We start from the raw sequence: 57,671 nt of genomic DNA, 5'->3' as shown, positions 1-57,671 counted from the left end.
CGGCTTTTCTTCTGGGGGTTGGGTGGAATATGCTCAATTGATGCAACAAGCTGGGGCTGATGCAATTGAATTAAACGTTTATTATGTTCCTACAGACTTTGATTTAACCGGAGAACAAGTCGAACAAAACTATCTGAATACTCTGCGAGAAGTTAAAGCAGAAGTGACCATTCCCGTTGCGTTAAAAGTGAGCCCGTATTTTAGCAATATGGCGAATATGGCGAAACAATTCTGCAATGCTGGGGCGGATGGTTTAGTGTTATTTAATCGTTTCCTGCAACCGGATATTAACGCAGAGGAATTAATTGTTGAACCGGGTTCTGTTTTAAGCAATCCCCATGATATGCGTTTACCCATGCGTTGGATAGCGATTTTATATGGTCGAATTAACGCTGATTTAGCTTGTACCAGTGGCGTTCAACGGGGTCATGATGCCATTAAAATGTTAATGGCTGGGGCAAAAGTGACTCAAGTTTGTTCTGCATTACTTCGACATGGTTTTAATTATATTAAAGTCATGGAAGATGAAATGAAACACTGGATGGAAGAACACGAATATGAGTCCGTGAAACAAATGCAGGGTTCTATGTCTCAACTCCATTGTGAGGATGAATCTGCCTATGAACGAGCTCAATACATGAAGACAATTACCTCTTATAAACTCGGTCATAGTTTAGTTTAACTATTCCTTGTTCCCTGGTTCTACCGGGGAACTTCTGATAGAGGCTCTGCCTCTATTCTATTTTTAATTTACCGTAGGCAGAGCCTACATTTATGATTCCTGGGTAGAACCCAGGAACTAGGGGTTAACTGGGTCATAGTTTAGTTTAACTATTCCTTGTTCCCTGGTTCTACCGGGGAACTTCTGATGGCGGCTCTGCCTCTATTCTATTTTAATTACCGTAGGCAGAGCCTACATTTATGATTCCTGGGTAGAACCCAGGAACTAGGGTTATAGTATAGTTATAATTCAGCCATTTATTATAAAAATATTATGAAATTTGTTGATGAATATCGAGATGCTAAATTAGCCCAGGATTATGCAAAAGCGATCGCAGCTATTACCACAAAACCTTGGACAATTATGGAAATTTGTGGGGGACAAACCCACTCTATTGTTAAATATGGCATTGATGAATTATTACCCTCAGAAATTACCTTAATTCATGGCCCAGGCTGTCCCGTTTGTGTTACCGATATTAATATTATTGATCAAGCCATTGCTCTCGCTTCTTTACCTAATATTATTCTCTGTTCCTTTGGCGATATGTTACGGGTTCCAGGGAGTGAAAAAGACCTCTTAAGCGTTAAAGCAACTGGGGCAGATGTTAGAATAGTTTATAACCCCTTAGACTGTTTAAAAATTGCCCAACAAAACCCGACAAAAGAAGTAATTTTCTTCGCCGTTGGTTTTGAAACCACCGCTCCAACAACGGCAATGGCAGTTTATCAAGCGGCTCAACAAAACATTAATAATTTCTCCCTGTTAGTTTCCCATGTGCTTGTTCCTCCAGCGATGGAAGCTATTTTATCTAGTCCTAATTGTCAAGTTCAAGGCTTCTTAGCGGCGGGTCATGTTTGCACCATTATGGGATATACGGAATATGAACCTATTGTTGAAAAATATCAAATTCCTATTGTTGTTACTGGGTTTGAACCTGTTGATATTTTACAAGGGATTTATTTCTGTATTCAACAGTTAGAAAACAGCGAATATAAACTCGAAAATCAATATAATCGTTCCGTGCGTCGAGAAGGAAATGAAACCGCTAAAACAATTATTCAAGAAGTGTTTGAAATTGTCCCCCGTCAATGGCGAGGTTTGGGGGAAATTCCCCAAAGTGGGTTAGGAATTAAACAGAAATATATTGATTTTGATGCTCAAAAACGGTTTAATTCTCAACGGTTAATTCCCGTTTCTTCTCCCTGTGCTGACTGTATTAGCGGAGAAATTCTTCAAGGAATTAAAAAACCCCATCAATGTTCTGCTTTTGGAACCCGTTGTACTCCTGAACATCCGTTAGGCGCGCCGATGGTTTCTTCTGAAGGTGCTTGTGCGGCTTATTATCGCTATCGTCAACAAACTCCCCACAATAAAATTCCGATTTCTTTATAAATTGGGTTGTTGTAAGCGATCGCAGATTCTGATATGAAATCCTTAAATTAATACTAGAGGGAAAAGGGAACAGAGGGGACAATAAAATAGGAAATAGGAGATAGTAAAAAGTGATGAGTTACCCCATTTATTATTGATAGCAAATACTTAAGGATTTCATATTATATAATTTTGGTAGCTAGGCTATTACACTCGGTCGAACTAAATCTCTTTAGTAAGCCGTCCAACCTCCATCCGTCGCATAAGTACAACCCGTTAAATTAGAAGCATCTGGAGACAAAAGAAACAGAATAATAGCTCCTTGTTCCCAAACCGTAGCCGAACGATGTTTAGAATCAACAGCAGACAAAATGCTCTGGAGTTTGAGTCCACCCATTGAGCTACCCTCTCCAGATTTTTTGCTGGCTTGCACAAATTCACCCGCTCTCGCTACCATTGGTGTATCTGTGGCTGCCATATTAACTGAGTTGATGCGAATCCCGTAAGGCGCATAATCTAGGGCTGCATTTCGCGTTAAGCCTGTAACTCCGTGTTTACTAGCAACGTAGGCGGGATTTCCAGCTAATCCGGTTAAGCCTGCAATCGAACCAATATTAACAATAGCTCCCCCTTGACCCTGTGCAACCATCTGTCGCAGTTCTGAGCGCATCGACTTAAATACACCCGTTGTATTCGTTGCTACCACAGCATCCCAATATTCATCAGTAGCCAGATGAATTGAATTAGGTAACAAATTGCGTTGACCTTCAAAATTCAGAGGTTGAGCCGGATCGCCTCCATCCATGACTCCCGCCGCATTCAGCACCAAATCGACACCGCCAAAGACCTTCACCGCTTCTGTTACCATACGATCGCATAATGCCGTTTCTACCACATTCCCGACAATTGCGATCGCATTATGTCCTTCCCCTTTAATGTTGCTAATGGTCTGATTGAGTTCTTTTTCCTTGCGGTCAACTCCCACCACATTAGCACCCTCACGAGCGGCTCTAATCGCCGTAGCCGATCCAATTCCCGTCGCCGCACCTGTAATTAAAATCGTTTTTCCTTGAAATCGATTGGGAATAAAATAGTCAGGATTAGTGGGCTGAATATCCATTCTTTTTACCTCACTTTTGATTGAATTGCTTGCAGAAGAAACATCGGTATTTTGAGCAGATTCAGCTTCCCCTATCAAGCTTGAAAGCATCAGTGTTGTCACAAAAGAGCCAGTACCTAACACAAGAAACTGACGACGTGACAACATATATTGTATGACTTCCTGTACCCCAGGATTCTCAGGATTGAGAGGTTGAAAATTTGGCTCCACTGGATTTCCCTAATGTCTGCGTCGTCAATATAGTACCAGGACTGACGCACTGGAACTAAATAGGGTGAAATGGTGGGTTATGTTTTATAGCTTCTTGATGCTCTACCGGAATAGAATGGTTCCAAATTGTAAGATCAAGGCAATTAAAGTAGGAGTTGTGAAGTATGTGTGGAATTGTGGGTTATATTGGAACTCAAGCCGCCAGCGAGATTTTGATTGCAGGATTAGAAAAACTGGAGTATCGGGGTTATGATTCTGCGGGTTTAGCGACGATTTGGGAAGGAAATATTCATTCTGTCCGCGCCAAAGGGAAACTCTATAACCTGCGGGAAAAATTAGCCCAGGTTGAAATGCCTTCTAGTATTGGGATTGGTCATACACGCTGGGCGACCCATGGCAAACCGGAAGAACGAAACGCCCATCCTCACATGGATCATAAAGGACGAGTGGCGGTTGTTCAAAATGGAATTGTCGAAAATTATCGAGAATTACGAGAAGAATTAAAAGCTAAAGGTTATGAGTTTAAATCGGATACGGATACAGAAGTAATTCCTCATTTAATCGCGGATATTTTGGAAAATAAAACTTCGGAAAAAATAACGTTTTTAGAGGCTGTTATTAAAGCCGTTAATCGTTTAGAAGGAGCCTTTGCTATTGCTGTTTTATGTGCAGATTATCCTAATGAATTAATTGTTGCCCGTCAACAAGCTCCCTTATCTATTGGTTTAGGTCAAGGGGAATTTTTCTGTGCATCCGATACTCCAGCTTTAGTTCCTTATACCCAAGCAGTTTTAAGTTTAGAAAATGGTGAAATTGCTCGTTTAACCCATTTGGGTGTGGAAATTTATACCTTTGCTGGAGAACGTTTGCATAAAGTTCCTCGGATTCTCAATTGGAGTCCTACTTTAGTTGAAAAGCACGTTTTCAAACATTTCATGCTTAAAGAAATCCATGAACAACCGGGAGTTGTTCGGGATTGTTTACAAGCTTATTTAGATGCTGAATGTGAACTAGAATCGGAAAAAATATCTGAAAAATCGGCTGAAAAATCTTCTGAGAAAAAAACACCCTCACCCATTCATTTAAGTATTCCTTCTAGCTGGTATCAAGATTTAGAACAAATTGAAATTTTAGCCTGTGGAACCAGTTGGCACGCCAGTTTAGTTGGCAAATATTTACTAGAACAATTAGCAGGTATTCCCACCATTGTACAATATGCTTCGGAAGCGCGTTATGCACCCACTCCCCTCAGACCAAATACAATCACCATTGGGGTTACACAGTCAGGAGAAACAGCTGATACCCTAGCTTCTCTAGCGATGGAACAGCATCGGCGAGTTAATGCGCGCCCTGAATACGCAGCAAAACTATTAGGAATTACAAACCGTCCCGAAAGTTCTTTAGCTCAATTAGTTCCCCATATTATTGATACCAGAGCCGGAATAGAAATTGGGGTAGCAGCGACAAAAACTTTTATGGCTCAATTAATTGCCTTTTATTTATTAGCCTTAGATATAGCTTGGCATCGTCAAACGTTACCGCAATCTCGGTTGTTAGAAATTCTCAAAGATTTGCGACAAATTCCGGCTCAAATGGAACAGTTACTACAGGATCAAGAAAAACATATTGAGGAGTTAGCCCATGATTTTAATGAAACCCATGATTTTATCTTTTTAGGGCGAGGAATTAATTTTCCGATCGCTTTAGAAGGGGCGTTAAAATTGAAGGAAATTAGTTATATTCATGCTGAAGGATATCCGGCTGGAGAAATGAAACATGGCCCCATTGCTTTATTAGATGAAAAAGTGCCTGTTGTGGCGATCGCAATGCCCGGAAGTGTCTATGAAAAAGTGATTTCTAATGCTCAAGAAGCCAAGGCGCGAGATGCTCGTTTAATTGGGGTGATGCCGAAGGAAGAACCGGAAGCCAAGGAAACCTTTAATGATGTTTTAGGGGTTCCTTGTGTTGATGAAATTTTATCTCCCATTTTAACCGTAATTCCCCTGCAATTATTAGCTTATCATATTGCAGCACGGCGAGGATTAGATGTAGATCAACCTCGGAATTTAGCGAAATCTGTTACGGTGGAATAATTCGGTTAGATTTTGTACAAATGTTGTCAAACAACAATAAAGTTGTACACTTTACGATAAAATAGACACAAATCCTCGTGTAGGGGCGAGGCGTGCCTCGCCCCTACGATCAATTAGATTTTAAGACATTTATACAACTGATTTAGACTTGCTATATATCAACAATTATTTCAATCAATCATTGATTGATTTAACCTTGCTATATCTTTGATGACATAACTGAACTGACCCCTAGCCCTAGGTCAAATCTAAAGATGAATCAAATAGATCCTTTATTTCCATCAACAGTTGATCTAACGAACTGTGACACAGAACCAATTCACATTCCGGGATTGATTCAGGCTCATGGTATTCTTTTTGTTCTACAAGAACCTCAGCTAAAAATTTTACAAGTTAGCAACAATACTTTTAACCTTCTTGGAATTCATCCTCAAAAACTTTTAAGAAAAAAATTAGATAAAATTCTTGAATCACGCTTCATTGAACAAATTCATCAAAAACGAGATGAAGGCTTGGGAACTATAAATCCACTCAAATTATCAATTAAGACTCAAAAAAAACAACGGTTTTTTGATGGAATTCTTCATCGTTCAGATGGTGTTTTAATTCTTGAATTAGAACCTGTAACCTCAAAACAATTTAGTCATTTTTTTAGCCTTTATCATTTAGTTCAAGCACCCCTAGCCCAAATTCAAAAAACATTTACTTTAAATGAACTCTGCCAAACAATTGTTAAGGAAATCCGAAAACTAACTGGGTTTGACCGAGTGATGGTCTACCAATTTGATGCGGAAGATGCAGGTACAATTATTGCCGAAGATAAATTAGAGGAATTGAATCCTTACTTGGGTTTACACTATCCGGCTTCAGACATTCCCCGACAAGCAAGGCATTTGTATGGGTTAAATTTACTGCGGTTAATTCCTGATGTCAATTACCAAGCTGTTGAACTTTTTCCGGTTAATAATCCCCTCACAAATCACCCCCTCGATCTCAGCTTTAGTGTGTTAAGAAGCGTTTCTCCAATCCATATTGAGTATCTCAAAAATATGGGGGTTGGAGCTTCAATGTCTATTTCCTTAATGCGGAACCAAAAACTCTGGGGGTTAATCGCTTGTCATCATCAATCACCCAAGTCTGTTTCTTATGAAATCCGTGCTGCTTGCGAGCTTTTAGGGAAAGTGATGGCTTTAGAACTCAATTCTAAAGAAGAGAATGAAACTTTAGATTATCGGATTAAATTAAACTCAATTCTGGCAAAATTTATCGAAGCAATTTCTGAAGAAGAGAATTTTGTCACGGGTTTGTTAAAAGAAAGAAATCATTTAATAGAATTAGTTGGTGCTCAAGGAGTAGCGATTTGTGCGAATGAAAATTTAACTTTGATTGGGCAAACTCCTGAAATCGCTGATATTCAAGGGTTAATTAATGAGTTAATAACTCCCCTGAATCAAGATATTGTTTATACGGATTCTTTGTCTAAACTGTATCCAACGGCTGAGAAATTTAAAGATATTGGCAGTGGATTGCTGGCACTTTCTTTATCTCACATCCACAAGCAGTATGTGTTGTGGTTTCGCCCAGAATTAATTCAAACGGTAAATTGGGCTGGAAATCCAAATAAACCTGTTGAAATTAAGCAGAATGGAGATGTGCAACTAACCCCTCGCAAATCCTTTGATTTGTGGCAAGAAACGGTTCGATTAAAGTCTTTACCTTGGCAACCCTGTGAAATTGAAATTGCTTTAAAACTCAGAAGTGCAATTATTGGAATTGTCTTGCGGAAAGCGGATGAAATCGCCAAAATTAATCAACAATTAACCCTGGCTTTGTCTGCGGCTCAAATGGGCATTTGGGATTGGGATTTACTGACTAATCAGATTACTTGGTCAAGGGGTCATGAACAGTTATTTGGGTTAGAACCTGGAACATTTAATGGCACTTATGAAGCGTTTGAAGCCTGCATTTATTCAGAAGATCGAGCCACAATTGCTTTAGCCGTAGAAGAAGCACGCCGGGAAAAACAGAAGGATTATGAGCATCAATTCCGAGTCGTTTGGCCGGATGGAAGTCTCCACTGGATTGAGGCGAAGGGTAAATTTTTCTATAACACTGAGGGTGAAACTCTGCGGATGTTGGGAACGGTGGTGGAGATTAGCGATCGCAAAGCCAGAGAAACCCAACTGCATCTTCTTGAGTCCGTTATTCTCTCAACAAATGATTCAGTTGTGATTACTGAGGCCGAACCCATTAACGACCCTGGCCCCCGGATTATTTATGTCAATCCTGCCTTTACTCACATGACGGGCTATACCCCAGAGGAAGTTTTGGGCAAAACGCCACGACTCTTGCAAGGGGAAAACACAGACCGAACCGCTTTAGAACAAATTCGCACGGCTTTACAAAACTGGCAACCTGTCAGAGTTGACCTGATTAACTATCGCAAAGACGGTTCGCCGTATTGGGTTGAAATTAGTATTGTACCCGTTGCAGATAACACGGGCGGGTATACCAATTGGATAGCAGTGCAACGAGATATTACAGCACGCAAGCAAGCTGAAGCTACTTTACAGCAACTCAATCAAGAGTTAGAAATGCGAGTGCAACAACGAACTCAAGCCCTCGAACGCTCTCAAGCCACCTTACAACAGCAGATGGAACGAGAACGATTGATGGTGACAGTGGCTCAACAAATCCGCCAATCCTTAGAGTTTACAGAAATCCTCCATACCAGCGTTCATCAAGTGCAACAAGTGTTGGGGGCTGACCGAGTAGTGGTTTATCGTATTTGGCCTGACTATACCGGAACAGTGATTGCGGAGGCTATCGCACCCCAATGGCCAAAAATTGCCAATATCACCTTACCCGAAGAGGCATTCCCCGAACACTGCCGTGAGATTTACGCTCAGGGGAAAGTGTTTACCCTGACTGACCGCCTTTGCAACGAAGCGTTACTGCCTTGTATGGTGGAATTTCTCGAACAGATTCAAGTCAGAGCCGAACTGGTCGTTCCCATTCTCCAAAATAATCATCTTTGGGGATTGTTAATTACTCATCAATGTTCACGGCCAAGAGAATGGCAACCTGGGGAAATCGAATTAATTCAGCAGTTGGCGAATCAAATGGCGATCGCCATTCAGCAATCGGAACTCTACCAACAACTTCAGAACGAACTCAAGGAACGTCAGCAAGTAGCGATCGCATTGCAGCAGAGTGAAGCGGAATTCCGGTTTTTAAGTGAGAATTCTCCGGTCGGGATCTTCCGCATCGATGCCCAGGGACAATGGATTTATACCAATCCCCGTTGTCAAGCAATTTGTGGCTACACCTTTGATCAGGCCTTGGGAGACGGTTGGTTAGCATTTGTTCACCCCGAAGACCGAGAATGGCTCATGGAGCAATGGTCACAAACCCTATCCGAACAAGGGGAATTTTTGGCTGAGGTTCGCTATGTTCATCCAGATGGCATTATCCGTTTTGCCCAAATGAGAACCTCTCCCTTGTATCAGACAAGCAGCCAATTTATGGGTTATGTGGGAACCGTCGAGGATATCACTGAACGTCGAATCATTGAACAAATGAAAAGCGAGTTTATCTCCATTGTCAGCCATGAATTGCGAACACCCCTGGCTTCAATTCGGGGTTCTCTGGGGTTACTGGCTGCGGGAATCTTCAAAAACCAGCCAGATGCGACTCAACAAATGTTAGATATCGCCGTTCACGATACAGAACGTTTAGTCCGTTTGGTCAATGACATTCTGGATTTAGAGCGACTTGAGGCACAGAAAGTTAAACTAAATCAGCAGTGGTGTGATGCAATCACCCTCATGGAACAATCGGTTAAAACCCTGCAATCTTTAGCAGCACAAAGCCATATCACCTTATTAGTTGAACCGAGTTCTGCTCAAGTTTGGGCAGATAGTGATCGGATTATTCAAACCCTGGTTAATTTAATTAGCAATGCGATTAAATTTTCACTGCCTCAAAGTAGCGTAACCCTTAAAGCTCAAGAACTTGCAGACCGGGTTTTATTTGAAGTGACAGATCAAGGGCGTGGTGTTCCGGCTGATAAATTAGAAACAATTTTTGGACGATTTCAACAAGTCGATGCGTCTGATTCCCGACAAAAGGGAGGAACTGGTTTAGGTTTAGCAATTTGTCAAAGCATCGTACAACAACATGGGGGCAAAATTTGGGTAGAAAGTGTTGTTGGAGCAGGCAGTAAGTTCTATTTCACTTTGCCAAAACAACTTGATTAACTATGAAATCAATGTTATAGCAGTCGCTAAGGTAGTTAGGACATAAACTGATGCTAAAACCGAAACGGATTCTGGTGATTGATGATGAACTCAACCTCTGCATCATCATTCAGGCTTGTCTGCAAAATTTAGGGGGTTGGGAGACGCTAACGGCTGTATCGGCTCAAGAAGGACTAGAGATCGCCCAAACTCAACACCCGGATGCAATCTTACTCGATGTGATGATGCCTGACATGGACGGACTCACGGTATTCCAATTGTTGCAGGAGAGTTCAACAACTTCAACAATTCCAGTCATTTTGTTTACTGCGAAAGTACAGTCCACCGACTTAGAACAATTTGCCCAACTCGATATAGCAGGAGTGATTGCAAAACCCTTTGACCCTATGACCCTGGCAGATCAAGTGGCTTCTACCCTGGGATGGTAATGCAATAGCAAGCCAAGACCGTATTCGCTTCCCTCTAAATTTCCTCAAGTTGTTGTTTTAATCTCTAGGTGTAGGGAAATTACTACGTTGAATTATTTTTTCTAATGCCTCTTGGGGAATGCTAAGAGGTGTCATAAATATGACTAATCTAGTGACTCCAGGTAAACAAATTTTATTTATTGATGATGAATCCAACATCCGACAAATCGTGAAAATATGTTTGGAAACACTAGGGGGTTGGAATGTATCATTGGCAGCTTCGGGTCAAGAGGGTTTAGTGAAGGCTGTTTCAGAGAAGCCTGATGCGATTCTACTGGATGTGATGATGCCTGATATGGATGGTTTAGCTGTATTGCAACAACTACAAGCGAATCCTGTTACCCAGCCTATCCCCGTGATATTTTTAACGGCAAGACGCAGTTTGACTGAACCTCATCGGTTTCAAGCGTTGGGTGTGAAAGGTGCGATCGCTAAACCCTTTGATTCTCTCACCCTAGTTCCCCAAATTGCCCATGCTCTCGGCTGGAATCTATAGCACTAGGGAACAGGGAACAGTTAACATCTTGATCCTCAAAAGTTTGTAAAGAAAAGTTTCAGAAATTTGCTAATTATTACAATTACACCCTTATTCACAAGTCAGTAATAATCCCTGCTGAACTTAAATCTAAAGGATTTTACGGCTTTGACAAAGAATGTGAGAAAAAATCCTCAAATTTCCCTCAAATTTGTTTTTTAATCTTTGAAGCATTACAGCCTCCTCGCCCTTTCTTTGCAGAAAAGGGTTAGGCAAATTTTGCCTCTATTACCGATTAAATCTTTTAAGGAGTAAACAATGGAAAATAAGCTACTCAATCTGACTTTACCTTTCGTCATTGAGGAGATTGACAACATTTTAGAAACCTATCCTAAGTCTCTCCATCAGGAAACTTTCTCGGCTAATAACTTACGTCAGGAATTAGTTGCTTATGTTCTGAGTCGTGTTCCTAATAAATACATTGTAGTAGACAAAACAGAAAACCTGGAACAGACAAAATTATCGATTGCCTATTCAAGTCAACGGTTCTTAGATATCGAATATTATATTCATTTAGGCATCCGTGATATTTTTGGCATTTTTAGCTCAAATAACATGGACATTCAACCCAATAATAATCAAAATTTTCGCAATTCCCGAAAAGTAAGTTAAACAAAAAAAAGATTAATAAACCTCATTTAAAAAAGGAGATTAGAAAATGTTATTTTCAACTTGTCCTTGCTGCTCTAATACTTTACTTCGGCACATTCGTGCAAGAGAAATTCACTGGTTTTGTCGTCACTGTTATCTGGAAATGCCCTATTATGATAGCATTTTAGCTGACTTAGAAACAACTCCTAATGTAAGGAAATCCAGGGGCTTAACTCCAATGAGTTCCTTGAGTTGACACTCCTCAGCCTGAAGGCGTGAAGATTCTTGGTTCGTCGAAACCACTTAATCAAAGTACCTTGCAGTGCCTTGATCAGAGGTGGGGTTCTCCCCAAGCGTAGATTTGGGTAAGCCCTACCCTATTCGCATGACTGCGAGTTCTTTTTTAATTGAAACAAATACGTTTCAAAAACGGGTTGTTGAGCTTCCCACGAATCTTTTACCCACTGCTGGGGAGAAGCTAAAACTATGCAGTAGAACCCTATAGATTCAATTGTCAAGGTTCAGTATTTACCGTTAGGCAACTAGGTTTTTAGACAGGTTATTTACCTTTCCTGTTATCCGAAATGGTAGCACGATTGGATGTCAATAGACAACGCAATATAAAGCCGTCCTAGAAAAACAGGGTTTTAAACCCATTTTTCTGATAAAAAATTTTGAGGCTTTTTGAAAACAAAGTAAGGGATGAGTTCTAATGAAAATTCTGCTCGTAGAAGATGACGAGATGACAGCAAATATCCTAGCACAAGAACTCACGACTCACCATTACACGGTTGAGATAGCAACAGATGGTCAAATGGGTTTGGAACTGGCTCAATCTATCCCCTATGATCTCATCATCCTCGATATTATGCTTCCGAATTTAGATGGAATTAATCTGTGTCGCCAATTGCGATCGCACGGGTCACAAATACCGATTTTACTATTAAGTGCAAAGGAAAATAGTAGTGATCGGGTCATGGGTTTAGAAGCCGGAGCCGATGATTATGTGATCAAGCCCTACGAACTCCCTGAATTAATCGCTCGAATTCAAGCTTTATTGCGACGAGGTAGTTCAACCTTACCTCCGGTATTGACCTGGGAAAAACTTCAACTTCAGCCAGAAGCTTGCCAAGTGACCTATGACGGACAACTGTTACACCTAACCCCAAAAGAATACGGTATTTTAGAGCTTTTCCTCCGCAATCCTCGGCGAATCTTTAGCCGCAGTGCGATTTTAGATCACATCTGGCTAAGCGGGGAATTCCCCCAAGAAGATGCCGTCTCCACCCAAATCAAAGGGTTGCGACAGAAGCTCAAAGGAGCGGGAATAACGATCAATCTGATTGAGACGGTGTACGGATTGGGTTATCGGCTAAAAGCTCTACCGGAAGAAGTTCCCACCGCCAAGACACCACTAGAGCAAAGAACCCTATCCACTCCAATGTCTGTGGTTTCAGCAGACAACAAGTGGCAAGCTCAAGTCCAAGTTCAGGCTGTTATGCAACAAGTCTGGGACAACTTCAAAGAAGGTTTTGATCTGCGGATGGCGGTTTTCGAGCAAGCCATTGCCCAACTCTCGACCGGAAGTCTAGCTCAGGAACTGCGAGATTCTGTTCAAGGGGAGGTGCATCGATTGATTGGCTCACTCGGTTCATTGGGCTTACCACAAGGTTCAGAAGTCGCACGACAGATTGAACAGTTGCTTCACTTAGAGTCGTTAGGTGAAAATGAGGCGCGACAACTGGAAGAATGGGTTGGGCATCTTAAACAAATTGTAGACAGCAAGCCATCGACAATGGCACTGACTTCCGGTTTCAATCTGGGGTCGGGTCGGTTGTTGGTTGTTGGTGGTGATACAGAACTGACTCAACAGATTCAACGAAAAGCACTCATTTGGGGTTTTCAGGTGGAAGTGACAACAGACTTAACAACAGCAAGAAGATCCATTGCATCCCATCTACCGGATGTCATTCTTCTTGACCTCACTTTTCCCCAGACTCCAGAAAATGGAATGACCCTACTCGCTGAATTGGCGCAACACCACCCCCAAATTCCTGTGTTAGTGCTGACGACCCAAAATGAGTTAGGCGTTCGAGTAGAAGTTGCCCGTTTGGGCGGAAATGTCTGTTTAGAAAAACCCATTAGTCCAGAAGAAATTCTCAAAGCCGTTAGTTACGAACTCAACCGCCCCCAGAAACCGGAAGCCAAAATCCTGATTGTCGATGATGATTATCAGCTACTAGCGGCCTTATCAAGTCTCTTAGTGCCTTGGGGCTTTCAGGTCAAAACCTTAGCAGACCCCCAGGAATTTGAGGAAACTCTCGGATTTTCTGTACCCGATTTGCTGATTTTAGATATTGAGATGCCCGGTTTTAGTGGCATTGAACTGTGTCAAGTCATTCGCGGTGATCCACGTTGGCGCGAGTTGCCTGTGCTGTTTCTATCTGCTCATCATAATCCTGAAATCATCCATCAGGTGTTCGCTGTCGGTGCAGATGACTATGTGCAGAAACCCATTATTGGGCCTGAACTGATTGCCCGCATTTTAAATCGTCTGGAGCGAACCCGAATTCTTAAGAGATTTGCAGAAATTGATGAACTCACAGGTACAGCAACTCGGCACAAATCTATTTTGGATTTAGAGCGATTAATCCGTTTGGCACAGCGCCAAAATCAACCGTTGTGTTTTATCATTCTCGACTTAGACCACTTCAAACAAGTCAATGATCTACACGGTCATGAGGTGGGAGATAGAATTCTTTGCCAATTCGGAAGGCACTTAAAGCAGTTCTTTCGGTCTGAAGATATCGTCGCTCGTTGGGGTGGCGAGGAATTTGTTCTCGGTTTATATGGTATGACGCGAGAGCAGGGTGCAAAACGGCTGAATGAATTCTTGAATATCTGGGGTCAGCAGAAGTTTATTCATCAAACCTTTCAAGTCACATTCAGTGCCGGAGTCGCTGAGTATTCTCAGGATGGTGCTAAATTACAAGCCCTTTATTCAGCCGCTGATGCCGCCCTATACCAAGCTAAGGAAATGGGTCGAAACCGAGTCCTGATCTTGAATACTCCCATCATTGAGAAGCTCTGATTGTTGGTTGCTTAACATTGTTCTGATACTTTGTTATTTCCCCTTGACAAACAAAGCCGAAGAAAACTAAAGTTAGATTTGCTATCATTTAAGAGTATAATTATTGTCTAATTCGGGAGAAAAATCAAACATGATATCAACAACAATTTCTCCTAAATTAACGATTCCTCCTTTAGAAAACGGAGATCAACTAACCCGTGCTGAATTTGAGCGTCGTTATTCTGCTATGCCTCATCAGAAAAAGGCAGAATTAATTGAAGGAGTCGTTTATATGGCATCGCCTTTGCGAATCACTAATCATGGCAATCCTCACGCTCGAATCATGACATGGTTAGGATACTATTGGTCGGGTACACCAGGAATTGAATTGGGGGATAATGCTACAGTACGTCTCGATTTGGATAATGAACCTCAACCTGATGCACTACTAAGAATTGAAGTTGGCGGACAATCTAGGATTAGTCAGGATGGCTATGTCGAAGGTGCACCAGAATTAATCGTAGAAATTGCTGCCAGCACTGTGTCAATTGATGTTAACCAAAAATTGAAAGTTTATCGTCGAAATCAAGTACAAGAATATTTAGTTTGGCGAGTTGATGATCATGAATTTGATTGGTTTAGGTTAAATGCTGGAGAATATATTAAACTTGAATCTGATAGCAACGGTATCATTTATTCGCAAGTTTTCCCTGGTTTATGGTTAGATAAAGCAGCTTTATTAGCGGGAAATTTAGCCCAAGTTTTAGCGGTTTTGCAACAAGGTTTGGCAAGTCAGTCCCATCAAGATTTTGTGCAACAATTAGCTCAGGAGTAGATGGCGTTGGCTATCTTCGGAGCGCGTTAGCACTCATCGCAGACCAGATAAATTTGCGATCGCCCTTTTGATCGCAAATTTAATTTATAATAAATTATAAGTCGCTTCTGGAAAAACCATGATCGCTTCTACTGTTTCTCCTCCGGCAACAATTCCGCCATTAGAAAACGGCGACAAACTAACTCGTATCCAATTTGAACGCCGTTATCAAGCAATGCCTGAAATCAAAAAGGCAGAATTAATCGAAGGAATCGTTTACATGGCATCTCCAGTTAGAGCAAAAAAACATAGCAAACCTCATTCTCACATGATCACTTGGTTAGGAACCTACGAAGCAGCTACACCAGGAGTGGAAACACTGGATAATGCCACTGTGCGCCTTGATGCCGATAACGAACCGCAACCAGATGCTTTATTAAGAATAGAACAGGGTGGACAATCGACGATTAGCGAAGATGATTATGTCGAAGGTGCGCCAGAATTAATTGTAGAAATTGCTGCTTCTACTGCCTCAATAGATTTACATCACAAACTTAACGTTTACCGTCGAAATCAAGTACAAGAATATTTAGTCTGGCGAATTTATGATAGTGAATTTGATTGGTTTAGGTTAAATGGGGGAGAATATATTAAACTTGAATCTGATAGCAACGGTATCATTTATTCGCAAGTTTTTCCCGGTTTATGGTTAGATAAATCGGCTTTATTAGCGGGAAATTTAGCCAAAGTTTTAGAAGGATTACAACAAGGATTGGCAAGTCAGTCCCATCAAGACTTTGTGCAACAATTAGTTAAAGAATAGATGGTGTTGACGATCTGAATTGATTTTAAAATAACAAGAATCCCCCTTTTTTTCAACAGGGGGAGAATGTTAAAATAGATGTAAGTATCAGAACACAATTCTGTTAACCCAGAGTAAAATCGGAAAGATTAAGATTTGTAGATGTGATCCCTTTGAAGACCGCTAAAACTTGTCCTGTATCCGCAATATTTACGATTGTATCATTGGCATAAAGACCCGTACCTTGAGTAATGGTGACATTAGAAATATCTGCAATCCCTTTTAGCAAAATATGATCCGTTCCCGGTTCAAAATCCATAATAATATCTGCTAAATCAGCGTTAGGCGGGCTAAATTTGCCAGTTAATACAAAGGTATCTGTACCACCGCCACCAATCAAAGTATCTTGACCCCCACCCCCATCTAACAAATCATTACCGTCGCCACCTGTTAAGGAATCACGTCCTCGTCCCCCTAGGATTACATCGTCTCCTGCGTCACCTAAAAGCGTATCATTTCCGCGATAACCTGTTAAATAATCATTCCCAGTAGTTCCCGTTAAACTATCATCTTCATTCCCTGGGAAAGGAGAATTATTCCCTTGTTGATTCGTTCCTTGATTAGGAGGAAAGGGAGGATTATTCCCTTGTTCATTTGTTCCTTGATTAGGAGGGAATGGAGGATTATTCCCTTGTTCATTTGTTCCTTGATTAGGAGGAAAGGGAGGATTATTCCCTTGTTCATTTGTTCCTTGATTAGGAGGAAAGGGAGGATTATTCCCTTGTGAATTCGTTCCATGATTAGGAGGAAAAGGCGGATTATTCCCTTGTTCGTTCGTTCCTTGATTAGGAGGAAAAGGCGGATTATTCCCTTGTCCGCTCGTTCCTTGATTATTGAGGCTATTTACCCCACTTGGGACGCTTTCTGGATTTTCGAGAAGGGGTGATTCTGTGCTGGTAGCCATAATAAAATCTCTCTTAATTAAGTGTTTAATTTAAGTTGTTCGTTACATTTTTTGATGGGGATGACTCTAATAGAATCCTGAATAAAGGGATTACTATATTAAGGGTCTGGCTTAGGTTGAACTCACAACTTATCTTGTTTACTATTAACGGTTGTGGAAATTACAGAAACAATGTTGTTTAGATTACAGTTTTGTAATTTTTCTAGTTGGGGCTATTCCCTGACTCCATGCTCATTCATTATCCTTTAAAAATAAGAACTTGATGAGAATTTGATGAGCATTATAGGTTAAACAATTGCCTTTTTAACCTATAATGCTCATCAAGACAATCTGTTTTAAGGAATGATTAGCATGAATTTTGAAATTTATTTGCGATCGCTTCAAAAAAATTTACAACGGGGGAGTGAACGCACTCACTACCCCACTTTAAAAACCTTATTAGATCATCCCTCAGAACAGATTGAAGCCAGTATTGAGGAAAAAGGAAATAAAGCCGGAATACCTGATTTTACCGTGAGAAAACGAGAGTTATTAATTGGATATGTAGAAGCGAAGGATATCGGAATTGATTTATCAACCGTTGAAAAAACAGAACAGTTAGAACGTTATCGAGAATCCCATATTGGGGATAATTTAATTTTAACTAATTATTTAGAATTTCGTTGGTATGTTAACGAGAAACTGCGCTTAAAAACAGTTTTAGCAGAACAAGTTAATCATCAGATTCAATTAATTGATATTGAACAGACTAATCAATTAATTCAAGGATTTCTGAACTATCAGGGCGAAATTATTAATAACCCTGAAGATTTAGCAAAACAGATGGCACGATTGACAAAAGCGATTCGTTATGCAGTCATAGAAGCCTTAAAACTAGAAACAGAAACCGGACAACTGCATCAACTGCAAAAAGGATTTCAAGAGGTGTTATTACCGAATTTAGAACAATCTACTTTTGCGGATATGTATGCTCAAACCGTTGCTTATGGTTTATTTACAGCTAGGGTTAGTCATGCTCAAAACCCTCAAAATTATGCTTTTGAATGACGCACAGCCGGGTTATATATTCCTGATACCAACCCGTTTTTAAAGCGGTTATTTAATACCGTTGTTGATACGGATGCGATTTCTCAAATTAATTGGGCTGTTGATGATTTAGTGCAGCTTTTAGCCCAAGTTAATATGACGAATATTTTAGAAAATTTTGGCAAAACTACCCGACAGGAAGATCCGGTTGTACATTTTTATGAAACCTTTCTCGCGGCTTATGATGCTGCTTTGCGGAAAAGTCGAGGGGTTTATTATACACCTGAACCTGTAGTATCTTTTATTGTCCGTTCAGTAGATTTAATTCTTAAAAATCGGTTTAATTTAGCGTTAGGTTTGGCTGATTATAGTCAAGATAAAACCACAAAACAGCCGAGGGTACAAATTCTTGATCCCGCAACGGGAACGGGAACATTTCTCTATACTGTGGTGAATCAAATTTACCAAAATTTAGATGAAATGGGGTTAGGAAGTAGTTGGAATGATTATGTTAAGGAGCATTTATTTAATCGGTTATATGGATTTGAATTGTTAATGGCTCCTTATGCGATCGCTCACTTAAAATTAGGATTACAATTACAAAATTATGGTTATCAATTTCAACAGAAACAACGGTTAGGGATTTATTTAACCAATACTTTAGACGAAGCGTTAAAAAAATCTGAGATTTTATTTGGTCAATATGTCGCCCAAGAAGCCAATGAAGCCGCTGCTATTAAACGAGATTTTCCAGTGATGATAGTCATCGGTAATCCCCCTTATTCGGGACATTCTGCGAATAACAGTGAATGGATATCAGGATTAGTAAAAGACTATTATTATGTAGATGGTGTACCTTTAGGAGAACGTAACCCGAAATGGTTACAAGATGATTATGTTAAATTTATTCGGTTTGGACAATGGCGAATTGACCGTACAGGTTCAGGAATTTTAGCATTTATTACCAATCATGGTTATCTGGATAATCCTACCTTTCGAGGAATGCGACAAAGTTTAGAGAAAACCTTTGATGAAATTTATATAATGGATTTACATGGGAATAGTAAGAAAAAAGAAGTGACTCCTAATGGTTTACCCGATAAAAATGTATTTGATATTCAGCAGGGTGTCGCTGTTTGTTTTATGATTAAATATCCCCAGGAAACAAGATGATCCGAACCCAAAAATTTACAGCAATTATTGAGCGTGAAGGTGATGGTTATGTTGCTTTATGTCCAGAATTCGATATTGCTAGTCAAGGTGATTCTATTGAAAATGCAAGAAATAATTTGATTGAAGCTTTAGAATTGTTTTTTGAAGTGGCTGATCCTTCAGAAATCCAAAATCGCTTACGCTTAAATGGAGGTTATCTAATGACTAAATATTATCATATTGATATCTGGGGTTCACGGGAAGATAAGTATCGTTATCTTAATGAAAATGATTTTACTACAATAGAGTGGAAAGAAATTTTTCCGACTTCACCTTTTTATCTTTTTATTCCTCAAAATAAAGATTTATTAGCTGAATATAATCAAGGCTGGAAAATTACGGATATAATGCCTGTTAATTCGGTAGGTATTGTTACTGCAAGAGACTCATTAACCATAAGATGGTCAGAGCAGGAAGTCCAAGATACGGTTCAAGATTTTGTTTCACTTCCTATAGAAGTCGCTAGACAAAAATATGATTTAGGAAAAGATGCACGAGATTGGCAGGTTGAACTTGCTCAAAATGATTTAAAGAAAAATGGAATTGAAAATAGTAATATTGTCCCGATTTTATATCGTCCTTTTGATATTAGATTTACTTACTATACAGGACAAACAAGAGGGTTTATTTGTATGCCTCGGTTTGAAGTCATGGGTAATATGTTAAAAGATAATCTAGCCATTGTCTCTGCTAGAAGCAATAAATCAAAAGACTGTGATCATTTTTATTGTTCTCGTTTTATCACTGAAACGAAATGTGGAGAATCCACAACTCAATCTTGTCTTTTCCCGCTTTATATTTACCCAGATACTCAAAATGACCAAGGGACATTATTTACAGAGCGCACCCCTAACTTTTCCGAAAACTTCCTCAGTGAAATTAAAGCAAAATTAGGATATATCCCAACCCCAGAAAAATTTTTATATTATGCTTATTCTATTTTCCAGAGTCCTACCTATCGAAAACGATATGCAGAATTCCTAAAAATAGACTTTCCTCGTTTACCCCTAACTAGCAATGAGCCATTATTTAATAATTTAGCCACAAAAGGTGAAGAATTAGTTAAATTACATTTAATGGAATCTCAACAACTCAATCGTTTAATTACCCAATATCAAGGAGAAGGAGATAACAAGGTTACAGAAGTCACCTATAAACCTCAACAGCAACGAATATATATTAATAAAACTTGTTATTTTGAAGGAATACAGCCGGAAATCTGGGAATTTAAAATCGGAGGCTATCAAGTATTAGATAAATGGTTAAAAGATCGTAAAAAAGCCAATCGTAGTTTATCCTTTGAAGATATTCTGCATTATCAAAAAATTGTTGTAGCGTTAACAGCAACCTTAAAGATAATGAAAGAGATTGATCAAATCATTCCTGAATGGCCCATTCAATAAAATTTTGAATTGAAAATGCGATCTATAATAATTAATGAGTTAAACAATAGCCTCGAACTCAACGTCTTTGAGGGTTAAACATCCCCAGGAGAAAACCTTATGAAATGGCGTGTTATTTTAGAACCTGACCCTGAAACCGGAGATTATGCTGTTTGGTGTCCAGAGTTACCCGGTTGTGTTTCCGCAGGTGAAACAGAAGCAGAAGCGTTAGAAAATATCACCGAAGCCATCGCACTTTATCTGGAACCTGATCCGATTATATTAAAAGCAGGATCTCTGATGCGAGAGGTTTCTGTGACATGACTCGTATCCGTAGAATGAATGCAGATGAAGTTGAAAATATCTTAAAAAATTATGGGTTTGAGTTAGTTTCACAGAAAGGTAGTCATCGAAAATAGCGCAATTTAGATCGCCAACTTCAAACAATTGTACCCTATCACAAAGGGTGTAATTTACCTGTTGGTACGCTACGCAATATTATGATTAATGCTGATATTCCCGAAACAGAATGGAAAACGGACTAAAATAATTTATAATCAATTATTTGCCAATGCGATCACACTCATCTGATCGCTATAGGCTAAAATTCCAAGAGAATGGGATCTCAATTGAGCAACAGAGTTACAATGATTAATTAATGATGCGATTTTGAACGAGTCTGTGTTACCCACAAATCCCTCTCCTCCCGTCCAATTTGACACCATTGAAGCCGCCTTAGCAGATCTCAAAGCGGGGCTTTGTATTGTGGTGGTTGACGATGAATACCGCGAAAACGAAGGCGACTTAATTTGTGCAGCCCAATTTGCCACACCCGATATGATTAACTTCATGGCGGTATATGCACGGGGATTAATTTGTTTGGCGTTAACGGGAGAACGTCTTGATCAGTTAGACTTGCCGTTAATGGTCACGAAAAATACCGATGCTAACCAAACGGCTTTTACAGTTAGTATTGATGCGTCTCCTCAAATGGGGGTTTCAACGGGAATTTCCGCCGATGACCGGGCTAAAACCATTCAAATTGCCATTAACCCGGCGACTCGCCCCGAAGATTTACGACGTCCTGGCCATATTTTCCCGCTACGCGCGAAGGAAGGCGGGGTATTGAAACGGGCGGGACATACGGAAGCCGCCGTTGATTTATCTCGGTTGGCGGGGTTATATCCGGGGGGTGTAATTTGTGAAATTCAAAATTCCGATGGGTCAATGGCGCGACTTCCTGAATTAGTGGAATATGCCAAAGTTCATCATTTAAAATTAATTACCATTGCAGATTTAATTAGTTATCGCCTCAAACATGATCGTTTTGTTTATCGAGAAACCGTTGCTAAATTACCCACACAATTTGGCGATTTTAAAATTTATGCCTATCGCAATACCTTAGATAATACCGAACATATTGCTTTAGTTAAAGGTGATCCTGAACACTTTAAAGAAATGCCTGTAATGGTGCGGGTTCATTCAGAATGTTTAACGGGAGATTCCTTTGGTTCCATGCGCTGTGACTGTCGAATGCAGTTACAAACAGCCATGAAAATGATTGATTATGCCGGGTCTGGCGTGATTGTTTATTTACGACAAGAAGGGCGAGGGATTGGATTAATTAATAAGATTAAAGCTTATTCTTTACAAGATATTGGGCTCGATACCGTTGAAGCGAATGAACGCTTAGGCTTTGCCCCTGATTTACGCGATTATGGCATGGGGGCGCAAATGCTGAATGATTTAGGGGTAAGGCAAATTCGTTTAATTACCAATAATCCCCGAAAAATTGCTGGGTTAAAGGGGTATGGAATTGAAATTGTAGATCGAGTTCCGCTTATTATTGAAGCAACGGATTATAATACGGTTTATTTGGCAACTAAAGCTCAAAAATTAGGGCATTTATTATTACAAACTTACTTAATTACTATTGCGATTAATTGGGATGAACCTCAACCTTCATCTTTAAATTTAGAAGAAGAATATCTTGAACGTAAAAGACATCCTACTTCTGTACAAAGTCGTTATGAACGGTTAGAAAAGTTACGGTTTTTAGCCCAAACTAATGATTTATTACTCCAAGAAGAAGCTCGACCTGTGGCGATCGCGTTGTTTGATCAAGCATTATTAATTATTAATTTAGGCTTTGATCAAGCCGGAGTTGCTGATTCGCACTGGTATCAACAACTGGATCATCCTTACTTGAAAGCGATTACAACAATTTTAGAACAAATTACTCAATGGCCCCACCTCAAAAATTTACAATTTCTAATTTCTTCCGGGGTAGATCCCCTGACAAATTTACAAGTTCAACTCAAACGAGAACAAGTTTTACTCCCTGAACAACTCTCCTCTATTTGTCAACAGTTACAACCCCAAACTATCTATAGTTTTTCTCAAGATACCCAGGGAATAGAGGATAGGAAAAGATGATCCCCAAAAGCCCTCGTAGAGACGCGCCATGGCGCGTCTCTACAGCCCGAAATTTATTTCAGGGCTAACATGGGTTAAGTTGACGGACTTTGGATTAGAGACGGTTGAAAGTTGAGTGGGGTTGGGAAATATTAATGATGGGTTTTGGTTCTTGTCGTGGGTGTGCTTGTTGTTGACACAGCCGACTTGAATTTGTTGGGGAATAATTGAGAGCAAATTTAAACTAAAATTCGTTGGATATCTTGACGGAAAACGGCAAACATTAGATATTGAGGACAGGGAAATTGTGAGTTGGGATTGATTTTAAGTCAAAAGGTTGAATCATGAACAATACAACAACCCCCGATAAACTCCCAATGTGTAACGAAAGTTCCCCGTTGCTAACCCCCCCAAAATTGAACTATGACCACTGAGAAACCCCTGGGTTCTGTAATTCAAGGTTCCCTAACAAAAGGTTTAGAAGTTCGCTTACATCCTGATGTGTCTGTCGAGGAAATGCGGGTTGGAAAATTTTTAGTGGTGCGGGGGAAGCGATCGCATTTTTTCTGTTTACTGACCGATGTATCCTTGGGAACCTCCAGCGCCCGAATTATCGCCAACCCTCCTCAGCCGGATGATGATTTTTTACAAGCAATTTTAGCCGGAAATAGCACCTACGGAACCATTGAATTGAGTCCGATGTTAATGTTGAGTCGGGAATTTTCCGAAGAAGAAGAACTCATTCGTGTCGCCACACAACAACAAAAGGTCGGGGGTAGATCTTCTCGTTCTCTGAATAATGGTAAAAATGGCATAGCGGCGATCGCGTCTTTTCAACCCCAAACCAATAGTACAGAAATTGAACTGTTACCTGTAAAAACCATTCCCGTTCATTTTTCCCAGGTTCATGAAGCCAGCGAACGGGATTTTAGAATTATTTTTGGGTGGGAAGATGACCCCACACGGCGCAATTTTGCCATCGGGAAACCGTTAGATATGGATGTCCCCATTTGTTTAGATTTAGATCGATTTGTAGAACGGAGTAATGGGGTATTTGGAAAATCAGGAACGGGAAAATCCTTTTTAACGCGGTTATTATTATCGGGAATTATCAAGAAAAAAGCGGCGGTTAATTTAATCTTTGATATGCACTCGGAATATGGTTGGGAAGCCGTATCAGAGGGGAAACAATTTAGTACCGTTAAAGGGTTAAGACAACTATTTCCAGGTCAAGTGGAAGTGTATACCCTTGATCCTGAATCTACCCGAAGACGAGGAATTAAAGATGCTCAAGAATTGTATTTGAGTTATAATCAAATTGAAGTCGAAGATATTATGTTAGTCCAACGGGAATTAAATCTTTCCGAAGCGACGATTGATAATGCTAATATTCTCCGCAGTGAATTTGGGAAAGATTGGATAACACAATTATTATCCATGACCAATGAAGAAATACAACTGTTTTGTGATGAACGTCGAGGACATAAAGGTTCGATTATGTCTCTGCAACGCAAATTAATGCGGATGGATAATTTAAAATATATGCGTCCAACTTGTCCGTCGAATTATGTGGATCGAATTTTGCAATCTTTGGATGCGGGAAAAAATGTGGTTGTTGAATTTGGTTCCCAATCGGATATGTTATCTTATATGTTAGTAACTAACATGATAACTCGCCGCATTCACCAAGCTTACGTTAGAAAAGCCGAGAATTTTTTAGCCTCCAAAAATCCCGTAGATCGTCCGACACAGTTAGTGATTACTATTGAAGAAGCTCACCGTTTTTTAGACCCTGCAATTGTGCGTTCAACGATTTTTGGAACCATTGCGCGAGAAATGCGAAAATATTTTGTTACCTTATTAATTGTCGATCAACGTCCCTCTGGAATTGATGCGGAAGTGATGTCTCAAGTGGGAACCCGAATTACGGCTTTACTTAATGATGATAAAGATATTGATGCTATTTTTACCGGGGTTTCTGGGGCACAAAGTTTGCGGTCTGTGTTATCTAAATTAGATTCTAAACAACAAGCTTTAGTCTTAGGCCATGCTGTCCCCATGCCTGTTGTGGTTAGAACTCGTCCCTATGATGAAACCTTCTATCAAGAAATTGGAGAAACCGACTGGACAGAAATGTCAGATGAAAAGGTATTAAAAGCAGCCGCTTTAGCAAAAGATGATTTGGGATTTTAACAATCGGCCTAAACTGTTGTACAATTCATTGTCATCCAGTACATGATTTGAGATTTGACAATGGTGTCTTCCCAACTTAAATGGCAACCTCAAAAAACTTACACTAACCTATTAAGCCGTGTAGCTGTATTACCAACTGTATTAACTTGGCATCAAACAGAGTTTACCGGAATCTGGTTTGGCTGTTTTGAGTCTGATGAGCAAGTTCAAGAGCATCCGGTAACAATGTTAACTCGTTTCGATCCGGGTGGTTTTTTCCCCCTACATGGACATCCTGGGGGAGAAGAAATTTTGGTACTTCAAGGAAACTTTGCTGACGAAACAGGCGTGCATCCGCCCGGAACGTATATGCTTAATCCTGAAGGGTTTAACCATCGTCCCTATAGCGAAAAAGGGTGTTTAACTTTTGTTAAACTACGGCAACATGGTGGAAAAACTCGTCAGCAAGTGAGAGTTAATATTTACGATTTACCCTGGGCATCCGATGTAATTCCTGAAATTGAAGTCAAACCTGTCTATGAACAAACGGATTTCCCTGAAAAAGTCTGGATTGAACGCTGGCAACCCGGCACAAAATTATCAAAAGTTGTCGAGTCTGAGGTCAAAGAAATCTTTTTGATCGAAGGAACTTGGAGTGATGAGTGGGGGAATTACCCGATGGGAAGTTGGCTGAGGTATCCACCAGGTTGTTCCTATAGTCCCTCCTCAGCAACAGGTTGTCTACTGTATGTTAAGACTTATCCTTTAGATATAAACCGCTTTATCGTTGGTAAAGATTTTAAACATCCCTCTGAAACCATGACATAGTGGAAACCGTTGAACACGATTATGTTGGTTGAAGAGTGCATTTTTACTGAATGGCGAGGCTCGGTTTTGGAGATTTGTGAACACCGACTTTGGATGCACTTTTCAACTATAAACTTATAAATAATTACTGCTTCCAGAACTATAGTCTATACGAATTAAGCGTTAATCAACTGCCCCCTCCTTGACTGATGACTGATGACTGATGACTGATGACTGATGACTGATGACTGATGACTGATGACTGATGACTGATGACTGATGACTGATAACCGATAACCCCAAGTTCGGTTATTACTCAATTACTACAGTTGTATTATTAAAAGAAATAGGGAATGATCAAAATATTCAAACAAAAGTAAAAGTTGCTATAATGGTAAATCCTCCCATAGAAGCCCTTGACTTTTACCCCTAGTTGTATGTCATAATCTTGAGAGATGTAAATCTATGTAAACAACCTTAAGCTTCCTAGAATCAGGAAGCGGGAGAGAAAAGAGGAAAATCAACACTGATTCTCTGTCTAAGCCGAGCCTCGGTTGGCAACCTAACAGCCTGATGGAGTTATTCAGCTTTAGGGAAAACTAGGAAAAAACGATCACTTATAAAGAAATATATAGCCCTAGACCCTAGAGAACCACCATTCAATCGCAGCGACAAGACGGATAGGACAGAATTCACATTTACTTTTTACAGAGCAAGACAAGATTTGGAACCAGCCCTACGACTGAAACCCACTTAACCTGTGTTGTCCAGTCCTGTAAAACCTCCTGTAGATAGAGGAGGAAAATTTGCTACCCCTGTAAATTCTGTTTTAGGAGTGTAATTCATACCCATGCCAACTGTCAACACCAAACACAAAGATCAAGCGGCTTCCAAAAACGCTCGACCTGCCACCACTGACACCGTTCGCACCTATTTGCACGAAATTGGTCGCGTCCCTTTGCTAACACGCGAACAAGAAATCACTTACGGCAAACAAGTGCAACACATGATGCAACAGTTGGAAGCGAAAGACGTTCTCGCAGACAAACTCGGTCGGGAACCGAGCCAGCACGAGTGGTCTGACGCGGTGGGAATGAGTGAAGCTGCACTTCAAACCACCCTGGAGCAAGGACGCCGAGCCAAGCAAAAAATGATTGAGGCGAACTTGCGTTTAGTGGTGTCGATTGCTAAAAAATACCAAAAACGCAATATGGAATTCTTGGATTTAATCCAAGAAGGAACCCTCGGTTTAGAACGAGGTGTGGAAAAATTTGATCCCATGCGCGGTTATAAGTTCTCGACTTATGCCTATTGGTGGATTCGCCAAGCCATTACCCGTGCGATCGCGCAAAATTCTCGCACCATTCGTCTGCCGATCCATATTACCGAAAAATTGAACAAAATTAAAAAAGTTCAACGGGACTTAGTGCAGACATTAGGCCGTAACCCGACGGCGGCGGAAATTGCAGAAGCGCTAGAGTTAGACCCCGCCCAAATTAGAGATTATTTGTTGGCGTCTCGTCATCCGGTGTCTTTAGATTTGCGAGTGGGAGATAATCAAGATACGGAATTGCAAGATCTCTTAGAAGATGAAAGCACCTCCGCCGATACGTTTGTGACTCAAGAGTTACTGCGTCAGGACTTAAAAGATTTACTGGCGGACTTAACCCCCCAACAACGGGAAGTGATTACCCTGCGGTATGGGTTAGAAGATGGTAAGGAGATGTCCCTGTCTAAAGTGGGTGTTCGCATGAACATCAGCCGGGAACGGGTTCGTCAACTGGAAAACCAAGCTTTAAACCATCTGCGTCGTCGGAAAGCTCAAGTTCGGGAATATTTAGCTAGTTAGGACATCCGACTTCTGTAGAGACGCGCCATGGCGCGTCTCTACGGGGATATTAATTCAAAATTCAATCCCTGGTTGAGCCTTGATCCCTTGTTCGCGGAAGGGATGCTTAACTAGGGACATTTCTGTTACGAGGTCTGCTTGGTCAATTAAGGTTTGGGGAGCGCCTCGACCCGTTAAAATAACATGAGTATCTTGGGGTTTCTCTGCAAGTCCAGCTAGAACGTCTTCAACAGGTAAATAACCCAATTTCATCGCTACATTAATTTCATCGAGTAAGATTAATTTAAACTCAGGATTTCTAATAAAAGAAAGGGCTAAATTCCACGCTTCCCCCACTTTTTCAATATCTCGATCTCGGTCTTGGGTTTCCCAAGTAAAGCCTTCTCCTAACGCATGAAATTCTAATTGTTCAGGCCATTTACTGAATACGGCTTTTTCGGCGGGTTCCCATGCACCTTTAATAAATTGAATAATTGCAACCCGATAGCCATGACCCAGGGAACGTAAAACAATTCCTAATGCGGCGGTGGTTTTGCCTTTTCCGTTTCCAGTATTAACAATAATTAATCCTTTAGTTTGATTGCGTTCTGCTACCCGTTGATCTTGAACTTCTTTGCGGCGTTGCATTTTCAAGCGGTGTTTTTCAGCAGTAAGGTCTGATTCGGGGGTGTTGATTTCCATTGTTTGAGTTTGGTTAATGGGTTTAAGGAATTCCTGTAAAAATCTTTTTTTAATAGGAATAATAAATTTAATTGTATCCTAGAATAAAATAAAAAACAAGTCTTGTTTATTATTTTATTCCGATGAACCTGTCGATTTTTAAAATAGATGGAGTTGTTTCAAAAGTGTTTAAAGAAAGCTAAGATACTATAAATTAATAAAACTCTCAAATCTAAATAAAAAGAATGAGAGTTGATTGCTTATCCTGGTTTTGAGAAAAATACTGATATTGATTTCTCTTTAGAACCTTAGTTCTTTTGAGTTTTCTTTAAAACTTTTAAGCTGAAAGCAGATAATCCTAATAATCCTAAAACTGTACTTGGCTCTGGAACAGAACCTTTGTGATTAAAACTTACATTCGTATCATAAGCGAAAATTTTAGGAATATTATTAGCATCTGTGCTAAATAATGTGAGGTTAAACAAATTACTTGCTGTTCGCTTAATGTCTAGTTTCATGGAAGAAATATTTAGAGCACCCAATGTATTATCTTGAGCCGGCTGCAACTCAGCCGAAAATAAATTCGTTCCACTCGGTAAAAAAGAAGTATCAGTATGGGAAGTAAATCCACCAGCACCCTTAACTTGGAAATAAGTCATACTTGTAGCCAATGGGCTAATGTCCACATTATTAAATAAGTTATCTTTATTATCTGCTGTATAACCTGCCACATCTATAACTAGCTTATAAGTGGGGGGTGGATAGAACAAGTTTGGGTTGAGAAAATAAAAATCAAATGTACTGACTAAATCCCAGGTATCAATAGGGCCAGCAATTGCTGAACTTGCTGTTGTCATTGCACCTCCGCTTAAAGCAGCACTTGTTAGACAAAACAAAGCTAGTTTACGAATAGTTTGAGTAGACATCTTCTGACTCCTTGCTTGACTATTAAAAAATTAAAAATTGTAGCTTAAAATTCTGAGTTAATTCTTCGTTTGCACCTTTAAGCCTATAATATTAACTCAGTTAAGTAGAAAACAAGAGTGTTTTGTAAAGATGATCAATTTAATTATGAAGATTTAGTAAAGCTAAGGCTAAAATTATTATAAATAGCAAGTCTAAATGAATTGTACAATCATAATAATGGTGTCCATCCTACACAAGGATTTTGGGGTTAAGATTTTTGAGGGGATTTACAGCGATCGCAATGACCGCATCTTTTGAAGGACTGATCTAAATTGAATCCAAACGCTTGTAATAAAAATTGCCACCGACATTGACGAGTTTTTAAGTATTGATTCATTTGTTGAATGGCTTTATGATTTAGATCCAAAGTCGATTTAGCAGGTTTAGATTGAATTTCATAGTGAAACGGATCACGCCAGATTAAGCGTCCTTGGGCGTGTAAAATGGAAAGGGCGATCTCACTATTGTTAAATTGTTCAGAAACCGTTTCTATATTTCCTCTTAAGGGAAGTTTCTTAATTAATTGATTGGCTGCTTGATATTGTTTTTGTAGATTTTCTTTTAAATAATTTTGCCGTTGTTTATCTTCAGGATAGAAAAAACCTGTAGGTTCGCTAATAATTGTTAATGCGATTGCAGGTTGACCATCTCTTCCAGCCCGCCCCACTTCTTGAATATATTCTGATAATAAAAACGGAGCTTGAAAATGGGCAACCCATCGAACATTACTTTTATTAATTCCCATGCCAAAGGCACTACTACAAACCACAAATTTAACGTTTTCCTCTAACCAATCTTTTTCGATTTTTCGGCGTTCATCGGAACCTAAACCTGCATGATAAGCAACGGTTGAATAATTTTGGGTTTGTAACCATTGGGCTAATTGTTCACAGTCTTTGCGAGTACGGGCATAAATTAAACCGGTCTGATTTTTTCGAGGTTGAATAAATTGAATTAACTGTTGTTGTCGTCCTCTGGGAGTACAAACTGTTTTAATGTTTAATTCTAAATTAGATCGATAGGGACTGAGGAGAAATTGTTGAGGATTTTTGAGGTTTAAAACCTGTTTAATAATAGCTTGAGCATCAGGATCGGCGGTAGCCGTAAAGGCTGCGATCGCTATTTTCGTTCCCGTAGGTTTTAGTTTTAATAAAGTCGCACGAATAGCCCCTAAACGTCGATAAGCAGGGCGAAATGTATCCCCCCATTGGACTAAACAATGGGCTTCATCTAAGATTAAACCATTGATTTGAACCTGGGGTTGAGAAATCACACTCCAAACAGGAGAACTTAATAGAGTTTCAGGAGAAAGATAGAGAAGTCTTAATTGATTTTGTTCAACTAAACGTAAGGTATTACGTCGTTGTTGGGGCATTAATTGGCTATGAATTAAGGCGGCGGGAAGTTTGAGCTCTTGAAGTTCTTGTACCTGATTTTCCATTAATGCCACCAGGGGCGAGATGACTAAGGTTAATCCGGTTTTTAATAAAGCTGGAAGTTGAAAACAGATGGATTTTCCGCCTCCCGTTGGCATAACAATTAAAGCATCTTTGTAGTCTAGTAAGCTTTTAATAATTTCCCCTTGGGGAGGTCGGAAATCATCATAACCCCAAATCTTTTTAAAGGCAGTTTTTACCTGTTGCCACTCTGTAGATGCTTGCATGATGTCTGACTGAGTTTGCCAAAATAAAGTTAAGAGAAGGTTGATATTATTATCTCATATTTTACCTAAAATTTCATCATTGTTAAACCTAGGGTCAGTGACAAACCCTAACTTAACGGCTGAAATCACAAGCTTTTTCTAATCACCCACCCTATACTATAGCAATCCTAAATAATTTATGAAAAAGTTCTGTAGGAGTTTGGTTTCCAAAGCCAGGCGCAAAGAGGGTTGAGTCTCCCAACCCCTCTACGATAAAATATTACAACCTCGGCGCGGATTGATAGGGAGAGATCTAATCCTTTATACTGAAAATATCCAGTTTGCTAATTTATTAGTTTTAAAGAGTAAAACTATGAGTTATATTAGAAAAACCTTATCCCTATCAAGGGCTAACCTCTCTTATTTAGAATGGAATCCTGGGGTTAGGGGTTCCTCGGATACCAACCTTTTATTATTACATGGGTTAGCAGATCAAGCGTTGGTTTGGAAAAAGTTAGGAGAGAAATTGAGCGATCACCATCATATTATAGCACCGGATATGCGAGGACATGGAGAAAGTAGTAAACCCGAACAGGGATATACCTTTACTGAAGTTATTGAAGATTTAGAAGCATTAATGGATCAGCTTAATTGGTCAAAAGCCCATATTTTAGGGCATTCTTGGACGGGAAAAATGGCAGCGATTTGGGCAAGACAAAATCCTGATCGGTTTAATAGTATGATTTTAGTTGATCCAATTTTTATTATGAAACTTCCCGGTTTGTTTAAATTAACTCTGCCGCTTTTGTATCGTCAGTTAGATTGTTTAAAATTAATCGGCCCGTTTGCTAGTTTTGAACAGGCGGAAAATCAAGCTAAACAGTTAGCTCAATTTGTGGGATGGAGTGATTTACAACAGGAATTATTTGAAGCGGGAATGGAACAAAAACCAGATGGAACTTGGGGAAGTAAATTTGGAATTCCCGCCCGAAATGAAATTTTTGAACAGGTGATGGAAGTTCCAGGGTTAACAGAAAACATTAATATTCCCACATTATTGATTCAACCGGAAAAGGGAGTTAATCGTATGGACTGGCAATTAAAACCTTATCAACAGTATTTAACCCAGTTAAAAATTGAGCGTGTGGCGGGCAATCATTGGTCATTTTTAGTTGAACCCGATTGTTTTAATCAAACCGTTGAAGCGTTTTTAAAAGATCAAATGATGGTAAAATAATGATTATAGAAATAGAGGTAAAATTATGGATTTAGAAATTATTGCTCATCGGGGGTTTTCAGTGATGGCACCTGAAAATACCCTGGTTGCGTTTAGTGCAGCTTTACAGCAGGGGGCAGATTCTCTGGAATTTGATGTACAAGTTTCTGCGGATGGAATTCCTGTCATTTTTCATGATGAATTGTTAAATCGAATTACGGGAACATCGGGTAAAGTTTCCGAGAAAACTGTTGCAGAACTCAAAGAATTAGATGCAGGTTCGTGGTTTGCTGAACGATTTGCTGGAGAAAGTATTCCCACATTAGAAGATGCGATCGCTACTTTTCAAAATGTTAAGGATTTTTTATATTTTGATATTAAACCAAATCATCAATGGTTAGAGGAAGAAGTTCAAAAGTTAGGAGAATTTTTAGTTCAAAATAATCTCCTTAATAAATCAATTATGACTTCTTTTAATGAAAATTTTTTAGATCAAATTCGTCACTATCATCCTGAAATACCCCTCGGATATTTTTTAATTGGTTTTAATCAGTTTGAAGAACAGCTTCAAAAAGCAATTAACAAAGGAAATTCGATTTTAAGCATCCATTATCCGATTGTATTACAACATCCAGAAATCGTAACCCAAAGTCAAAATCAAGGAGTCGATATTGTGGTTTGGACGGTGGATGATCTCAATGATTTTAACACCTTAGTTAATTTAGGCGTTAAGCGGATTATTACCAATTCATTAATAGGAAGTTATTTGAAATCCTGAAATGTTTGCTACGCATTTGTCTGGTGTAGAGACGCGCCTGAGCCCAGCCATGCCGTAGGCTTTTGGCGCGTCTCTACTAAATCCCTGTAACAACTTCCCAGAAATGGGTTTTAAAGATAGTTAAATCAATAGTAATTTGCATCTCTTTTCCCCAGGTAAATAGATTAAACTCAATCATATTCTTATTGTAATCAATATTTAATTCATCCAGTAAGGCAACCCAATGACTTGGATAGGAAAAAACAGAAGGTTTGTTCAGGAGTAAACCCAAATCATTAATTAATGCAAAGGCAACACCCCCGGATTTTACAATTTGATTTGCCTTTTGAATGGCTTCTAAATCTCCGAATAAATAAGCATAATTATAATGAATGGTTTGATAGCCTAAAATTTCTTGAGTCCATCCTCCAATTTCCCAAGGTTTGGTAATTCCCGCTAAATTTCTGAAGAGTTGAGGTGCATTCGGGTCAACGGAAAAAATCAGATTTTCCGATTCTCTTAAGGTTGATAACACCATCCAATCCACTTGAGGGATCTTAACATTAACTGGACTCTGTTGTAAATAGATAGGTGAAGGAATCCAACGATTTGTTTGGGTATGAAAGCCACCAATTTGAAACAGATTTCGACAGAGTTGAATATAAGCAGTAGGTTGTTTTCGAGCGAGTTCAAAAATAATAGCAGCAGGGCCACAAAAAGGTTGAGAACCTTGATTAATGTTAAAGGGATTTAGCAGACGTGAGCGCATTTCGGCAATAATTTGCTGTTTATTAAGTCCCGTCCAAACCCCAGGAACTTTTGAACGTTCAAACTCGGCAATTGCTGTTTCTGCGATTGTTAAAGGGTCAGAATTCACCATGAGATTTTATAATTCTTGAATAGAAGATTTCTCCTCTAGCTTTTTCTGAAAGTTAGTTTCACTTTCCAGTTCTTTATTCAAAAAATAATTTAAAAATGTCCGAATCACAGCAATTGCCGCTAACTGTCCTAATACCTGAAAAGAGGGTGTAATCGTGGTAGAAACAATATCCGCACCCAATTGAAATTCCAAGGCTAAGGCTAACCACGTTCCAAAGTGGAGACGTAATTCTATAAAGGGAAAAACCAGCCTTCGCTGGAAAGCCTTTAGGGCAATTTTTAAGGTGGTAATTAATCCTAAAAATACGCAAAAAGCCGAAATTGCTTCTAAGCCAAATCTCAGGAGATGGACAAAGGAAAATAAACTATTTTCTAAGGGTTCTAAACCGACCATAAATATAGAAATTAAACATTAACTCAGTGCTTCCGACAAATAATCAGCAGCGGCTTCAACAACGGCGATGGCATTTTCATACATCATCCGAGTCGGGCCTAAAATTCCCACACTGCCCACCGGAATATTATCCCGTCGATATTGAGCCGAAACCAGAGTACAGCCTTGAATGGGTTCTAAGGGATTTTCTGACCCAATCCGAACTGTAACCCGTTCAGTTTGGGAGGGGGGAAAAATTAACGGCCACAATTGTTCCTGTTCTTCTTCTAATAAGTGCATTAAAGTTTTCACCTGTTGCAATTGCGAAAATTCGGGTAAATGTAAAACTTCCGCAATTCCACTAATTAGAATTCGAGTATATTCTGGGGTTTGGCTACGATAACTTAAATCCGTTAATAATTTTCGTAAAAAATCTGAATACCGTTGAAATTCTCGATCTAATTCTGTACAATCTAAAGTCGAGAGTTCAGAAATTGATTTTCCTCTCAGTTGAGCATTTAAAAAATTGGAAATTAATTGTAATTCTTGTTCTAAAACTTCTTCATTTTCGGGTAGCGGATTAACTCCCATTGTGTTAGAATTAGCAGGGTAATTCGGAGAAGATAATTCAATTAAACTCGATTGGGTTTGATAGGAATCCGTCACCACGACTAACATAATTTTTCCGGGTTCTATCGAAACCAGGTGTAAATGTCGCAACCGGGTTGTAATTCGTTGGGGTAATGTTACTAATGTAATATACCCACTCAAAGTCGATAAAATTTGCGATGCACCCCGTAAAACCGCCTCCAAACTACAGTTTTTTAAACTCAGTTGTTCGCGTAATAATTGCAGAGCTTCATCTGCAACAGTTTCTGAAGGCGTAATTAATTTATCAACATAAATTCGATAACCTGAATCTGAGGGAACTCGTCCGGCGGAGGTATGGGGTTGATACAGGAGTCCGGCGCGTTCCAAGACCCCCATACTATTGCGGATGGTTGCGGGACTGACTTTGAGGTTGTATTCCTCCACCAACGCTTTAGAACCAACAGGTTCAGCCGTCGCAATATAGTGACGAATCGTTGCCCACAGGATATGATGATGTCGCTCTGTTAAATGCACTTGTGTAAACATTGAGTTTTTTTATACAGATTTGACTGAGGGAATAGGGTATTGAACCAGGCAACTCTGAGATTTCCAGAAGTTTACGACTCGCCAGTTATTCAGCAGAGTTTTAAGATCCAAGATAACAGATATTTGAGTTGAATGGGAAAATTTGTCTCCTCATGTATTTAATCGCCGTTAAAAAGAATTCAATAAAACGGTATAATTAAATAGGTACTGATCCATTTAAAATTAGGGAAAAAGCGTTTTTTTGTATCAATGACTAATCCAACTGAAATTCCTCCTCTCAATAGTTTAGACTATATATCCTATTTGGATGAAAACGGCAGAATCCCTGACTTGCTTCAGGGTCAAATTGGTGTTTATGCCATTTTTAATCAAGATAAAATTTTACAATATGTCGGATATTCCAGAGATATTTATCTGAGTTTAAAGCAACATTTTGTTCGGCAATATCAAGGTTGTTATTGGCTGAAGTTACAAACAATTACTCGTCCAAATCGAACAATTTTAGAAGAAATTAAAGCAGCTTGGATTGCTGAAAATGGTTCAATTCCTCTGGGAAATGCAGAAGATGAAATTCTTTGGAATCATCCCATTCAAGTCAAACCTTTAATGACAGCCGAAGAAAAAATAGCTTATGAAAACAACGATGAAATCGGTCAAGAAAAACTGTTAAAACAAGTTGCTCGTCGTGTGGAAGAGCAAATTTTAACTCAACTCCAAGAACGGGGATTACAAGAAGAAATTCGCTTTAATCCCAAACTCAAAAGTAATGGATTATTAGATTTAAAATAATAGAAATGGTGTGTTAGCGTCAAGCTGACGCACCCAATAAAATTAATTTAATCGCTTAACCCTTGTTACTCTTGATGAGGTGGAGTTGGTGCACTATGCGGAATTTCAATACATCCTAAATCAAAGGGGAAACAAAATTTGAATTCTAAATGATCTACAGAAAAATAATAATTTAGAGCCCATCCTAATATTAAGCCGAAGGTAGATAATATTGATAAAATAATAAAAGATTGCCAATTACTAAATCGGGAAGTTTGCAATTCTAAGCGAGCTAATGCTGTGGCTGAAAGCATTAATAAAATATTAATCGAAATTTGTAACCAAGTGATCATAAACACACCCAAGATTGATAAAAAAACAATCATTAAGAATGTTCCTAGATCAGTTCTAATCCATCTTAATACTGTATTTTGGAAAAAGTTAAGCGGAATCGTAAAGAATAAATCTACTGCCCAAATTAAGGCTAAAATTATACCTGAAATTATAAAATATAGATGAGATTCAAATAAAAACCAGCCGAAATGAAGACAAGTTAGGAGGAGTAATCCAAAGGAAAGCCAAGTAATAATTGTCAGTTCTTTTTTTGATTTCATTGAAATATTAAGAGAAAAAAAAGTTTTGTGTTAAATTCCCGTTTAGAGATTCGTTGAAATCGCTTGAACGGGACAGGTTGGAATACATTGTTCACAAACAATACATCGTGAGCGGGTAAACGTCAAATAAAAGGTTTCAGGATTGAGCGTTAAGGCTTCTGTCGGACAGACTCCAGTACATAATCCACAATCAACACAACTCTCTTCATCAATTAAAATCTCTCGTCCTACTAAAGAAACCCCAATATTTTGAGTTTGCATCCATTCAATAGCTGCTTCTAGTTCATCAATATCCCCTGACAATTCTACCACTAATTTTCCCTCTTGATTGGGGGCGACTTGAGCCCGAATAATATTAGCAGCTACATTAAAATCTTTTGCCAATCGATAGGTAATCGGCATTTGAATAGATCGTTTGGGAAAGGTTAAAGTTACTCTTTTTTTCATTATTATAAAATTACGAATTACGAATTACGAATTACGAATTTGGAAGTTATGGCTATTACACTTTCTGAGATTATTTTTAGAGCTAATTTATTTTTATCCTATTTTACTGCAACTTCCAGGGAATCGTTAAAATTTTCAGAAAAATATAGTTAAGCTAAAATAATCAGAAGCCAGGAGTCAGAGTCAGCTGTGAATTCTTTTTTCTTCTGTCTCCTGTGTCATTCCTAGAATAGGTGATCATTTTTTACGTTAGGAACATGAACGAAAATCCATTGCATTCAACAATATCAACTCAACCCTCCGATTTAGCCAAACGCATTAGAAACTTTTTAATTGCCATGGCTGCGATTATTTTGGCTGTCGCCGTTTTCCTGGGGGTACGGATGGATGCGACCTCAACCTCCCTACCTCAACTCGCTGAAGAATCTGTTCCGATGGATGTCGCCTTGAGGAATGGAAAACCCACCTTAATTGAATTTTATGCCAATTGGTGTACCAGTTGCCAAGCAATGGCTCCAGAATTGCATGAAATTAAACAGCAATATGCTGAACAACTGAATTTTGTTATGTTGAATGTGGATAATAGTAAATGGTTGCCTGAACTACTGAAATATCGAGTTGATGGAATTCCTCATTTTGTTTATTTGAATCAAAATGCTGATACCATTGCACAAACTATTGGTGAAATTCCTCGAAATATCCTAGAGGCAAATTTAGATGCTTTAATTGCTGAAAATCCTCTCCCCTATACTCAATCAATAGGTCAAGTTTCTGCCTTTAATTCTCCTCTGACTCCCGATAAACCAAGTACGGTTGATCCCCGTTCTCATGGTGCTCAAGTTCAATAAAAAAAGTGCGGTAGATGACCGCACTCAATAATAAGAAGAGAGGAAACAGGAGACAGTAAGAAGAACTGTTCCTTGTTTCCTTAAACTTTAGACTTAACCTAATAAGGCTTTCGCTTTGTCTAAAACATTCTCAACGGTGAAACCAAATTTCTCCATCAACACGTTACCCGGAGCAGAAGCACCAAAGCGATCAATGCTGATCATGTCGCCTTGATCGCCAATATAGCGTTCCCAACCGAAACGGCTGGCAGCTTCCACCACTAACCGTGTTGTCACGGCTTTAGGTAACACAGATTCTTTGTAAGCGGCATCTTGTTCTTCAAACAGTTCCCAACAAGGCATAGAAACCACCCGAACTTTCTTACCTTCAGCCGTTAATTTTTCGGCGGCTTCCACACACAAAGACACTTCGCTTCCAGTTCCGATCAAAATTAAATCGGGAGTGCCTTCCGAGTCAGACAGAACATAAGCGCCTTTGCTGACCACATCAACGGAACTACCGTTTAAGTTCGGTAACGCTTGACGAGTTAACGCAATCAGGGTGGGACGATTCCGATTTTCAACGGCGACTTTATAAGCACCAGAGGTTTCATTCCCATCCGCCGGACGCATCACCAACAACTCAGGAATAGCCCGCAGGGACGCAATGGTTTCGACGGGTTGGTGGGTGGGGCCATCTTCCCCAAGGGCGATGGAGTCATGGGTCATCACATAGATAACACCGATTTCTGATAAGGCGGATAAACGAATCGCCGCCCGCATATAGTCTGCAAACACTAAGAACGTCGCGCAATAGGGAATTAAACCAGAGTAATGCAGACCAATTCCATTACAAATTGCACCCATTCCGTGTTCACGGACACCGAAACGCAGGTTACGGTTTTGATATTGTCCTTTTTGGAAATTACCAAACCCTTTCATTTCCGTTAAGTTGGAGTGGGTTAAGTCCGCCGAACCTCCAATCAATTCAGGCAGAACGGGGGCTAAGGCATTCAGAACCCCTTCTGAGTATTGACGGGTAGCTTTACCTTTTTCTTGGGGGGTAAAGGTCGGTAGGGCTTTTTCCCAACCTTCGGGGAGTTTTCCACTAATGCGACGTTCAAATTCAGCGGCTTCTTGGGGATATTTGGCTTTGTAGTTTTCCCAAGTTTTGCTCCATTCTCCTTCCAAATTGGCCCCGCGTTCAACGGCTTTGCGGAAATGAGCTAAGGCATCATCGGGAACCACAAAGGGTTCATAGTCCCAACCCAGATTTTTCCGAGTGGCTGCTACTTCATCTCCCCCTAAAGCAGCCCCGTGAACGCCGGCGGTGTTTTGTTTGTTAGGAGACCCGTAGCCAATGGTGGTGGTAATTTTAATGAAAGACGGTTTATCGGTGACTTCCTTCGCTTTGGCAATCGCATCTGCAATGGCATCTAAATCAGTGTTGCCATTTTCAACGTGCTGAACGTGCCAACCATAGGCTTCAAAGCGTTTGCTGACATCTTCAGTAAAGGAAATCTCGGTATTTCCATCAATGGAAATATGGTTATCGTCGTAGAGGGCAATTAATTTACCGAGTCCCAGGTGTCCAGCTAAAGAACAGGCTTCACCCGAAACCCCTTCCATGTTGCAACCATCCCCTAAAATCACATAGGTATAATGGTCTACCAAGTTGGCATCGGGTTTATTGAAGGTCGCAGCGTCATGGGCTTCGGCCATAGCTAACCCAACACCATTGGCAATCCCTTGACCTAATGGGCCAGTGGTGACTTCAACCCCGGCGGTAACAAAGTTTTCTGGGTGGCCAGGAGTCTGAGAATGCCACTGACGAAATTGTTTGATATCGTCTAAGGAAACGCTATCGTATCCCATTAGATACAGTAGGGCATATTGCAACATTGAGCCATGACCGGCTGACAGGACGAAGCGATCGCGGTTATACCATTTAGGATTTTTAGGATTGAACCGCATAAACCGATCCCACAACACAAATGCCATCGGCGCAGCACCCATAGGTAATCCAGGGTGGCCAGATTTTGCCTTTTCTACGGCATCAATGGCAAGGAAGCGAATCGAATTAATGCAAAGTTCTTCAAGTGATTGGGCTGCAACAACCATAATTTATTTTTATCTGTAGACTTTAGTGAGTGTGTGAGTGCCGAAGCATCGAATCTCAACGAGTTCAGATTCTACGCCATAAGTGGCTCTGGAATTCCCCTCAGACTGCATCTCAATCATCTCACCACTTGGGACACGCAAGCAACCCAATTCTTAATTTTCCGTGAAACTTGATTTTATGGCTGATGCACAATTTATTGATTTTGTCAATACCTAAACTCGTGCCTTGCCCTTTTGTCCAAAAAACTCGTGCATCGCAGTAGCCATAAACCTGTTAAATGTTCTCAATCTTGAACGAGTTTAAAGGGTTTTAGCCTCTATTTTTGCCGATAGACACAGTAACCCCTTGGGTGTGCTTTTTTTAGTATACCTCAAACCCATTGGTTTCGTCAAGTAGTTGCAAGCTATTTTCAATAAAAAATCCAATTTTTCTCGAATTCTTTTAAAATTTAAAACAAGTATCTATAATTTATTAGCTTTACTTATAAAACAGCTTCAAATCATTCCGCAAAAAAGGTTTCTGAAAAAATCAGAGGTTAAAACAGAAACCCCTATTTCTTTCAGCTAGGTGTTTGATTTTCTTGTTGTCTTTTCAGTTCTTGTTGCAAAGCGCGCTTTTGTCTAAGAATAAGCAAGATTAACGTTTCTTTGATCTGTTTCCTGAATGATTTTCCTGAATGATTTTAAAAATGTTGCTCAATCAACGCGGGAATTTTTTCCGGTTCAACTTTACTATAACGGGTTTTATCCGGTAACATCACCAGATTAGGGCCAGCTTTACATTTTTTCAAACATCCTGTTTTTTGAATTATTACCTGATCTTCTAATCCCCGTTGAGCTAATTCTTGTTGCAATAGGGTACAAATCGCATCGCCTCCCCGTTTACGACAATCAGATTTTTGACAGATTAAGATTTTGGCAGGTTTAACCGCAGGCTGTTGTACAGGTTCACCGGGAATAACTGAAGGACAAATTTCCGAGGTTTCACAGTCTTTCTGAATTGGAGAATATAAAATATTAGAAGTGTTAGAACTTTGAACACCCAAAGGCGAAGAAAAAACTAAATCCTCAGAGGCAGTTTTTTTGCTTTCATCATAGAATACAGGAGTTAAAGTTGATAGGGGTGGGAAAGCAGGAAGTATCTGTTCAGCTTTTAATTTAATCTTTCCGGTTTTAAAATCTTGTTTTTTCTGACCTTTGACCCGCACCTCCTGACCAGGAGCTAAATTAGAAATTCCCATCATCCGCGCTGCTTTAGACAGTTTAATCAGCAATAATCCTACAGGAGTTTGTAGCGTCATTAATTTAGGTTTATCTTCTTTTATCCACACATTTTTGATCGTTCCTGTTAAGTTAAATTCTGTATAGCTTTTGTTGGATTTACACATGGGTTTACTAAAGGTAATGGGTCAGGAAAATTTCAAACTGTACTTAAGGGAAAACAGCGATAGACAAACTTAAAAAAGGTCACGCCTAGTCAATATTTTTTAATCAAAAAACTTGAGAAATCGCTTATCAATCAGCCAACGGTCTACCCAGTTAATGCCAAAAACTTCACAAATCGCCCTTTGGTCAAGATGAGATGAGTTCATAAGTTTTACTCAAATGAAATCTATTTTCACTAATAGAGACGGGAAGCCTAGGGATAATCCATTGCTTTTACCCATCAACCGATAGTGATCAGCATAACTTAAATGCAAACTATTCTCAATAGGTAGCGCAAAATTTTTTTTATTGAGACTTTCTAGCTATCCGAAGCCTTGGGGGATACTAATATGGGGTTAGAGTTGTTCAGCATGAGTTGAAATACTTAGAAGCTAAAATTATAAAAATTTCTGTTACTTATGATACATTTTACTAAAATTATGTAAAAATTTTAGATAGAGAAATATTGAACAGGAATTAGGAGAATCTAGCCATGACTATGCAAGACAAAGCACGGGAACTCTTGGTTCAAGAGCGTCAACACCAAGAACACGTCCAGGAAACCATGCGAAACCGGGCGGCGGAAGAAGAAAATCTGATTGAACAAACTCACGAACAAGCACGGGAGTTATTAATTCAGGAACGTCTCCATGATGATCATCTTCATGAAGCCATGTTAAGTCGCGCAAGTGAACAGATCAGTTAACTTTATGGGTTATCCCCTTATAATTAAGCGATCGCTATTTTTATGAGCAACAGCGATCGCTTTTAGTGTAAAATCAATAATCATAAAGTGTTGGCTCATAGTCGTAATTGCCAGAATTGAGGCAAAACTTAATTAAATTTTAAACTTCCCCAGTTTAAGCTAAAAGCAATATTAAGATTTTCTAACGCTTCCACCAGCCAAAACACCTTATTTCTGGGAAAAGTAGAATAGTGATTAAATAAAATCGAAAACCGTTTTTCTAAATCCGATTTAACTTTGCGACAAAATAAGACAATTTTTAATAACAACCCGATAGAACGAGTTACTCCAATATTACTGCTTAAATCTAAAAACACAAAGTGATGGGGTTGTTGCGGACTTTCCACAACCAAGAAATTTAATAATTTACGACAGGTTCCCGCTATCAAAGTAGCATTCACTTTTTGACTATCATTGTGGGATAAAGTCGCTTGTAGTTCTCGATACAAACGATTATTAAAATGGTTTTTTCCATACTTAGTATCAACCGTACTACTCAAATATTCATAAAATTCTTCTTTAAACGTGCGATAGGTTCGCGTTTGTTGGCTTTGATTTGTAAAAATGTAGGCTAAATCATTATAAGTATGATAACCATCTACTTTCCCGGTAAAATGTTTAACTGCAAAATTCAACTTTTTGTCTGTTAATAACGTTGGATTTTCCACCGACGGTAAAATTAAGCGTTGTTCGCGGGGAGTGCGTTTAAACGTGAGATATTGAGATAAATCATGCTCCCAGGTTTCTTGAGCTTGCATTCGCATCTCGCGGATTTCTTGACGTTGCTCATCAGGACTATCATCCGTTAAAAAACAGTGATCATATAAATAGGGATAACGACTAATTAAACCTTCTACATTATCGTTTTTTTCTTTTTGGTTTGCTTCAATTTTTTCTTCAAAGACCTTACTTAAACGGCGAAGAGCTTGATACTGTTCCGTTTGGATAAACCGTTTAACTAAAGAACGTAAGCGTTTTGCTGTCCAACAGGAAGGTAAACCCGATGGGGTTTGCTCAAAACTATTAATCAGTTCAGGAATAGCCCATTGATGCCGAGGTTGTTTGCGCCACCGATTAATTAAAATATAACAACTGCGGTTGAGAACATACTGAAATTCTATATTTGCTAAATCCGAATCGACAATCCGACCTAATGCTAAATTAACAGCCAAATCAGGGTATTCTCCTCCTTGGATAAACAAATTAAAGAACCGTTGAATCAGGTGTTGGGGTTGTTCAATTTCGACACAACTTTGTAGATGAGCATAAATGACCTGCTCATCCGATGAATGATAATACTGGCTAAACCCCGAACTATTCACGGTAGAACCCCTCTTTGGTCAGGGATAGGTGGATTGGGTGGGCTACACACTCTGACCTCACATCCAAATTCTCGTTGTTTTCTCCTTAGTGCCTTGTTTCCCCCTGGATCTGGATTTTAAAATGAGTAACATTTTATCGCTTCCGATCGCTTGCTTCTTGAGATACCCTGACTGTGGGGTAGAATATAACATCCTGTTATACCCTACCCGACTTTTCCCTGATAACACCAGACCTTGGGGTGAGACCCGAACTTTAAGGATGACTGAAAATTTGGGGTGGCGTGTAGCTGTGTTTCTAATACTTTGATCTTAGTGATAAATCCACCCCACTCCAATAAAGATTTAGCAAAAATCAGTCGTTAATTGTAAAGATTCGGTAAAGCTGTTCTTATAATATTCGTTCTGGGTTAAGATCCACCGCGCCTAACGCTTTCAATGTAACTTTTTGTGCTGTAGTGATTCCCGTCACACCCGTAATATTCAAACCATTGTAAGGCTTATCAGCGCGTAAGGTTTTCAAACACTCCTGGGTGTGTAAATCCCAAACCTTAATTCCTTGATCATGACTGCCACTGGCTAGAAAATGGCCCTGAGCATCAACATGAACTGACCAGACAGGATGGCTATGGCCTTCTAAATGTTTTACACAGTTTCCCGTCGCAATATCCCATAATCTAATATCATGATCATGACTACCACTGACCCAAATCTGACCTTCAAGAGTCAATAAAATTCCCTGGACTCGTTCAATTTCACCCCGCCAAGTTTGCAGACATTCACCGGTTTCCACAGCCCAACATTTCACCGAACGATCATAACTCCCACTCACTAAAATCGAACCCTTCGAGGCAAAAGTCAGAACATGAACCCGATCATTATGGCCTTCAAGAACCGCCAAACAGTCGCCTGTTTCCACATCCCACAGTCGAATGGTTTGGTCATTACTGCCACTGGCTAAAATTGAAGTTTGAGGACTGAAGGCGACTGAACCCACCCAACGCTGATGTCCTTCTAAGGTTTGTAACAGTTCACCCGTTTGCACATCCCAAAGTTTCACCGTTTGGTCATCACTGGCACTCGCCAATAGCCTACCTTCAGCACTAAACATTACCGCTTGAATGCGATCGCTATGGCCATGCAAGGTTTTCAAACATTCCCCAGTCTGAGTATCCCAGAGTTTCACCGTGCGGTCATAACTGCCACTGGCGATTAAACTTCCATCGGGACTAAATGCGACTGACCATACCCAGTCCTGATGACCTTGTAACTGTTTGAGACAGCGACCCGTCTGTACATCCCAGAGTCGCACCTTATCGTCATCACTACCACTGGCCAAACGTCTGCCATTGGGACTCAGAACAAACGACCACACCTGATGACGATGACCGCGTAAGGTTCTCAACCGTTGTCCCGTCTTCACATCCCATAACTGCACCATGCGATCCACACTCCCCGTCGCTAAGGTTTGGCTATCGGGACTAAAGGCTAAGGAGCAGACTTGACTTTCTAATCCGGGCAAGGTTTTTAAACAAGTTCCCCTTCTCAGATTCCAAAGTTTTACGGTTTGGTCATCGCTGCTACTGGCTAATAATTCTCCATCAGGACTAAATACCACGATCCACACCGAGTCTTGATGACCGTGAAAGGTATGAAAACTGTGACCCGTATTTACATCCCAAAGGCGGACGGCTTCTTCATCGGTACTACTGGCGATCGCATGAATTTTACCCGGAATTGAAGCAGAACGCACAAACGTAACGGCCCAATTCCAAGCGTTATGTCCATAGAAGGTGCGTAAACAATCTCCCGTTTGCAGATTCCAGAGTTTAACGGTTTGATCCTCACTGCAACTCGCCAAGGTATCACCATCGGGACTAAAGGCAATGGTGCGAATGCTGTCGGTGTGATCGGTGAAGTGATGCACACACTGTCCAGAACGGGTATCCCAAACCCTGACGGTCTTGTCATTACTACCACTGGCCAACCAATCCCCATCGGGACTAAAACAAACACAGTTAACGCTTCCTTGATGTTCTCGCCAACGGTTTAAGCATTCTCCCGTTGAGACTTTCCACAGTCGCACACTTTCATCATCACTCCCACTCGCCAGTAAAGTCCCATCGTGATTAAAGGTGACAGACTTAACTCCTCCGACTTGTCCTTGACAAACTAACAGTTGTTGACCGTCTTCCACTGTCCATAAAATAATTTTACCTTCGGCATCTCCAGTAGCTAAAATTCCGTTAGCACCCAAAGCAACGGTGAGGGAATGACCGAGGGTTTTGGCAAACACAGATCGAGATAAATCGGAACCGGAAAAATCAACATTTTGTAAATTAGCATCTTGTAAATACGCTTGCCAAATGGTTAATTGAGAAAAGTCATAATCCGCTAAATCTAAGTCTAAACTATGGCAAAGATTAATAATATTCCCGCCACCATAACCTGAAGAATGACGATGTTGTTTTAACCGTTCAATCAGAACTTTAAACTTTTGGTTCAGTTCTCCTGAAATTCGATAACGGCTTAAGAGTTTTTGAACAATTGGCTGTAAAATTAACCGAGTTTGACTTTCTCGGATATAATCTTTGGCTTGAGATTTAATTAAAGGATATTGATTTAAAATATTAATGGTTTCCGTTTCAATTTCTTGCAGATTTTTTTCAATTAACCGCTCAATCATATATTCCATAACAACCGGTTGCTGGGTAAAGCTGCCAGCACTTTTTTCAATCAACGATCGCCGACTCAAGGATTCTAAGGCTTCAATTAATTCAATCGGAGAAATAATCGATAATAAATCTTTTCTCAAATCAACAACGGTACAGGGTTCTCGATTAATCGCTAACCAGTGCATGGTTTCTAATTCGAGTTCGGAAATTCGTCCTAATTGTTGTTCTAATATATCTCTAACATCGCCAAAAATCGCCGTTCCTTGCTGAATTTGTTCTAAAAATTCACCAACATTTCCCCCAAACAAATCATAAATCGTTGTTGTAACAATTTTTAAGGCGAGGGGATTTCCCGCATAGCGTTCAATTAAGGTTTGCCATTGTTCAAAGGAACCTGCAACGCCTTTAGATTGAATAATTTCTTGACAATTTTCCGGTTCTAATCCTAATAAAGGTAAAGACCGGACTTTCTGGGTTTGACCTTCTAAAGCGGCAATTTCTCTAGGTTTTTCCCGACTGGTGAGCAGGAGACAGCTTTGATGTTGAGTTTCTCCCAGACGTTTAAATAAATCTCCATAATTTTCATAGCCGGGATAATAGCGTCCGACTCGATTTCCGTCTTGTAAAATTGATTCTGTATTATCTAAAATAATTAAACATCGAGAAGTGCGTAAAAAATCGATCAATTGGGAAATTTGCCGATGGGGGTCGGGAGACAAATTCAACTCCGTTTCCTGAGCGAGAAATTGAATTAAATCCATTAAAATTTCCGTTAAAGGCGGTGCATTTCGCAGCGATCGCCAAATCACAAATTCAAACTGGGGATAGATTTTTTGAGCTAACTGTACCGATAAAGAGGTTTTCCCAATTCCTCCCATTCCTAACACCGCAATGAGGCGGCATTCTTCCTGTAAAATCCATTGTTGGAGTTGAGCCAGTTCTTCAATTCTGCCATAAAACTGAGACACATCCGTTGCTTCCCCCCAGTCTACATGGGGAGATATTGACGGTTGACGATGGGTGAGTCTTTCCTCCTCCAGTTGTCTCCCTGTGCCCTTGTCCCCCTCTAACTCCCCTACTCCCCCTGCTTCCCCTGCTCCCCCTGCTCCCCCTGCTCNACAGTTTCAGTGATTGATGAATATTGTCAAGGTTATAAAGACCTATTTCCAGAAGTGAGAAGTTACGAATGTTTTAAATACTTACATCTAGGAATCATCTCACCAATTCCGAGAAAATCTTTACCGGAAATTGCTAAAATAGTAGGAATTAGGTCGCCACAATCACTCCATCATTTTTTAGCCAATTCGCCTTGGTCAGTAAGGGAATTAAAGGAAAGAAGATTAGCTCGAACTCTAAAAGCTGACGGGGTGACAAGAGAGCTAAAAGGTAGACTGCATCAACATCATAGCTCTCTGACCCCTCTGAAAAAAAGGGAGTTTATTGCACTTAGTTCTCATTAGTTGTTGAGCCAAATCTGCCCAAATTTCCATTGCAGCTATCCATAAAAGCCCATATTGTCCTATCCAAAAGTTGCTGTGCCGTTGAACACTCCGTCCTAATTCTTGGAGGCGGTTGATATATTTTTGTTGTCCAAGTTGTTTGATTTTTAAACCTTGTAAGGCTGTTATGGTATAGGCGATTGCTACCAACAAAACAAGACGAGTTAAGCGTTCAACTGATGCTTTAGATCCTTCAAGATTATAACCCCCACTTTTATTAAACTAAGCGATGCTCTCACGAGCATCGCTCGTCTTCAAAACCGTGCGTAAACCTTTCAGCTTACACGGCTCCTCAGTAAATTGGCTCATTGTCATGAGTAGTTAGCCCATCCCCTAATCATCGGGTTTAATCGTTTAATTAGCGCCGCTTGCGGTGCTGACTTATGAGCATCTATCACACTTGCGATTTGGTCTTGATGTATACTCCGCTGAATTTTGCTTGGGGTGATGATGGTCTTAAAACCTAGTAGTTGACCTCTAGCATTTGTCCCAGAATGATGTTTACCAACTGGGTATTGACGGATATTAAAACCGAGAAAATCAAACCCCGGTTTTTCTAGTTCATACGGGTTGAGGGTATGAACAATTTTGGTTTTGCTAGGCTTTAATTCCAAACTCATGCTTTTTAACCATTCAGAGATTACTTCTCTACATCTAGTGACAACGGTTATGTCTTCATGGAGAATCACAAAGTCATCGGCATATCGAATCAAGTCTGGTGTAGCTACTGTATGGGTTTTGCCATTACGGCAGTAGCTCTTTTTCGGAAATAACTCTTTAATTCGATACTCCATCCCGTGAAGGGCAATATTTGCCAGTAGTGGGGAAACAACTCCGCCTTGTGGCACTCCTTCAGATGTAGGAAATAACTGCTTGCTGTCCATCACTCCCGCTTTTAACCAAGCACGAACTTGTCGGCGTAGGGTAGGGAATGTATTCAATTTTCTCAGCAATGCTTCTTGGTTGATGCAATCAAAACACTTGCTGATGTCTGCATCTAATACAAACTTGGCTTTTTGATTGATCGCAGTATAAATTGCTGCTATTGCATCATTGCATGAGCGTCCGGTTCTGAACCCATATGAGTTGGGTTCAAATCGCGCTTCCCATTCTGGCTCTAATGCCAACAAAACAAGCGCTTGCAAGGCGCGGTCTTTCATTGTAGGTATCCCCAAGGGTCGCTTCTCTTCCGTTCCCGGTTTGGGAATCCATACTCTCCGGGTCGGGCTAACCTTGGTATCCAGTTTTAATTCACCTATCAGGCGAAGACGTTGCACCGGGGTCAACGATTTTACGCCATCCACACCAGCCGTCTTCTTTCCTTGGTTATCCTGGGTAACTCTACGAACCGATAATGCTCTTGCTGACCAGGACTTCATCAACGTCTTTTGGAGTCTGCGAACTGCTTTGATATCACCACGTTGAGAGGCTCGGTAAATTCTCTTTTGGAGCTTGTACACTCGACGTTCTAGCTTGTGCCAGGGTATCAAGCGCCATTCCACCGTAGTCTTGAAACTCGTTTTAGACATTTATACTCCTACTGAAGACCATTACCTCCAATTCACCGTGGGTCTGTCTGCATATCTCTAGCATTACCCAGAGCATTCGCTTCTGACCCAATCTCACCTACCCGCAGCTTGCGGTTAGCACCTGCTTAACAATCGACCTTGTTAAGAGCATTGACGGGTGGTTACTTCGTTCCTAGTAGCCATATGTTTGAACCTTTAGAGTGATGCTATCCGCCGGGTTTATGAGAAGTGCTTGTTGGTCGAGACTGCATTCGCCAACTCCCTATTCCTTTGCCTTTTGGCTCCAGCGTCCTAACCTAACACCGCTGGTTGTTCATTACGACGGTTCAATCGCATCTTCGCGCTTTGGCTACTCATGGGTTCTTGCTCGACGGGTATTGATTTAGGTCTACCAATAGAGCCGCCTTTTCACCCCGCTTCAGGTATTGATGGCTAGTCGCATTTCCTGGGGGTGATGCTGTCACCATTGCACCTATGGGAAGGGACTTCTCTGTATAAATTTAAAATGTACTTTGAGTCACCCTCATGGCTACTAAGTTGTCAAGGTACTTTGAGAAACCTTGCGGCTAATCCCCCAAAACCTTTGCGGCTTTTGGTTTCTAGCCAACGAGTCGCACACAATCTTTGAACATCGCTTCAATTCCACTCCTGGCTTTATAGGCAGCTAGAGTTTCTTCCAAATTGCCCAAATTTGTTAAGATGTACCAAGGTTCATCTAGGTTCCTACTTTTATATGTTCGCTTCCAGTAACAAGCGAGTGCTACTTTTCCAAACCCCTTACTTTTAGTGACTTTAACTCCCGTTAAAAATCTTTTCATTCCGGGTGATAAATCTAGGGACTTTAATTGTTGAAAATCTTCGCCTTTTAACTGAATGTAGGTATCTGCTTTTTGACGGAAAGCAAAAGCTACGCCTTCTGCTTGAAGCCATTTGGCGAGTTCTACGCTATGAAATTCGCGGTCTCCAACTACCACATAATCATAACTTTTCAACATTCGGATAACAGGACGCAGTAATGCTTGTTGTTCTGATAAGTTACTACACCCTCGTTTGTCTAAAAAATTCCAATAAATCGGCCAAGCTCTTTTCGCCCAAATCACACTAACGACAAACAAATTATAATCTTTCCATTGGGTTCTATCACAGCTTACAAATAAACGCTTATCTTTACTAAAATGGGTTTTGATCAGGTGTTCAATTATCGGCAACCACAGGGACGCTACACTTAATTGGGGCTTGCTGAAAAAAGGCGAAAAGCCAGAACAGAGGGGAGGAGAAGACAAGAAAAAATGAATCAGGTGCAAGGGAGGGGTGTAAAATAGCCCAAAAACCTTGCAGGAGTCGGGGAAAATGTACCGTAAAGACGAACAACCAAGGACACCAGCAGAAGATTTCAAACTGCCGTTTGAGGGAAAGCTGTCGGAAGAGAATCGCTGGGTCATCATGGCAAAAGTGATACCCTGGGAAGAATTTGAAGCAGAATATGAAGAACCAACTTCTTTCCTCAAAAAAAAACTGATTTACCCTTCTAACTTCATTCGCTAGTTCATCATTCGTTTCCTTTTCTGTTACTTTTTCAGCAAGCCCTAATTAGAATTAGTAAAAAATTCGATGCCCATCTGCGAAATATGGGCTATAAGACGATCTCAGATGGCAATTTCTGAATTTTTTGAGTTAGAGACTGTTTTTTTCCCTTTTTCAGGCTTTATATGCCGAACTGCGCCTTCAATGCTTTGTTATCAGTGGAACTGAACCATTCAGGTGTTGCCAGATCTGCTGTTTGTAAATTCGGGATATATAACTGAAAAGCATCAGGCCACCCTCCTAACGCTTCAGGATAATACACACCGTCGTATAGCGTCTGATAAATTGGGTTTTTGGATACAGGCTGTGGCGCGTAGCGACCCCAAAAAGCTTCTTTATCGTTCAGAAGCTTTGTTTCCATATAGTAAGTCAAGCTATTCCACTCAATGGTCACTGCTGATCTGTCTCGAACATAAGCCAAAAATATTTGACTTTTTGCAATAGAATCTTTTAATACACCTTTTACTCCCCGTGTATCATCCTTGAATGGGTCATAATTAGACCACCAAGGAGTAATTGGGGGTGTAAAACGATGAATATTTGGATTTCTTGACGGCTTATAACCAGTAAGCTTCCATAATTTCATCCCTTTGGGGAGGATTACTAATGTCGCTTTTTGGTCTAGGAAGGCTTGTTTCACATGATCCGGCTGTTGATTCCATTGGAGTGGCATTTAAGACCTCATGTTTTTGATTCAATCGAGCTAATTTTGTGTGTTCTGTTACACTTTAAAGACGATTTCCAACCTCAATTTCTGAATTTTTTGAGTTAGAGGCTGTTTTTTCCTCTAACTCAATGCCACTAGAAACTCATCTTCAACGCGGTTAATCCTTCCGCAATAAAGCTTTTAGCCGTTTCAAAGCCACTTCAACCTCCCCACGAGCCGGATAAAGTAACTGTTGACTCAAGGCATTGCGATAAACCTTGATTGCCCCTACAACATCCCCTAACCCCTCTAAAGCCCTCCCTAACCAGTAATCAGCTATAACGGGGTTGAACATCCTCAGTTCCTGACTTCGCACGCAAGCTTCTTCCCACCACTGGTGACTCGCCCCATCATTCCCCAGTACCCGATAACTTTCTCCTAGCCACACCGCAGCCGAGACAAATTGCAGATTATCAACTTCTATCAATCATGGTATTTCCGTGACTGCTATAGCTAATAATTGTGTAACTTTGTTAAGTTTTGTTGATTTGATTGATTCATCATCTATTTGTTTTCTTGTAATAATTGCCAATCTCGAATTAACTCTTTAGACCACATCCAATTTTTAGATAATTGATTGGTTTTAAATTCTGTGGGAGATTCACTCATAACTTTATCACCAAATTTAGCCGCTTTACTTAACATAAATTTTTGTTGTTTTTGAGGTAAAGTTTGAGAAAATTTACGCCAAACCAATCCTAAACCTGCATAAGCGGTTAACTTATCGTGTTGTTGTACTTGAGTTAGTGTATTATTAGCCGTTCCCGGTTTCGCTTTCCCCACTAAAGCAGGTTCAGAAATCTCTAAAACTTGAGTCCAAGCTTGATAGGCATTCTCTAACTTTCCTTCGGTATAATAAGCAAAACCCAAGGCATTTTTATATTCAACAGATTGAGGATTTTGTTGAGCAGCTTTTTCCCAATATCGACGCACATCATCAATTTTATAATCTGCACTTCCCTGTTGAATGGATTGCCAAGCTAACCGACCATTGAGAAAATTAACAATCGGATGATTGAGATCCTGAACCTGTACCGCCGCTAATGCCGATTTTGCTTTTTCTAATGCGCCTCGATCTAATAATTCTGTGGTAGCTTCTTCTGCTGCTAATAGATTTCTTTGATAAAATTGTTCAACGGCAATACCTAAAACATAATCTGTATTAGCTGTTTTTAAATCTGTAGCTTGAGGTTGATTAGAATTCGCTCGAACTAAGGTGGTTTCAGAAGACGTTCCTTCACGGTCTAATCGTTGCGATTGTAAAGCTTGATTTTGACCGAACCAAATCCCAAAACCGAGAGCCAGGAAGATCAACGGAAGTCCCCATAATAATCGTTTTCCCTTTAACCCATCAACAGAGGTGATACCCGATGGAGAAGAAGTTGATTTTGGCGAGACTGACGTTAACTTGAACGAGTCGGATTTTTCAACCGTTGTCGGTTTTGGTGTAGGTTCTGTCACCGTTGACTGACGCAAAAAATCCCCAATAAAATCTGTATTTCCTAATTCATTTCTTCCCTCATTTTCAGGGACAAAATCATCTAATCGATCTTCAACGAGATCGCCTAAATTATCATCATAAACCAAATCATCTAATAGCTCTTCAACATCATCCTCGTTCATACTATCCCATTCAGATAATGATAGGGTTTTAGAAGGTGGTTTTAACTTTAAGCCTTGTTCGGCAGGAGTAGAAGGCAAGGGTAAAAATTCTGGGACTTCCAGAATAGAATCATGGGGTTGACTTGCAGTTAAATATCCATCAAATTCTCGATGTAAATATAAAATCGGTAAAGCCCAATACAATTGATGGGAACCGTAAGAGGAAATTAATCCTTGTCTAGCTCGACTTAAACTTAAATCAATCGGATAACCCTGATTCAGATTTCGATATAATAACCGCGTTAAGGTCAATGCCACATCATCGGGAATGCGTTCAGCCATCGCTAACACCCCTGGAATTCCCCGCTTCACCGCATATTCAGCCAGATTCAATTGGGCGGTATCATCACTTACATTGGGTGTATTTCCATAGGCTCCCCGACAGGAATTTAACACCACCATCTGCACCCCATTATTGACTAATAATCCTGCTAAATCATCCCCACTCAGGGTTTCTGTTAACCCCGTCCGACGACTGACTAAATATAATTCTCCCCCAGAAGCACCTAAATTGCTATGTCCGGCGTAATGAAAAACTTGATATTGACCTTGTTCTAAGGCTTGGGTGAGTTGTTCGCGATCGGGTTGTTCTAAAATAGTCAGTTGAATATCAGGAGTTGTCGGTTCTAAGGTATTTCTACTGCGTCCATTTTCCCGTCGTAGTTCTTCTTGTAAATGCAGCACTTCCCGCTTCAGGTGTAGCGTGTCCTGGTCAGTGGGTGCCGCAATGGCGATTAAAATTTTTAAGGGTTGATTGGGTTTTCTAACCTGGGTGTGGAGAATAGAATTCATCCCCGGTTGGTAACGGGAAAACACCACATCCGTTCCTGTTGCTATGGGACGATCTGCGGCGTGTAATACTTCCCAAGGTAAACTCGATAACCGTCTACCTTTTAAGCCTAATCGTAATTGTAATAATTCCCGACGATTTTGGGAGATCGCTTGGGCACAAGTCCAACTATCGCGTAACGTTCCTTGAAATAACCCATGATAAAGCTGTTGACCCAATTCAACTAAACTTAATAAAGGGGGGTCACTGGTTAATTGAGTTTCTGTTTTTTTCCCCACAGCCCGAAACGGAGCCACCGTTTGGCCTTCTAATAACCCTAAAAGAGGATCATTCATTAATTGGCGAGTGTGGGCTAACCATTCATCCACAGGCCATTTAACTTGTTCTTCGGCTAAAGGAACACCGGATGCGACTTTTTCTGTTCGCACTAAATATTGATTGTCCCCAACCGGGGTGACGGAAATGTGAAATTCCTGAGTCATTATGATTCTGGAGTTGGGATTTGGGAGCTAAGGAGAACGGGACGTTTTCTTGTTGTCTATGTCATTTGTAATCTAGGACTAAAACTGGAAATATTTTGCGCCTAAGTCCAGGGTAACGAATGTTCTGAAAATTTGCCCGTCTGGAGGCGAAAGTTCACGTCTTTAGAATCTCCCCTTTTTAGGGACTTACGACGGAAATATCAAGAATTCAGGATGTGATTAACCCGCTTCCCGATGGTGATCCATCCTATCCTGTCATGTCTGATGGATTGTCTTTACTTTTCAAATGTATTACGATACAATTAAAATACATTTAGACTTAAACTCAGCTAATCAACTGCTACCACTCTCCGGGATAGCAGTTGATTTCTATCAAGCTCTATGCTGGATGGCTGACAATTCACGATCAACTTTATTTTGATTTATGACTCAAAGCGTTGCGATTGTAGGTGGTGGTTTTAGTGGGGTGATGGTGGCAATTCATCTCCTACAAAAAACAACTTATCCTTTAGATATCTATTTAATTGAACACAGACCCCAATTTGGTGAAGGAATTGCCTATAGTACCGTTTCAGATCAGCATTTACTCAACGTTCCTACGGGAAAAATGAGTGCATTTTCCGATCAACCGAATCATTTTATCCACTGGCTTAATACTCGTTATCCAGAACAGTTAATTACATCTGAAACTTTTGTTCCTCGACGTTTTTATGGTGAATATTTACGTTCAATTTTACAGAATGCTGAACAAAAAGCGGCGATGGGAGTGCGTTTATACCGAGTTCGAGATGAAGCGATCGCCCTTCATCAAACCCCTGATTATTTAATCATTACCTTAAGCAGTGGAAAGCAACTTACTGTTGATCAATCTGTTTTAGCGATTGGGAATTTTCCCCCCGCTAATCCTTCTATTTCTAATCCTTCATTTTATCAGAGTTCTCGTTATATTCCTTGGGCTTGGTCTGAATCCAAATTACCTTTGCGATCGCTGACAGAACCCATTTTATTAATTGGCTCAGGATTAACAGCCATTGATATGATTGTCTCCTTAAAAGAACAAGATTATCAGGGAAAAATTTATGTTGTTTCTCGACGGGGTTTATTTCCCCAAGCTCACGCAACAGTAGAACCCTTTCCCCCTTTCTTAAATGCAAAATCTGCACCAATAACTATCCGTCAATTATACCATAAAGTTCGATTAGAAATTGAAAAGGCTGCCCAAAAAGGGTATGATTGGAGAGCCGTAATTGATTCATTACGACCAGAAACTCAATCGATTTGGAATCAGCTTTCCCCTCAAGAAAAATCCCGATTTTTGCGCCATGTTCAACCTTATTGGGATGTGTGCCGCCATCGAGTTGCACCCATGATTTATCAACAGATTCAAGACTTATTAAACCAGAAACAGGTAATTTTTCATGCGGCTCGCATTTTAGATTATTTTGAAAATCCTGATAGTGTAGAAGTCATCATTCGTGAAAAACACAATCAGAAATTATTAAATTTACGAGTCAGTTTAGTCGTAAATTGTACGGGTTCTGGCGTTAACTATCAGACACTTAAACATCCCCTGCTTGTTAACTTATTGAAAATGGGTTTAATTCGTTCTGATCAATTAAACTTAGGTTTAGAGGTCGCTGAAAATGGGGCGTTAATAGATCAACAGGGAAATATTTCTCAACAATTATATACTTTAGGTTCTCCCTGTAAAGGATGTCGCTGGGAAACAACCGCAGTTCGAGAAATTCGGGAACAAGCTGAACATTTAGCAACTGAATTACTAAACCAGTATTTTTCCTCCTCTGCTCAGTTCTTCATTAAGACAGACTAAATCTTGAGGTAAACTTCAACCTTTTGAGAGAATCCTAATCTCAGTCTTTTCTCTTACCTTAAGGGAATGATTATGAAGATTAATGGAGGTTAAGGGACACAAATGAAACGGATTCAAGATTTATCAAAAAACGGAATTAAAATGTTATTAGGAGTATCAACTTTACTCCTCAGTTATCCTTTGACCGTTGGGGCTGTTCCTGTACCCATTAGGACAAGCGTTTGTACAGGATATACAGGAGATAATAACGCCACAGAATGTGTCCAAGGCTTTAATGATGGCTATCAACAAGGAGTACAACAAATTCAAAATTATAATTCCAGTAATCCTAACACAAATCCTTCTAATCCAACTCCTAGCCCCAATGCTGTAAACGCCAGTGTTCCGGGTACAAGTTCGGAATATAGAACAGGCTATACCTCCGGTTATCGAGTCGGTATTCAGGATGGCTATCAAAATAATCTATCTCCCGCTAATAGCAGCTTTTAAAACTGTTGACGGTTGACTATTAACTTTTCTCAAGTTTTACATCCCCCAACTCTTAAAAACAGAGTTCCTGGGGGGTTTAATATAAAATCCTTAAATTATAATCCTACAGATGTTTTCCTAAAACCCATGTAGAGACGTGCCATGGCGTGTCTCTACTTAGGGAAAAAACAAAAGATTGGCTATGTTCTAAACGCTATTTTAAAACTTCCTAAAAGTGATGATTGTGTTGAGGAAGTCTTGAATTATATTAATAACCCTAAATAACAAGATTAGCAGGACTTCAGATTATAAGTCTTCTATCTTTAGATAGAGATACTTGGAATAGGTTTATACCTGATAATAGTTGCCATCTCATTTCAGAAATTAGTCTAAGTCATCAATTTTCTTCTATTAAAAATAATACCCCCTAAACGTCAGCTTATGTCTACAACACAATTAGCCAAAGTCAGCGATCAACTTGATGAAAAACAACTCCTCAAAACCTTAGTCGCGGTTAAAAAAGGCGACTTTTCCGTGCGAATGCCTTTAGATCAAACCGGAATAGCGGGAAAAGTTGCCGATACCCTCAATGATATTATTGAACTCAACCAAAGAATGGCCGCCGAACTCGAACGCATCAGCAAAGTTGTCGGTAAAGAAGGCCAA

General features: G+C 40.0%; 46 protein-coding genes and 2 pseudogenes (2 of these 48 only partly in view). 29 read left to right on the top strand and 19 right to left on the bottom strand.

Features of this window, described 5'->3' with window-relative positions:
* Together PL9214_RS22165 and hypD are read left to right on the top strand one after the other, a co-directional pair.
* Positions 1–682: the 3' portion of a dihydroorotate dehydrogenase-like protein gene (locus PL9214_RS22165; protein WP_072720981.1), read on the top strand. It extends 329 nt beyond the left edge of the window; the window shows 682 of its 1,011 coding nt (coding positions 330–1,011); its start codon lies beyond the left edge, outside the window; its stop codon occupies positions 680–682.
* A gap of 312 nt (positions 683–994) precedes the next feature.
* Positions 995–2,116 carry a hydrogenase formation protein HypD gene (gene hypD, locus PL9214_RS22160; protein WP_072720979.1) on the top strand — a complete coding sequence of 374 codons (1,122 nt, stop codon included), beginning with the start codon at positions 995–997 and terminating at the stop codon, positions 2,114–2,116.
* A gap of 211 nt (positions 2,117–2,327) precedes the next feature.
* On the opposite strand, the gene PL9214_RS22155 is transcribed toward hypD, so the two are convergent.
* Positions 2,328–3,215 (bottom strand): SDR family NAD(P)-dependent oxidoreductase, encoded by an 888-nt coding sequence (locus PL9214_RS22155; protein ID WP_072721204.1) that lies wholly within the window; start codon positions 3,213–3,215, stop codon positions 2,328–2,330.
* Between the two features lie 374 nt (positions 3,216–3,589).
* Here PL9214_RS22155 and glmS point away from each other — a divergent pair, with 374 nt between their 5' ends.
* The 8 genes from glmS to PL9214_RS22110 all read left to right on the top strand — a co-directional run bounded on the left by glmS (position 3,590) and on the right by PL9214_RS22110 (position 16,077).
* Positions 3,590–5,518, top strand: a complete 1,929-nt coding sequence (gene glmS / locus PL9214_RS22150; protein ID WP_072720978.1) for a glutamine--fructose-6-phosphate transaminase (isomerizing) — start codon at positions 3,590–3,592, stop codon at positions 5,516–5,518.
* 254 nt (positions 5,519–5,772) lie between these two features.
* Complete coding sequence (locus PL9214_RS22145) at positions 5,773–9,777, top strand: PAS domain S-box protein (RefSeq protein WP_072720976.1); 4,005 nt, start codon at positions 5,773–5,775, stop codon at positions 9,775–9,777.
* 50 nt (positions 9,778–9,827) lie between these two features.
* On the top strand, positions 9,828–10,205 hold the full coding sequence (locus PL9214_RS22140; RefSeq protein ID WP_072720974.1) for a response regulator: 378 nt from the start codon (positions 9,828–9,830) through the stop codon (positions 10,203–10,205).
* A gap of 139 nt (positions 10,206–10,344) precedes the next feature.
* The gene (locus tag PL9214_RS22135) at positions 10,345–10,740 is read left to right on the top strand and encodes a response regulator (RefSeq protein WP_072720972.1); all 396 of its coding nucleotides are present in this window, start codon (positions 10,345–10,347) and stop codon (positions 10,738–10,740) included.
* Positions 10,741–11,037: 297 nt separating this feature from the next.
* Positions 11,038–11,391: a late competence development ComFB family protein gene (locus tag PL9214_RS22130; protein ID WP_072720970.1), complete on the top strand. Its 354-nt coding sequence runs from the start codon at positions 11,038–11,040 to the stop codon at positions 11,389–11,391.
* 691 nt (positions 11,392–12,082) lie between these two features.
* On the top strand, positions 12,083–14,461 hold the full coding sequence (locus PL9214_RS22120; RefSeq protein WP_072720966.1) for a response regulator: 2,379 nt from the start codon (positions 12,083–12,085) through the stop codon (positions 14,459–14,461).
* 130 nt (positions 14,462–14,591) lie between these two features.
* The gene (locus tag PL9214_RS22115) at positions 14,592–15,275 is read left to right on the top strand and encodes a Uma2 family endonuclease (RefSeq protein WP_072720964.1); all 684 of its coding nucleotides are present in this window, start codon (positions 14,592–14,594) and stop codon (positions 15,273–15,275) included.
* 118 nt (positions 15,276–15,393) lie between these two features.
* Complete coding sequence (locus PL9214_RS22110; protein ID WP_072720962.1) at positions 15,394–16,077, top strand: Uma2 family endonuclease; 684 nt, start codon at positions 15,394–15,396, stop codon at positions 16,075–16,077.
* Between the two features lie 103 nt (positions 16,078–16,180).
* Here PL9214_RS22110 and PL9214_RS22105 read toward each other — a convergent pair whose 3' ends face one another.
* Positions 16,181–17,020 carry a hypothetical protein gene (locus tag PL9214_RS22105; protein WP_072720960.1) on the bottom strand — a complete coding sequence of 280 codons (840 nt, stop codon included), beginning with the start codon at positions 17,018–17,020 and terminating at the stop codon, positions 16,181–16,183.
* 351 nt (positions 17,021–17,371) lie between these two features.
* Here PL9214_RS22105 and PL9214_RS32435 point away from each other — a divergent pair, with 351 nt between their 5' ends.
* The 8 genes from PL9214_RS32435 (at position 17,372) to PL9214_RS22060 (ending at position 27,883) form a co-directional block, all read left to right on the top strand.
* Positions 17,372–18,067, top strand: coding sequence for a hypothetical protein (locus PL9214_RS32435; RefSeq protein WP_072720957.1), 696 nt, complete (start codon positions 17,372–17,374; stop codon positions 18,065–18,067).
* A 135-nt stretch (positions 18,068–18,202) separates the two neighbouring features.
* Positions 18,203–19,219 (top strand): N-6 DNA methylase, encoded by a 1,017-nt coding sequence (locus PL9214_RS32430; protein ID WP_245824332.1) that lies wholly within the window; start codon positions 18,203–18,205, stop codon positions 19,217–19,219.
* Positions 19,216–20,661, top strand: coding sequence for a type ISP restriction/modification enzyme (locus PL9214_RS22090; RefSeq protein ID WP_222425269.1), 1,446 nt, complete (start codon positions 19,216–19,218; stop codon positions 20,659–20,661). The genes PL9214_RS32430 and PL9214_RS22090 overlap by 4 nt, the downstream gene beginning before the upstream one ends.
* Before the next feature lie 99 nt (positions 20,662–20,760).
* On the top strand, positions 20,761–20,964 hold the full coding sequence (locus PL9214_RS22085) for a type II toxin-antitoxin system HicB family antitoxin (RefSeq protein WP_072720954.1): 204 nt from the start codon (positions 20,761–20,763) through the stop codon (positions 20,962–20,964).
* Between the two features lie 345 nt (positions 20,965–21,309).
* Positions 21,310–23,076 (top strand): bifunctional 3,4-dihydroxy-2-butanone-4-phosphate synthase/GTP cyclohydrolase II, encoded by a 1,767-nt coding sequence (gene ribBA / locus PL9214_RS22075; RefSeq protein WP_245824331.1) that lies wholly within the window; start codon positions 21,310–21,312, stop codon positions 23,074–23,076.
* 402 nt (positions 23,077–23,478) lie between these two features.
* The gene (locus PL9214_RS22070; protein WP_072720950.1) at positions 23,479–25,248 is read left to right on the top strand and encodes a helicase HerA domain-containing protein; all 1,770 of its coding nucleotides are present in this window, start codon (positions 23,479–23,481) and stop codon (positions 25,246–25,248) included.
* 60 nt (positions 25,249–25,308) lie between these two features.
* Positions 25,309–26,055, top strand: coding sequence for a cupin domain-containing protein (locus tag PL9214_RS22065; RefSeq protein ID WP_222425268.1), 747 nt, complete (start codon positions 25,309–25,311; stop codon positions 26,053–26,055).
* Between the two features lie 829 nt (positions 26,056–26,884).
* Positions 26,885–27,883 (top strand): RNA polymerase sigma factor, RpoD/SigA family, encoded by a 999-nt coding sequence (locus PL9214_RS22060; RefSeq protein ID WP_072720948.1) that lies wholly within the window; start codon positions 26,885–26,887, stop codon positions 27,881–27,883.
* 54 nt (positions 27,884–27,937) lie between these two features.
* Here PL9214_RS22060 and cobO read toward each other — a convergent pair whose 3' ends face one another.
* The 3 genes from cobO to PL9214_RS22045 form a co-directional block, all read right to left on the bottom strand.
* Complete coding sequence (gene cobO, locus PL9214_RS22055) at positions 27,938–28,564, bottom strand: cob(I)yrinic acid a,c-diamide adenosyltransferase (protein WP_072720946.1); 627 nt, start codon at positions 28,562–28,564, stop codon at positions 27,938–27,940.
* A gap of 287 nt (positions 28,565–28,851) precedes the next feature.
* The gene (locus PL9214_RS22050; protein ID WP_072720944.1) at positions 28,852–29,469 is read right to left on the bottom strand and encodes a PEP-CTERM sorting domain-containing protein; all 618 of its coding nucleotides are present in this window, start codon (positions 29,467–29,469) and stop codon (positions 28,852–28,854) included.
* 248 nt (positions 29,470–29,717) lie between these two features.
* A complete protein-coding gene (locus tag PL9214_RS22045) occupies positions 29,718–31,172 on the bottom strand; it encodes a RecQ family ATP-dependent DNA helicase (protein WP_072720942.1) in 1,455 nt (484 codons plus the stop codon).
* 352 nt (positions 31,173–31,524) lie between these two features.
* Here PL9214_RS22045 and PL9214_RS22040 point away from each other — a divergent pair, with 352 nt between their 5' ends.
* Complete coding sequence (locus PL9214_RS22040; RefSeq protein WP_072720940.1) at positions 31,525–32,388, top strand: alpha/beta fold hydrolase; 864 nt, start codon at positions 31,525–31,527, stop codon at positions 32,386–32,388.
* A gap of 25 nt (positions 32,389–32,413) precedes the next feature.
* Positions 32,414–33,145, top strand: a complete 732-nt coding sequence (locus PL9214_RS22035; protein ID WP_072720938.1) for a glycerophosphodiester phosphodiesterase — start codon at positions 32,414–32,416, stop codon at positions 33,143–33,145.
* 76 nt (positions 33,146–33,221) lie between these two features.
* On the opposite strand, the gene PL9214_RS22030 is transcribed toward PL9214_RS22035, so the two are convergent.
* Genes PL9214_RS22030 through hrcA form a run of 3 tightly spaced genes read right to left on the bottom strand, consistent with a single transcriptional unit; the run spans position 33,222 to position 35,513 of the window.
* Complete coding sequence (locus tag PL9214_RS22030; RefSeq protein ID WP_072720936.1) at positions 33,222–34,004, bottom strand: hypothetical protein; 783 nt, start codon at positions 34,002–34,004, stop codon at positions 33,222–33,224.
* A 6-nt stretch (positions 34,005–34,010) separates the two neighbouring features.
* Positions 34,011–34,397: a DUF1622 domain-containing protein gene (locus tag PL9214_RS22025; RefSeq protein WP_072720935.1), complete on the bottom strand. Its 387-nt coding sequence runs from the start codon at positions 34,395–34,397 to the stop codon at positions 34,011–34,013.
* Positions 34,398–34,415: 18 nt separating this feature from the next.
* Positions 34,416–35,513 (bottom strand): heat-inducible transcriptional repressor HrcA, encoded by a 1,098-nt coding sequence (gene hrcA / locus PL9214_RS22020; RefSeq protein ID WP_072720933.1) that lies wholly within the window; start codon positions 35,511–35,513, stop codon positions 34,416–34,418.
* Positions 35,514–35,762: 249 nt separating this feature from the next.
* Between hrcA and PL9214_RS22015 the strand changes: the two genes are divergently transcribed.
* Entirely contained in the window at positions 35,763–36,302 is a 540-nt protein-coding gene (locus tag PL9214_RS22015; protein ID WP_072720932.1) for a GIY-YIG nuclease family protein, read from the top strand.
* Between the two features lie 65 nt (positions 36,303–36,367).
* On the opposite strand, the gene PL9214_RS22010 is transcribed toward PL9214_RS22015, so the two are convergent.
* Together PL9214_RS22010 and PL9214_RS22005 are read right to left on the bottom strand one after the other, a co-directional pair.
* Positions 36,368–36,895: a hypothetical protein gene (locus tag PL9214_RS22010; protein ID WP_072720930.1), complete on the bottom strand. Its 528-nt coding sequence runs from the start codon at positions 36,893–36,895 to the stop codon at positions 36,368–36,370.
* Positions 36,896–36,937: 42 nt separating this feature from the next.
* On the bottom strand, positions 36,938–37,342 hold the full coding sequence (locus tag PL9214_RS22005) for an NIL domain-containing protein (RefSeq protein WP_072720928.1): 405 nt from the start codon (positions 37,340–37,342) through the stop codon (positions 36,938–36,940).
* A gap of 257 nt (positions 37,343–37,599) precedes the next feature.
* On the opposite strand from PL9214_RS22005, the gene PL9214_RS22000 reads away from it, so the two are divergent.
* Positions 37,600–38,190, top strand: a complete 591-nt coding sequence (locus tag PL9214_RS22000) for a thioredoxin family protein (RefSeq protein ID WP_072720926.1) — start codon at positions 37,600–37,602, stop codon at positions 38,188–38,190.
* A gap of 93 nt (positions 38,191–38,283) precedes the next feature.
* On the opposite strand, the gene tkt is transcribed toward PL9214_RS22000, so the two are convergent.
* Positions 38,284–40,290: a transketolase gene (tkt, locus tag PL9214_RS21995; protein ID WP_072720924.1), complete on the bottom strand. Its 2,007-nt coding sequence runs from the start codon at positions 40,288–40,290 to the stop codon at positions 38,284–38,286.
* Positions 40,291–40,973: 683 nt separating this feature from the next.
* The gene (locus tag PL9214_RS21990) at positions 40,974–41,678 is read right to left on the bottom strand and encodes a (2Fe-2S) ferredoxin domain-containing protein (protein ID WP_072720922.1); all 705 of its coding nucleotides are present in this window, start codon (positions 41,676–41,678) and stop codon (positions 40,974–40,976) included.
* A 530-nt stretch (positions 41,679–42,208) separates the two neighbouring features.
* On the opposite strand from PL9214_RS21990, the gene PL9214_RS21985 reads away from it, so the two are divergent.
* Positions 42,209–42,421, top strand: coding sequence for a hypothetical protein (locus tag PL9214_RS21985; protein WP_072720920.1), 213 nt, complete (start codon positions 42,209–42,211; stop codon positions 42,419–42,421).
* Between the two features lie 128 nt (positions 42,422–42,549).
* On the opposite strand, the gene PL9214_RS21980 is transcribed toward PL9214_RS21985, so the two are convergent.
* Together PL9214_RS21980 and PL9214_RS21975 are read right to left on the bottom strand one after the other, a co-directional pair.
* Complete coding sequence (locus PL9214_RS21980; RefSeq protein WP_072720918.1) at positions 42,550–43,782, bottom strand: Sll1247 family protein; 1,233 nt, start codon at positions 43,780–43,782, stop codon at positions 42,550–42,552.
* 388 nt (positions 43,783–44,170) lie between these two features.
* Positions 44,171–47,422 (bottom strand): WD40 domain-containing protein, encoded by a 3,252-nt coding sequence (locus PL9214_RS21975; protein ID WP_072720916.1) that lies wholly within the window; start codon positions 47,420–47,422, stop codon positions 44,171–44,173.
* A 159-nt stretch (positions 47,423–47,581) separates the two neighbouring features.
* Between PL9214_RS21975 and PL9214_RS21970 the strand changes: the two are divergent.
* Positions 47,582–47,797 (top strand): annotated as a pseudogene (locus PL9214_RS21970) (IS701 family transposase); the annotation flags it as partial.
* Positions 47,798–48,270: 473 nt separating this feature from the next.
* On the opposite strand, the pseudogene PL9214_RS21965 reads toward PL9214_RS21970, so the two are convergent.
* Together PL9214_RS21965 and PL9214_RS21960 are read right to left on the bottom strand one after the other, a co-directional pair.
* A pseudogene (locus PL9214_RS21965) lies at positions 48,271–49,482 on the bottom strand (reverse transcriptase domain-containing protein); the annotation flags it as partial.
* Positions 49,483–50,081: 599 nt separating this feature from the next.
* On the bottom strand, positions 50,082–50,765 hold the full coding sequence (locus PL9214_RS21960) for an IS4 family transposase (protein ID WP_072720914.1): 684 nt from the start codon (positions 50,763–50,765) through the stop codon (positions 50,082–50,084).
* A gap of 67 nt (positions 50,766–50,832) precedes the next feature.
* On the opposite strand from PL9214_RS21960, the gene PL9214_RS30795 reads away from it, so the two are divergent.
* Entirely contained in the window at positions 50,833–51,027 is a 195-nt protein-coding gene (locus PL9214_RS30795) for a hypothetical protein (RefSeq protein WP_072720912.1), read from the top strand.
* Positions 51,028–51,187: 160 nt separating this feature from the next.
* Here PL9214_RS30795 and PL9214_RS21950 read toward each other — a convergent pair whose 3' ends face one another.
* The 3 genes from PL9214_RS21950 to PL9214_RS21940 all read right to left on the bottom strand — a co-directional run bounded on the left by PL9214_RS21950 (position 51,188) and on the right by PL9214_RS21940 (position 54,706).
* Positions 51,188–51,739, bottom strand: coding sequence for a hypothetical protein (locus tag PL9214_RS21950; protein ID WP_072720911.1), 552 nt, complete (start codon positions 51,737–51,739; stop codon positions 51,188–51,190).
* Positions 51,740–51,890: 151 nt separating this feature from the next.
* Positions 51,891–52,199 carry a tetratricopeptide repeat protein gene (locus PL9214_RS21945; protein WP_186440433.1) on the bottom strand — a complete coding sequence of 103 codons (309 nt, stop codon included), beginning with the start codon at positions 52,197–52,199 and terminating at the stop codon, positions 51,891–51,893.
* Between the two features lie 77 nt (positions 52,200–52,276).
* Entirely contained in the window at positions 52,277–54,706 is a 2,430-nt protein-coding gene (locus tag PL9214_RS21940; RefSeq protein ID WP_072720909.1) for a CHAT domain-containing protein, read from the bottom strand.
* A 424-nt stretch (positions 54,707–55,130) separates the two neighbouring features.
* On the opposite strand from PL9214_RS21940, the gene PL9214_RS21935 reads away from it, so the two are divergent.
* The 4 genes from PL9214_RS21935 to PL9214_RS21925 form a co-directional block, all read left to right on the top strand.
* Positions 55,131–56,537, top strand: a complete 1,407-nt coding sequence (locus PL9214_RS21935; RefSeq protein WP_072720907.1) for an FAD/NAD(P)-binding protein — start codon at positions 55,131–55,133, stop codon at positions 56,535–56,537.
* A gap of 102 nt (positions 56,538–56,639) precedes the next feature.
* Positions 56,640–57,026: a hypothetical protein gene (locus PL9214_RS21930; RefSeq protein ID WP_072720905.1), complete on the top strand. Its 387-nt coding sequence runs from the start codon at positions 56,640–56,642 to the stop codon at positions 57,024–57,026.
* Positions 57,027–57,167: 141 nt separating this feature from the next.
* Complete coding sequence (locus tag PL9214_RS32780) at positions 57,168–57,290, top strand: hypothetical protein (protein WP_281250357.1); 123 nt, start codon at positions 57,168–57,170, stop codon at positions 57,288–57,290.
* 156 nt (positions 57,291–57,446) lie between these two features.
* Positions 57,447–57,671: the 5' end (the start) of a HAMP domain-containing protein gene (locus tag PL9214_RS21925; RefSeq protein WP_072720903.1), read on the top strand. It continues 6,039 nt past the right edge of the window; the window shows 225 of its 6,264 coding nt (coding positions 1–225); the start codon lies at positions 57,447–57,449; its stop codon lies off the right edge, out of view.

Origin of the sequence: Planktothrix tepida PCC 9214, from assembly GCF_900009145.1 — a bacterium.
Lineage (GTDB): Bacteria > Cyanobacteriota > Cyanobacteriia > Cyanobacteriales > Microcoleaceae > Planktothrix > Planktothrix tepida.
The sequence above is the reverse complement of the archived record's forward strand: the minus strand, read 5'-3'. Positions and strand labels throughout refer to the sequence as shown.

Coding starts and splice junctions, on each gene's coding strand:
- hypD (WP_072720979.1), top strand. CDS start 995: ATGAAATTTGTTGATGAATATCGAGATGCTAAATTAGCCCAGGATTAT.
- PL9214_RS22155 (WP_072721204.1), bottom strand. CDS start 3,215: ATGGATATTCAGCCCACTAATCCTGACTATTTTATTCCCAATCGATTT.
- glmS (WP_072720978.1), top strand. CDS start 3,590: ATGTGTGGAATTGTGGGTTATATTGGAACTCAAGCCGCCAGCGAGATT.
- PL9214_RS22145 (WP_072720976.1), top strand. CDS start 5,773: ATGAATCAAATAGATCCTTTATTTCCATCAACAGTTGATCTAACGAAC.
- PL9214_RS22140 (WP_072720974.1), top strand. CDS start 9,828: ATGCTAAAACCGAAACGGATTCTGGTGATTGATGATGAACTCAACCTC.
- PL9214_RS22135 (WP_072720972.1), top strand. CDS start 10,345: ATGACTAATCTAGTGACTCCAGGTAAACAAATTTTATTTATTGATGAT.
- PL9214_RS22130 (WP_072720970.1), top strand. CDS start 11,038: ATGGAAAATAAGCTACTCAATCTGACTTTACCTTTCGTCATTGAGGAG.
- PL9214_RS22120 (WP_072720966.1), top strand. CDS start 12,083: ATGAAAATTCTGCTCGTAGAAGATGACGAGATGACAGCAAATATCCTA.
- PL9214_RS22115 (WP_072720964.1), top strand. CDS start 14,592: ATGATATCAACAACAATTTCTCCTAAATTAACGATTCCTCCTTTAGAA.
- PL9214_RS22110 (WP_072720962.1), top strand. CDS start 15,394: ATGATCGCTTCTACTGTTTCTCCTCCGGCAACAATTCCGCCATTAGAA.
- PL9214_RS22105 (WP_072720960.1), bottom strand. CDS start 17,020: ATGGCTACCAGCACAGAATCACCCCTTCTCGAAAATCCAGAAAGCGTC.
- PL9214_RS32435 (WP_072720957.1), top strand. CDS start 17,372: ATGAATTTTGAAATTTATTTGCGATCGCTTCAAAAAAATTTACAACGG.
- PL9214_RS32430 (WP_245824332.1), top strand. CDS start 18,203: ATGACGAATATTTTAGAAAATTTTGGCAAAACTACCCGACAGGAAGAT.
- PL9214_RS22090 (WP_222425269.1), top strand. CDS start 19,216: ATGATCCGAACCCAAAAATTTACAGCAATTATTGAGCGTGAAGGTGAT.
- PL9214_RS22085 (WP_072720954.1), top strand. CDS start 20,761: ATGAAATGGCGTGTTATTTTAGAACCTGACCCTGAAACCGGAGATTAT.
- PL9214_RS22070 (WP_072720950.1), top strand. CDS start 23,479: ATGACCACTGAGAAACCCCTGGGTTCTGTAATTCAAGGTTCCCTAACA.
- PL9214_RS22065 (WP_222425268.1), top strand. CDS start 25,309: ATGGTGTCTTCCCAACTTAAATGGCAACCTCAAAAAACTTACACTAAC.
- PL9214_RS22060 (WP_072720948.1), top strand. CDS start 26,885: ATGCCAACTGTCAACACCAAACACAAAGATCAAGCGGCTTCCAAAAAC.
- cobO (WP_072720946.1), bottom strand. CDS start 28,564: ATGGAAATCAACACCCCCGAATCAGACCTTACTGCTGAAAAACACCGC.
- PL9214_RS22050 (WP_072720944.1), bottom strand. CDS start 29,469: ATGTCTACTCAAACTATTCGTAAACTAGCTTTGTTTTGTCTAACAAGT.
- PL9214_RS22045 (WP_072720942.1), bottom strand. CDS start 31,172: ATGCAAGCATCTACAGAGTGGCAACAGGTAAAAACTGCCTTTAAAAAG.
- PL9214_RS22040 (WP_072720940.1), top strand. CDS start 31,525: ATGAGTTATATTAGAAAAACCTTATCCCTATCAAGGGCTAACCTCTCT.
- PL9214_RS22035 (WP_072720938.1), top strand. CDS start 32,414: ATGGATTTAGAAATTATTGCTCATCGGGGGTTTTCAGTGATGGCACCT.
- PL9214_RS22030 (WP_072720936.1), bottom strand. CDS start 34,004: ATGGTGAATTCTGACCCTTTAACAATCGCAGAAACAGCAATTGCCGAG.
- PL9214_RS22025 (WP_072720935.1), bottom strand. CDS start 34,397: ATGGTCGGTTTAGAACCCTTAGAAAATAGTTTATTTTCCTTTGTCCAT.
- hrcA (WP_072720933.1), bottom strand. CDS start 35,513: ATGTTTACACAAGTGCATTTAACAGAGCGACATCATCATATCCTGTGG.
- PL9214_RS22015 (WP_072720932.1), top strand. CDS start 35,763: ATGACTAATCCAACTGAAATTCCTCCTCTCAATAGTTTAGACTATATA.
- PL9214_RS22010 (WP_072720930.1), bottom strand. CDS start 36,895: ATGAAATCAAAAAAAGAACTGACAATTATTACTTGGCTTTCCTTTGGA.
- PL9214_RS22005 (WP_072720928.1), bottom strand. CDS start 37,342: ATGAAAAAAAGAGTAACTTTAACCTTTCCCAAACGATCTATTCAAATG.
- PL9214_RS22000 (WP_072720926.1), top strand. CDS start 37,600: ATGAACGAAAATCCATTGCATTCAACAATATCAACTCAACCCTCCGAT.
- tkt (WP_072720924.1), bottom strand. CDS start 40,290: ATGGTTGTTGCAGCCCAATCACTTGAAGAACTTTGCATTAATTCGATT.
- PL9214_RS21990 (WP_072720922.1), bottom strand. CDS start 41,678: ATGTGTAAATCCAACAAAAGCTATACAGAATTTAACTTAACAGGAACG.
- PL9214_RS21985 (WP_072720920.1), top strand. CDS start 42,209: ATGACTATGCAAGACAAAGCACGGGAACTCTTGGTTCAAGAGCGTCAA.
- PL9214_RS30795 (WP_072720912.1), top strand. CDS start 50,833: ATGTACCGTAAAGACGAACAACCAAGGACACCAGCAGAAGATTTCAAA.
- PL9214_RS21950 (WP_072720911.1), bottom strand. CDS start 51,739: ATGCCACTCCAATGGAATCAACAGCCGGATCATGTGAAACAAGCCTTC.
- PL9214_RS21940 (WP_072720909.1), bottom strand. CDS start 54,706: ATGACTCAGGAATTTCACATTTCCGTCACCCCGGTTGGGGACAATCAA.
- PL9214_RS21935 (WP_072720907.1), top strand. CDS start 55,131: ATGACTCAAAGCGTTGCGATTGTAGGTGGTGGTTTTAGTGGGGTGATG.
- PL9214_RS21930 (WP_072720905.1), top strand. CDS start 56,640: ATGAAACGGATTCAAGATTTATCAAAAAACGGAATTAAAATGTTATTA.
- PL9214_RS32780 (WP_281250357.1), top strand. CDS start 57,168: ATGGCGTGTCTCTACTTAGGGAAAAAACAAAAGATTGGCTATGTTCTA.